The 57,671-nt window shown below is 37.7% G+C and carries 54 protein-coding genes (1 of these 54 running past the window's edge); 18 read left to right on the top strand and 36 right to left on the bottom strand.

Translation table 11 applies throughout. The features are described from left to right. From H4J69_RS11520 to H4J69_RS20475, 4 genes are all read right to left on the bottom strand, one after another. Positions 1-93: the 5' end (the start) of a hypothetical protein gene (locus H4J69_RS11520; RefSeq protein ID WP_182244628.1), read on the bottom strand. 1,374 nt of this gene lie to the left of the window's left edge; 93 of the gene's 1,467 nt are visible here — the first part of the coding sequence; the start codon lies at positions 91-93; its stop codon lies beyond the left edge, outside the window. Between the two features lie 160 nt (positions 94-253). Further along, positions 254-526, bottom strand: coding sequence for a hypothetical protein (locus H4J69_RS11515; protein WP_182230565.1), 273 nt, complete (start codon positions 524-526; stop codon positions 254-256). A 29-nt stretch (positions 527-555) separates the two neighbouring features. Continuing rightward, on the bottom strand, positions 556-939 hold the full coding sequence (locus H4J69_RS20480; protein ID WP_182221725.1) for an Arm DNA-binding domain-containing protein: 384 nt from the start codon (positions 937-939) through the stop codon (positions 556-558). Between the two features lie 617 nt (positions 940-1,556). After that, the gene (locus tag H4J69_RS20475; protein WP_182244627.1) at positions 1,557-1,793 is read right to left on the bottom strand and encodes a helix-turn-helix transcriptional regulator; all 237 of its coding nucleotides are present in this window, start codon (positions 1,791-1,793) and stop codon (positions 1,557-1,559) included. 128 nt (positions 1,794-1,921) lie between these two features. Here H4J69_RS20475 and H4J69_RS11500 point away from each other — a divergent pair, with 128 nt between their 5' ends. The 3 genes from H4J69_RS11500 (at position 1,922) to H4J69_RS11490 (ending at position 3,970) form a co-directional block, all read left to right on the top strand. Then, entirely contained in the window at positions 1,922-2,668 is a 747-nt protein-coding gene (locus H4J69_RS11500) for a hypothetical protein (protein ID WP_182244626.1), read from the top strand. Positions 2,669-2,735: 67 nt separating this feature from the next. Continuing rightward, positions 2,736-3,218 carry a hypothetical protein gene (locus tag H4J69_RS11495; protein WP_182244625.1) on the top strand — a complete coding sequence of 161 codons (483 nt, stop codon included), beginning with the start codon at positions 2,736-2,738 and terminating at the stop codon, positions 3,216-3,218. A 305-nt stretch (positions 3,219-3,523) separates the two neighbouring features. Further along, entirely contained in the window at positions 3,524-3,970 is a 447-nt protein-coding gene (locus H4J69_RS11490) for a hypothetical protein (RefSeq protein WP_182244624.1), read from the top strand. A 769-nt stretch (positions 3,971-4,739) separates the two neighbouring features. Here the strand turns inward: H4J69_RS11490 and H4J69_RS11485 are convergent. Together H4J69_RS11485 and H4J69_RS11480 are read right to left on the bottom strand one after the other, a co-directional pair. Beyond that, positions 4,740-6,389 (bottom strand): hypothetical protein, encoded by a 1,650-nt coding sequence (locus tag H4J69_RS11485; RefSeq protein ID WP_182244623.1) that lies wholly within the window; start codon positions 6,387-6,389, stop codon positions 4,740-4,742. Positions 6,390-6,773: 384 nt separating this feature from the next. Continuing rightward, positions 6,774-7,697, bottom strand: a complete 924-nt coding sequence (locus H4J69_RS11480) for a bacteriophage abortive infection AbiH family protein (RefSeq protein ID WP_182244622.1) — start codon at positions 7,695-7,697, stop codon at positions 6,774-6,776. Positions 7,698-8,273: 576 nt separating this feature from the next. On the opposite strand from H4J69_RS11480, the gene H4J69_RS11475 reads away from it, so the two are divergent. The 7 genes from H4J69_RS11475 to H4J69_RS11445 all read left to right on the top strand — a co-directional run bounded on the left by H4J69_RS11475 (position 8,274) and on the right by H4J69_RS11445 (position 13,722). Beyond that, on the top strand, positions 8,274-8,837 hold the full coding sequence (locus H4J69_RS11475; RefSeq protein WP_182244621.1) for a recombinase family protein: 564 nt from the start codon (positions 8,274-8,276) through the stop codon (positions 8,835-8,837). A gap of 353 nt (positions 8,838-9,190) precedes the next feature. Continuing rightward, positions 9,191-9,925: a hypothetical protein gene (locus H4J69_RS11470; protein ID WP_182244620.1), complete on the top strand. Its 735-nt coding sequence runs from the start codon at positions 9,191-9,193 to the stop codon at positions 9,923-9,925. Positions 9,926-10,310: 385 nt separating this feature from the next. Further along, positions 10,311-10,673, top strand: coding sequence for a hypothetical protein (locus tag H4J69_RS11465; protein ID WP_182244619.1), 363 nt, complete (start codon positions 10,311-10,313; stop codon positions 10,671-10,673). A gap of 124 nt (positions 10,674-10,797) precedes the next feature. Continuing rightward, positions 10,798-11,304, top strand: a complete 507-nt coding sequence (locus tag H4J69_RS11460; RefSeq protein WP_182244618.1) for a hypothetical protein — start codon at positions 10,798-10,800, stop codon at positions 11,302-11,304. Between the two features lie 109 nt (positions 11,305-11,413). Beyond that, positions 11,414-11,824: a hypothetical protein gene (locus H4J69_RS11455; RefSeq protein WP_182244617.1), complete on the top strand. Its 411-nt coding sequence runs from the start codon at positions 11,414-11,416 to the stop codon at positions 11,822-11,824. A gap of 313 nt (positions 11,825-12,137) precedes the next feature. Further along, a complete protein-coding gene (locus H4J69_RS11450; RefSeq protein ID WP_182244616.1) occupies positions 12,138-13,142 on the top strand; it encodes an HNH endonuclease domain-containing protein in 1,005 nt (334 codons plus the stop codon). A gap of 1 nt (position 13,143) precedes the next feature. Beyond that, positions 13,144-13,722, top strand: a complete 579-nt coding sequence (locus H4J69_RS11445) for a bifunctional 2-polyprenyl-6-hydroxyphenol methylase/3-demethylubiquinol 3-O-methyltransferase UbiG (RefSeq protein ID WP_182244615.1) — start codon at positions 13,144-13,146, stop codon at positions 13,720-13,722. 382 nt (positions 13,723-14,104) lie between these two features. Here the strand turns inward: H4J69_RS11445 and H4J69_RS11440 are convergent, their stop codons facing one another. The 4 genes from H4J69_RS11440 to H4J69_RS11420 all read right to left on the bottom strand — a co-directional run bounded on the left by H4J69_RS11440 (position 14,105) and on the right by H4J69_RS11420 (position 17,481). Next, entirely contained in the window at positions 14,105-14,512 is a 408-nt protein-coding gene (locus H4J69_RS11440) for an RHS repeat protein (protein ID WP_182244614.1), read from the bottom strand. Between the two features lie 126 nt (positions 14,513-14,638). Continuing rightward, entirely contained in the window at positions 14,639-14,839 is a 201-nt protein-coding gene (locus tag H4J69_RS11435) for a hypothetical protein (RefSeq protein WP_182244613.1), read from the bottom strand. A gap of 133 nt (positions 14,840-14,972) precedes the next feature. Then, the gene (locus tag H4J69_RS11430) at positions 14,973-15,434 is read right to left on the bottom strand and encodes a hypothetical protein (RefSeq protein WP_182244612.1); all 462 of its coding nucleotides are present in this window, start codon (positions 15,432-15,434) and stop codon (positions 14,973-14,975) included. 868 nt (positions 15,435-16,302) lie between these two features. Beyond that, the gene (locus tag H4J69_RS11420) at positions 16,303-17,481 is read right to left on the bottom strand and encodes a site-specific integrase (protein ID WP_182244610.1); all 1,179 of its coding nucleotides are present in this window, start codon (positions 17,479-17,481) and stop codon (positions 16,303-16,305) included. 176 nt (positions 17,482-17,657) lie between these two features. Here H4J69_RS11420 and sbcB point away from each other — a divergent pair, with 176 nt between their 5' ends. After that, the gene (gene sbcB / locus H4J69_RS11415) at positions 17,658-19,100 is read left to right on the top strand and encodes an exodeoxyribonuclease I (protein WP_182244609.1); all 1,443 of its coding nucleotides are present in this window, start codon (positions 17,658-17,660) and stop codon (positions 19,098-19,100) included. Positions 19,101-19,156: 56 nt separating this feature from the next. Here sbcB and H4J69_RS11410 read toward each other — a convergent pair whose 3' ends face one another. Continuing rightward, on the bottom strand, positions 19,157-19,630 hold the full coding sequence (locus H4J69_RS11410) for an ArgR family transcriptional regulator (protein ID WP_182216839.1): 474 nt from the start codon (positions 19,628-19,630) through the stop codon (positions 19,157-19,159). A gap of 49 nt (positions 19,631-19,679) precedes the next feature. Next, a complete protein-coding gene (locus H4J69_RS11405; protein WP_182216841.1) occupies positions 19,680-21,743 on the bottom strand; it encodes a CapA family protein in 2,064 nt (687 codons plus the stop codon). 234 nt (positions 21,744-21,977) lie between these two features. Here H4J69_RS11405 and H4J69_RS11400 point away from each other — a divergent pair, with 234 nt between their 5' ends. Then, the gene (locus H4J69_RS11400) at positions 21,978-22,142 is read left to right on the top strand and encodes a hypothetical protein (RefSeq protein ID WP_182216843.1); all 165 of its coding nucleotides are present in this window, start codon (positions 21,978-21,980) and stop codon (positions 22,140-22,142) included. A gap of 232 nt (positions 22,143-22,374) precedes the next feature. On the opposite strand, the gene H4J69_RS11395 is transcribed toward H4J69_RS11400, so the two are convergent. The 3 genes from H4J69_RS11395 to H4J69_RS11385 form a co-directional block, all read right to left on the bottom strand. After that, on the bottom strand, positions 22,375-23,934 hold the full coding sequence (locus tag H4J69_RS11395; RefSeq protein ID WP_182216845.1) for an amidohydrolase family protein: 1,560 nt from the start codon (positions 23,932-23,934) through the stop codon (positions 22,375-22,377). Positions 23,935-23,944: 10 nt separating this feature from the next. Continuing rightward, on the bottom strand, positions 23,945-25,117 hold the full coding sequence (locus H4J69_RS11390) for a M14 family metallopeptidase (protein ID WP_182216847.1): 1,173 nt from the start codon (positions 25,115-25,117) through the stop codon (positions 23,945-23,947). A 98-nt stretch (positions 25,118-25,215) separates the two neighbouring features. Then, positions 25,216-28,086, bottom strand: coding sequence for a TonB-dependent receptor domain-containing protein (locus H4J69_RS11385; RefSeq protein WP_182216849.1), 2,871 nt, complete (start codon positions 28,084-28,086; stop codon positions 25,216-25,218). A 335-nt stretch (positions 28,087-28,421) separates the two neighbouring features. Between H4J69_RS11385 and gltS the strand changes: the two genes are divergently transcribed. The 4 genes from gltS to dgcA all read left to right on the top strand — a co-directional run bounded on the left by gltS (position 28,422) and on the right by dgcA (position 32,753). Then, positions 28,422-29,636, top strand: a complete 1,215-nt coding sequence (gene gltS / locus H4J69_RS11380) for a sodium/glutamate symporter (RefSeq protein WP_182216851.1) — start codon at positions 28,422-28,424, stop codon at positions 29,634-29,636. A gap of 50 nt (positions 29,637-29,686) precedes the next feature. Beyond that, positions 29,687-30,562, top strand: a complete 876-nt coding sequence (locus H4J69_RS11375; protein WP_182216853.1) for a LysR family transcriptional regulator — start codon at positions 29,687-29,689, stop codon at positions 30,560-30,562. A 128-nt stretch (positions 30,563-30,690) separates the two neighbouring features. Next, complete coding sequence (gene dgcN, locus H4J69_RS11370; protein ID WP_182244608.1) at positions 30,691-31,686, top strand: N-acetyltransferase DgcN; 996 nt, start codon at positions 30,691-30,693, stop codon at positions 31,684-31,686. Beyond that, positions 31,686-32,753, top strand: a complete 1,068-nt coding sequence (gene dgcA / locus H4J69_RS11365; RefSeq protein ID WP_182216857.1) for an N-acetyl-D-Glu racemase DgcA — start codon at positions 31,686-31,688, stop codon at positions 32,751-32,753. The genes dgcN and dgcA overlap by 1 nt, the downstream gene beginning before the upstream one ends. 93 nt (positions 32,754-32,846) lie before the next feature. Here the strand turns inward: dgcA and prpF are convergent, their stop codons facing one another. From prpF to yceD, 19 genes are all read right to left on the bottom strand, one after another. Next, positions 32,847-34,049 carry a 2-methylaconitate cis-trans isomerase PrpF gene (gene prpF / locus H4J69_RS11360; RefSeq protein WP_182216859.1) on the bottom strand — a complete coding sequence of 401 codons (1,203 nt, stop codon included), beginning with the start codon at positions 34,047-34,049 and terminating at the stop codon, positions 32,847-32,849. 275 nt (positions 34,050-34,324) lie between these two features. Beyond that, positions 34,325-36,949 (bottom strand): Fe/S-dependent 2-methylisocitrate dehydratase AcnD, encoded by a 2,625-nt coding sequence (gene acnD, locus H4J69_RS11355; protein ID WP_070376511.1) that lies wholly within the window; start codon positions 36,947-36,949, stop codon positions 34,325-34,327. 5 nt (positions 36,950-36,954) lie between these two features. Continuing rightward, positions 36,955-38,094 (bottom strand): 2-methylcitrate synthase, encoded by a 1,140-nt coding sequence (prpC, locus tag H4J69_RS11350; RefSeq protein WP_182169913.1) that lies wholly within the window; start codon positions 38,092-38,094, stop codon positions 36,955-36,957. A gap of 78 nt (positions 38,095-38,172) precedes the next feature. Beyond that, positions 38,173-39,063, bottom strand: a complete 891-nt coding sequence (gene prpB, locus H4J69_RS11345; protein WP_070376509.1) for a methylisocitrate lyase — start codon at positions 39,061-39,063, stop codon at positions 38,173-38,175. A 73-nt stretch (positions 39,064-39,136) separates the two neighbouring features. Continuing rightward, a complete protein-coding gene (locus H4J69_RS11340) occupies positions 39,137-39,829 on the bottom strand; it encodes a GntR family transcriptional regulator (protein WP_182169907.1) in 693 nt (230 codons plus the stop codon). Positions 39,830-39,982: 153 nt separating this feature from the next. Further along, positions 39,983-41,212 (bottom strand): nucleoside recognition domain-containing protein, encoded by a 1,230-nt coding sequence (locus tag H4J69_RS11335; RefSeq protein WP_182216861.1) that lies wholly within the window; start codon positions 41,210-41,212, stop codon positions 39,983-39,985. A 377-nt stretch (positions 41,213-41,589) separates the two neighbouring features. Beyond that, positions 41,590-42,360, bottom strand: a complete 771-nt coding sequence (locus H4J69_RS11330) for a TatD family hydrolase (RefSeq protein ID WP_070376507.1) — start codon at positions 42,358-42,360, stop codon at positions 41,590-41,592. Positions 42,361-42,398: 38 nt separating this feature from the next. Beyond that, positions 42,399-42,725 carry a PilZ domain-containing protein gene (locus tag H4J69_RS11325; RefSeq protein WP_182216863.1) on the bottom strand — a complete coding sequence of 109 codons (327 nt, stop codon included), beginning with the start codon at positions 42,723-42,725 and terminating at the stop codon, positions 42,399-42,401. 137 nt (positions 42,726-42,862) lie between these two features. Continuing rightward, positions 42,863-43,774 carry a DNA polymerase III subunit delta' gene (locus H4J69_RS11320; RefSeq protein ID WP_182216865.1) on the bottom strand — a complete coding sequence of 304 codons (912 nt, stop codon included), beginning with the start codon at positions 43,772-43,774 and terminating at the stop codon, positions 42,863-42,865. Between the two features lie 28 nt (positions 43,775-43,802). Further along, positions 43,803-44,432 (bottom strand): dTMP kinase, encoded by a 630-nt coding sequence (tmk, locus tag H4J69_RS11315; protein WP_070376504.1) that lies wholly within the window; start codon positions 44,430-44,432, stop codon positions 43,803-43,805. A 21-nt stretch (positions 44,433-44,453) separates the two neighbouring features. Further along, positions 44,454-45,452 (bottom strand): endolytic transglycosylase MltG, encoded by a 999-nt coding sequence (gene mltG, locus H4J69_RS11310; protein ID WP_182216867.1) that lies wholly within the window; start codon positions 45,450-45,452, stop codon positions 44,454-44,456. Positions 45,453-45,454: 2 nt separating this feature from the next. Further along, positions 45,455-46,264, bottom strand: a complete 810-nt coding sequence (gene pabC / locus H4J69_RS11305; protein ID WP_182231325.1) for an aminodeoxychorismate lyase — start codon at positions 46,262-46,264, stop codon at positions 45,455-45,457. A gap of 105 nt (positions 46,265-46,369) precedes the next feature. After that, positions 46,370-47,608 (bottom strand): beta-ketoacyl-ACP synthase II, encoded by a 1,239-nt coding sequence (gene fabF / locus H4J69_RS11300; RefSeq protein WP_182216877.1) that lies wholly within the window; start codon positions 47,606-47,608, stop codon positions 46,370-46,372. 460 nt (positions 47,609-48,068) lie between these two features. Continuing rightward, positions 48,069-48,302 carry an acyl carrier protein gene (gene acpP / locus H4J69_RS11295; RefSeq protein WP_070376501.1) on the bottom strand — a complete coding sequence of 78 codons (234 nt, stop codon included), beginning with the start codon at positions 48,300-48,302 and terminating at the stop codon, positions 48,069-48,071. Between the two features lie 160 nt (positions 48,303-48,462). Further along, on the bottom strand, positions 48,463-49,197 hold the full coding sequence (gene fabG, locus H4J69_RS11290) for a 3-oxoacyl-ACP reductase FabG (RefSeq protein WP_070376500.1): 735 nt from the start codon (positions 49,195-49,197) through the stop codon (positions 48,463-48,465). Between the two features lie 8 nt (positions 49,198-49,205). Next, the gene (fabD, locus tag H4J69_RS11285) at positions 49,206-50,141 is read right to left on the bottom strand and encodes an ACP S-malonyltransferase (protein WP_070376499.1); all 936 of its coding nucleotides are present in this window, start codon (positions 50,139-50,141) and stop codon (positions 49,206-49,208) included. Between the two features lie 121 nt (positions 50,142-50,262). Next, positions 50,263-51,264, bottom strand: a complete 1,002-nt coding sequence (plsX, locus tag H4J69_RS11280; protein WP_404842820.1) for a phosphate acyltransferase PlsX — start codon at positions 51,262-51,264, stop codon at positions 50,263-50,265. A 40-nt stretch (positions 51,265-51,304) separates the two neighbouring features. Beyond that, a complete protein-coding gene (gene rpmF, locus H4J69_RS11275) occupies positions 51,305-51,475 on the bottom strand; it encodes a 50S ribosomal protein L32 (RefSeq protein WP_070376498.1) in 171 nt (56 codons plus the stop codon). A gap of 47 nt (positions 51,476-51,522) precedes the next feature. Then, positions 51,523-52,035, bottom strand: coding sequence for a 23S rRNA accumulation protein YceD (yceD, locus tag H4J69_RS11270; RefSeq protein WP_070376497.1), 513 nt, complete (start codon positions 52,033-52,035; stop codon positions 51,523-51,525). A 119-nt stretch (positions 52,036-52,154) separates the two neighbouring features. On the opposite strand from yceD, the gene H4J69_RS11265 reads away from it, so the two are divergent. Continuing rightward, a complete protein-coding gene (locus H4J69_RS11265) occupies positions 52,155-52,754 on the top strand; it encodes a nucleoside triphosphate pyrophosphatase (RefSeq protein WP_070376496.1) in 600 nt (199 codons plus the stop codon). Positions 52,755-52,875: 121 nt separating this feature from the next. Here the strand turns inward: H4J69_RS11265 and H4J69_RS11260 are convergent, their stop codons facing one another. Together H4J69_RS11260 and rluC are read right to left on the bottom strand one after the other, a co-directional pair. Continuing rightward, on the bottom strand, positions 52,876-53,541 hold the full coding sequence (locus H4J69_RS11260) for an HAD-IA family hydrolase (protein WP_182244607.1): 666 nt from the start codon (positions 53,539-53,541) through the stop codon (positions 52,876-52,878). Between the two features lie 112 nt (positions 53,542-53,653). Next, a complete protein-coding gene (gene rluC, locus H4J69_RS11255; RefSeq protein ID WP_070376494.1) occupies positions 53,654-54,601 on the bottom strand; it encodes a 23S rRNA pseudouridine(955/2504/2580) synthase RluC in 948 nt (315 codons plus the stop codon). 614 nt (positions 54,602-55,215) lie between these two features. Here rluC and rne point away from each other — a divergent pair. Beyond that, the coding region (gene rne, locus H4J69_RS11250; protein WP_182251968.1) for a ribonuclease E at positions 55,216-57,671 on the top strand (2,456 nt) is incomplete at its 3' end.

Raw genomic sequence — 57,671 nt, 5'->3', positions numbered from 1 at the left:
TGCAGGTGCAGCATCAGAACCACCACCGCCACAACCAGCAAGGCTAGCCGTCATGGCTAAAGAAATAACAAATTTACTTTTTTTAAAAAACATACAAATTTATCCTTTTTTGTATTTAAAAATTAATGCCATACGATTACAAATCGTATAATAGGAATAAGTGAGCAACTCGGGCATTTATAGTAGTTATTTTGTAACTACCTACAAAATAACTGATTAATTACATTTCAGCTAGTCTATTTCTTTTTATCATTTAATAATAAGTAGATGCTCCCGCCTCAGTAAGGCCAACTTCACTTTTAAATAAAGCTAAAATTTCTGATCTTATTTTATTAGAGGTTTCATCAAAAACTTTCTCAGCTTTAGGTTTTTTAGTTATTTTATGTAGAGCAGCCTGCATAATCTCAACCCACTTATTCTTTTTGTAACCAAATTCATCACCATTATTTAACTCATCACCTTCTAATTGCAATTCAACATCATGGTTGGTAATAGCTGAATGATTTTCAGTAATCCTATTAAACAACTAAAACCTTTCTGGAATGGTTACTTCTTCTACTGGAAATTTAAAAGCATTTTCACCATGAAGAACAAGTGTCGACTGATAATTTCCCTGTAAGACGTCTCTAAAGTTTTTACGTGCTTTTCCATAAACCAATCAATACATTCATCTAACGTTTCGTTTCGAGTTGCTTTAGAGCGTTTTGTTTGAACAGCTGGGTTAAGACCATCATTTAACAATTGTCGTAACTCTGGTATCTTCTCACACGCTTTTTTCAATGAAATATCAGGATAACGTCCCGATGCAATGCGAGATGGTTTATCATGGTAACTATATTGAAAAGTAATGGTACAGAACTCCGAAACACGTACACTTAAACTATCACGGTCAGCTATATCGAAACGTTTGGATTGTTTTTTATTTAATAAAGATTTAATTTTGAATCACTTAGTGCCATTTTTATTACCTTGTAATTTTTATCATGGGTACACAAATGGGACACTTTTATTTATAACGGTAGAAAACACGATGATATCCAATGTTACACAACAACACATACAACAGAGTTAAATAGTTGATTTATATGAACAACAAAGAACGTAACGTTACACAGAGTGACACTATGAACCAGCCAACAATTCTCTGGCACGATTAGTCGACCACCAACAAAAACAAGCGACACAGACGAAAGTATCATTTTATGTACACACATATGTACACGAAGTCATAAGCCTGCATAAACCTCAATAGATATTAACTCATTCACTGTCAATGCAGTCCAAGTTGATTCCTATAATGTCTGTGTGTTTAATGTCTATCAGAGTTCCATAGCCGCCCTTTCAGGGGGTAAAGATTGTAGGTTACACCTTTCTAAGCACAATAGTTCTACAGTCCTTATAAAGGTTCAGGGAGCACCTGTATACGTTATAAAATATAGGGTGTTTAGGGTTGAAATTTGATGCAAGATAACACACTTTCAAAGTAAGATTTTAGTTCCCAGAAGGCAAATAACAACCAGATAGTTATGTTATCAAAGGTCACGAGGATCAGGTAATCACTTGAGAGAACTGTCCCTTCCTTCCATTAATATCACTAGTTCAGATAATTTAATACCTAGACCATTGCTTACTTTGAACAATGTATCCAATTTGGGGTTGTATAAAAACCTCTCAATCCTTGACACATGTGCTCGGCTCAACCCTGACAACTCAGCAAGGTTTTCTTGGCTTAGTGATTTTTCTTTTCTTACTGATTTAACAGCATAGCCAAAAAGCTCGTTATAGTTCTGCATTTGAATCCCCTACAATTAAAGTTGAAGAATCATCTAATGAGCACTACAATGCCACGTCACGTAGTGCTCATTTTGACACAAGGAGCATTTATTAAATATTTGAATAATAAATTAAGGAATGGATTTCAATGAAAAAAACTCACTCACTTTTAATGTCGCTAACTCTGGCATCCCTATCTGCATCGGCCTCAGGTAGCCCAGAACAGTCAAATGATACAAGGGTCTCTCCTAAATTTTCTGTTGGTGGTATCTGTAAAGTTAATGAAAAATATATAAATAGTTCATTACCATTATTAGACTTTGCAAACCCAGTTTTAGATTATAAAAAAGACTTTCTTCCTAATGGGGTTTTAACCTGTAGTGTAATCCCAGAAGCTTCTTATCCAGTTAAAAATAATGTTAAGCACTATTATGAAGTTGGTAACTTTCAAGGGTTTGATTACAAAGTAGGCTTTAGCGGTGGATTTATTCATTTATCACCTAGCCCCAAGACTTCAAAGTGGAAGATAAATTGTAAAAAAGATGACATGGAAGATTCTGTAACATGTTCAATGACGAAACATAATAAAACCCCTTTATTTGTTCATCTCGGTGCTGATGGTGAAACAACGTCATTCGGTTTAGTCACTGACACTTACCCTAATATGGAGGTTGCAGTTAAGGTCGGTAGCAACTCTAAAATAGCAGCAACTTCAATGGCTGGGTTATTATCTAAATCTCAAATCACGGAGCAAATGAAGTCTAGCACTAAACTGATCACATCTTACTTCATCTGGCCTAGCAAGGTTAAAAAAGTGGAGAATCATTCAATCGAAGGATTCAATGCAGCTTTAATATTAATGAAAAAACTATACAAACAATCAACATTTAATTAGATTAGTGGGAATAAAGGAGATACCCACTCCAGTCAGATTAGCACAACTAACATATAAGGAAAATAATATGACATTGACGAGTCAAGAAATAGCAAATCAAGTTTTAAAATACATGAAGGTAGAAGGGAAAAAAGAAGGTGTTTGTGAAAAATCTATAGAACAGATGCTAAAAGAAAGTTGTAGCATTTATCAAAATGATGCTTTAGATACAGAAAGTTCACCTGAGTGGATTGCCAAAGTTGCTATTGCTGCGATGAAAAATAAACAGGAACACGAAGATATTAAAGGTATGATTAATAGCTCAATTGCCGCTATGTCAAATAATAGTCTTTCAGAAGATGAATTGTATAAAGCTATTGGTTTTATAGAGTCCGTGTATTCTACACCGAATGACAAGATAGAAGAGTTCGAAGATGAACCTTCACAGATTGTTAGTCGGTATCTCAAAGAACTATTAACAAAACTCAACGTGTCAGTATATGATAATGACCAAATATTGGTGAGTGAAGAAATGGGTAACAAGTTAAATGAATTGATGAATGTAGACTAAAGAATAATATCTACAATAAATGACAAGCGCAGTTCTATTGCGCTTGCTGACACTCAACAAACTATATCTATCCCCCCGATAACCTTTTACTACTCTGTGAATTCCATCACTTTAATTTGAACCACCACATATTTCATAAACTACCTGTATTTCGCATGAATGTTAAAATACTTAAAATTTAGTTTTCTAGACCATCATAGAGACGGGAGCGTAGCGATAGTTGAATATGATGGTTCAAATATAAATCAACAAAGGATATAGTGACCCCTGTTATATAGTTAATAATGTCGTATACAGGTGGAAATTTGATAGTTGATAATAGTCATGAATGGGATGTTCATAAAACAACAGGAAAAGAGCTTAATAAGTTTAACAAGAAGAACCAGATCCCACTGGAATCCATTAAGCCGATATTGGCAATCTTAGAGCTACTGCCTAAAGCACAAAAATATACCTCGGCATTTAAACAGGCATACCCAAAAACACATAATACAACATTGGAAGCTATATTGCCCCTATACATGAAGTTACTACAACTTGACTCAGCTGAAGTTCTCCGTATCGATTCTCATATCTTCGGCACTTCAGGTGTACTAATAAAAAAACAAGGCTTAAAGAAGATCATAGCTAAAATGGAAGACATAAAACATATTGAAGTTTTCAGTGGTTACACATTCAAAGAAAAGGATTCGAAGTATAACAAATCAATGCCAACAGCAATTAGGCTGATAGAAAAAATTTATAAGGGGTAATGGATACAGTATTAACTCTTACAATCAAAAGTAGGGGTTATTTACCAATACGGAATTAAAACCAATTTAAAGTGAATAAATATAAAACTGTATAGTTTGGTTGTGGTTGTGTAATGCTGACTTGTGTAGTTTATGCTACCTGTACCACCCTGTGTTGCTTTATAGTGCTTATTACTAGCAGTGGTGGGGTTGTCAGTTTTTACGGCTTAAATTCTCACTATAAGGCCTTGTCGCTGACATCCTATTGATTTTATTCATTAAAGTCATAGTATAAAGCTATAATTTTTCATTATATAGGTTCTTAATGATTGCCAACCTTTGTACCAGCCAATCATATTTTTATCAATTAACTCAAGCCAAACAATTTTGTATAAAGCAGGTTTAGGCGAAGTAACTATGTTTTATCTGACAGGTCAGCTGATGCCACATTCCTGACCTAAATTAGTCCTCAAAATTAGGTAGATTTATGTCAACAAAGATACGAAACATGACATTAGCTTTAACTTATCTAGCGACAAGTAATCCGACTAAACGGACATATTGACACTTAGTTGCCACGAAAAACTTCATATAACAAAATACCAAAAAGTATCCAAAGTAGTCAAATCAATGCGTTTTTTAATGTGGTGGTTCTTATTTGATATTCTAACCAATCTATAATGCAATAAAAACAAATGAAAACTTAAAAAATTAAAGCTAGTCCCCTAAGTTCATCACTTTCAGTTTAGGTATAATCTTTAGCAAAAATAGTGAATGGCTTAATGGTCTTTCAATCCTTCAGTTTCCAGTATGTTCTTGTTGGTTTTTTACCCATAGAACCTCTGCCGACTTTGACAATTGCATTCTTTTCTTCGTCATATTCTATACCATCCATAAGGGCTGCTTTTGCGAGCTTTGGATTTTGTTTGTGTAGTTTTGAGTAATTATTATCAACCCAACTCCAGACTGCCTTTCTTAGTGCTAACCCATGCCCTTTATGCACGATAGAAAAAATATTTATGCAAAATCCTAAAATTCTTGCTGATTGGTAATTTGGATATTTCTCAAATTCCTTTATTGAATTGAATAGGCGTCTTCTTACCTTATGCAATATAATTTTCTTTGCTTTTGAGTCTTTTTCAAAGTTATCAAATAACTTTCCCCATACTGTATTGTGTTGGATAAACCAACAAGTCATCATGGGTTCGCTTATATAACAACTAAAATGTATTAACTCAAAATAAAGGGCAGCAATATGGTCATAAAAAGATTGATTATTTAACTTGTCGCTGTTTTTTAATTTAATGCAGTCAGGAGGTGTTTTTTGTTCTGCAATAATCTGAGTCAATGAATTTGCGAAACCCACAACAGTGTCAAAGTTTTTAAATTCCACCTGAGAATACATATCTCTGGTGTTATCTGTCTTGTGCAGTTGAGCGGCGAACCCTTGAATTGTACTTAATGCCCTAAATAACTCCGAAGAATGGCAATACCAGTAACCCGATTCTACAAACCCTCTAAATGAAATAAGAACTAATTCACAATACTTTGAAATTTGCTCGTTATCCCATTTACTTGAGCTAACATAATCAACATCCAATACTGTGTTACCTCTAACCTGACTTATTATGTGATAATTACCAAACATTGCGCGACTAAGTGCTTTATTATGACCTAATAAGCCTGAGCGATAATGCTCATTTTCGTGGTATATTAATGAATTTTTATTGTTTAAGAGTGAGGTTGATATTAACGATGTGATTATATTGAAACAGTTAGCGTGAATTGTTTTTTCGCTTTCTAAAGCATTAAAAAATGCTATTGCTGTATGTGGTGAGTATGCAGCCAAGGTGTCACAAAAATTCTTATTAGATAATAAAAAAATCAGTTCGTATGCTTTACGCGACATTTTGCAATTTTGGGATTTTACATCGTTGCCATTTACAGTATTTGCATATTTAACCAAATCAGGAATATGATTGACTAATTCATCACTCAGCATTCTAATTTCACTTTCTTTAGCCTGCATTACATACTGGTAGGTAACCTTATAAAATCTCTTATAATTGGACTTTCCATACTTTGGTGGCTTTATAAAGGCAAACCAGAGCCAGACTAAGACAGTTATTAAAAATGTTAGTGCAAAGATGCTTTGCCAAAGAGCTTGAGATAAGTTCCATGCAACAGTTGCCCATTTTTCTGCAACCCAAATTTCACTCATTAATGTCCCTATGCCAATAATTGCAATAATTGTGAATGAGGCTTTAGGTAAGTTAAATGGTGCTGTCGCGATTCTAAATTTATAGCGCACATCAGTTATAGTGTAAACAATTACAAGTAGCGCTAAAGCTGATAAAAATTCTGAGAAACCAAATATAGTGGAAGTGGAGCTGCCAGCTTTAACTAAGCAAACAGATAGTATATTCCAATCGCAATTCATCATATTCCTAATTTTTTCACCAAATATACCACTTATTTTTATCTTGGTTAAAGTCAATTACCGAAAGATAACTATTTCCTGCATAATCTCGCCATTCTTTAACCGTCTAAGCTAATACACTAAGTAAGCTATAAAGACAGTTACCCTGTAAATGCTTGTGAGTGTGCGAGAGCGAAAAAGATAACTATCTTGCAGCAAAGCGAGAATAATATTATCAAAAGCAGGTATAAGTCTTCTGGTGTTTGGTAATCTCATACCACTTTAATGTTTATTTGGTGTAACTTCTAGTTATGGTGAGGAGGCTACTAATGCCACCAAGGGAACATTAGTACTAATAAATATAGGTGCTAGAAATCATATCAATTTTTGGGGTTGGATTAATCGTCACTTATGAAGTTGGAGTTGTAACATCTCCAATACATTTATTCTAGCTTCATCACCTACAATCATCTCAAGACGGTCATATATATTTTCTTTCTCAAAGTTTGGATAATAAGTCGCCCACCAACGACATTTGTTCCCAACAAGATCATTAATGCACTCAAAGTATACGAGATCAATTTCAGCTAAAGAATGACCAAGAATAATAACATTATCAATATCACACAAAGACTTAAAAAAATCACTCTCATCCGCTAAGCAAGCATCAGAATCTTTATAACTTGTTTTAAAATAACTGTGAGCACTCTCAAGTGCAGATTCATAGTCTGGTGAATACGAATCTGCATGGGCTTCTTGTTCTTCTTCAGACCAAGTTGACATATCAGCAATTGGCTTAGACTCATAACCAGAATCTTTCATCGCATGCCCAATAACAATCTCAGCTGGACTATTAAGCTTACCGTGAATGTAGCAAATATTCACTGGTGATATGGCGTATATGCGCTCTAGAGTATTGGTGTAATTAAAGTTTATGAAGCGAGCATTGGCATCAAGTCCTAATTGTTTATCTGCGGCTACACCAACATTTTCAGCCTTACTTAAATAGTTACTTAATTCTTGGGTTAACCCTGAAGTCATGGCGTCAATGGCCGTTTCTACTTCATATAAAAACTGATTCTCATGGGGATCAATATCATAATATTCACTTTTTTGATCTATAAGTTCCTCAACATCGAGATTAGCTAGGTTTTCTTCTAAGTTGTTCCAGTGCTCTTCTAAGTTTTGAGTAGCTGACATCATAAACACACCGTTCTCGTATAATCGACTGAAGTCGCTATATTTGGCATAGATACGGAATTCTGCCAATGAGGTAGGTAACCCATGGTGCAAATCAAATCCGTTTCCAACTACATAAAGTGTCCCCATACTAGTATTACCTTCTTTCGAGTTTAACCAATAATATAACTATAAATGTCACTAGTAGTAAATAAACCATACTTTTCCTAACTGTTTTATTCGCATATCCTTCGTTGGTGAATATATCAAGTAACCTGAGTAAGGTAATTATCTAATCCGCCTACCCACACCCATGACTTAAATCTCAAACAGTCATTGGAAGTACTGAAGAAGATATAAAGTATTGCATTATGATCGTTGGTAATATTTTAATCAACGACCGATATTCGCTCCAAACTGTCAGTTTGGATAAGGTAATATCATCGACTTAGTGTGATCTAAACCCAAGCTATAACCCCTTCAATCTAGCCCTACAGATCCAAATACTAAACTTAATGAGATAGAAGCTACGAATCTTATTACTATTACAATATGCTCTAAGAGAAGCATACAGTGACAAATACAAACTAGTAGCAACAAACGACCGTTATATGACACCAACAATGACACCACCAAAATAGTATCATAAAACACAGTAAACACATTATTGACACCACTGATGATTGTTGATACCATTTATTGACACCAACTAGGGGCTTAGACAAAATGAGAACTTTCGCATACTTGAGAACATCAACTGATAACCAAACCACAGGCCAACAAATGATGGTTATCGAAAAAGCTGGTTATGATGTAATGCCAAATAGGCAAGTTAGTGAAGTCGTTTCAGGTAAGATACCTGCACTACAACGTCCTGAATTTTCACATTTGGTTAGTAAGCTGGAAGCTGGTGATACATTGGTAGTTAACAAGCTAGATAGACTTGGACGTAACAACGTAGACCTACAGACCACTATCGAATCACTACTAGCTGATGGTATCAAAGTCGTATGTTTAGATTTACCCGTTAGTGACCTAAGCAGTGCAGAAGGTAAGTTGATGTTACAGCTATTCGCCTCATTCGCAGAGTTTGAACGTAACCGTATTAGTGACCGTACCAAAGAGTCTTTAGCTAAGAAAAAGGCTAATGGTGTTAAGTTAGGTAGACCTGTAGCAACAAGTACAACAGAGCAAGTCCAGCAATGCAAGACTGATGGGCTGTCACAAAGTAAAGCGGCTAAACACCTAAGTATAAGTATTGCCACAGTTAAACGACATTGGAACAAGTAACCATTTAATTATTCATAAAGGGGTGTACCCTTTGTCAAAGTACCGTGTACCCTCCTTCACTGACAAGTAGTAATTTTAAAAAATTTTAAAATTGAGATTTAGCTAAATCTGACAGGTAACAATAGGCTTTAAGCCACAGTAGGTATTTCACCTCTTAACGCTAACTAATGCCACATTGCAGACATTAGCTGATGGGGGCTAGAGATAATTCATATTAGGTTTTGTAGGGAAGCTAAACGTAGTCAACCGTTATCTGTTTACATGAAGCTATTATGTGATTTTTATTTAAGTTACTGTTTGAGTTTGATAAAATTACTACTTTGCTGTCTTACCTTATAAGGATTTATACATTCATGGATTTACCTTTTACCTCTGCTGAGATAACAGCATTCAAAGATATTGCATTAGCTATTTCAGCTATGGCGACAGCTAGTGCAGCAGTTGCTACAGCGACATTTGCATATAAAGGATTGAACAAGTGGAAAAGTGAAGCTAGATTTCAGGATAGGTTTCAGTTAGCAAAAGAGGTTGTTGAGACTACTTATAAGGCTAGTGAAGTAGTATCTAGATTAGCAGCCCCTATTCATATACTGCACGCAGCTTCTCTTGCCGAAAGGCTTCCTGAACAAAAAATAAAACCTCTGAATGAATATAAAGATAAGTTGTCTAGTTTAAATATACAGGCTCGTGCACTATATGGTGAGGAACAAGCTAAACCCATTAAAGATTACATATTAGCAATCGATGATGTATTGGCAGCCTGCCAAATATTCCTAGATAACTACAACCATATAGAAGGGATAAATTTAGCACTTGAATCAGGTGTAATTACTGGTAAAGACGAATTGGAACAAGCAGAAATTGAGATTGAAGCATTTACTGAGCGTATGAATAGAAGTAAATTCTATATAATACGAAAGCCTAATATGGAAAAAATTAAAGCTATGAAAGGGTTTGCATCTGTTGCTTTGGAGCACGTACTTCTGCACACACTTAATAAGGATGTTAATACAGGTATAATCTACAATTCAGAAGAAGCCGCATTAGACAGTCTAGTTAAATCTATGCAGTCATATCTTGGGGATTAAGTTAACCTGATTCCTTAGAAAAGTATGGCAAATAATTAAATGCTAACGACTTCTGTGGCGCATTGGAGACACTATCCTGAAACTTTTAGTCATACATTCTCAAATGAATGAATCATGAGTGTTACTGAGAAGTCTTAGTAGCACACATCAACCAGACGATATTTTCTTTAAGTATTTGAAAATAATTAAATTAACGTGTTATTTCTATCAAGTTATTACTGAAACGTCTCAGTAATAAACTTATCTGCCTATAAAAAACACCTATAACAACACAATAAGACTTTGAAATTAAAGAATATTGAGTTACTTTATTCAACAATCAAGTAGATGGGAGTTACTGAGACGTCTACATAATAAGCTGTTATAAATACCAAAAGGATTGAGTGTGGACGTAACATTTTTCGCAGCAAATGCAGATTGCGATGTTAGTCATTTTGAAGAAATTCTTGATGGCTCAATTCTGGGTGGTGGTAATTTTAAGAAAGAGCATATCGGTGATTTACTGAGTTGCTTTAAAAGTTCTGGTTCTGCTTTAAGTGACAACCTTTGGCTATTGCCAATAAACTTCTCAGAAGAGTTATCAATTATTGATGATGATAAGTTAAAAAGTATCGCCGTTCATTGGTCAGAAGAGAGTTCGTGGGAAAATACAAACGTTAATTCTATGGATTTAGCAGGTCATTTATTAGAATTAAAATACGGCTATTTACAACATTCAGATAAAAGAATTTTTGCACTATTTGAGTAGGTATTTATAACAAGCCATTCAAGCAGGACAAATAACAGTTGGCTATTTGCTCCTTCGTCGCTTATTTTAGCCAACCATTATTTGCCTCTTAATGGGGCGTTATGCAGCTCTAAAGGTGAATCCCGTGAAACGAAGTGAAGTTAAAGAAACGCATGAAAATTCTGTCCTTGCAGGGTTCAAGAGCTTAAGTGAACTCAACGGCAATATTGTCGAAATATTGGATAAGCCAGAACCACCAGATGCAATAATTACAATAAATGGTAAAAAAACTTGGATTGAAATTACAGATGCTTTTATATCTCCAGAACATGCAAGGAGTATAACCTCACAAGTTGCAGAAGATAAAGAATGGATAAAATCGACACCAGGGTTAATAAATGTAGATGATTTTAATGAAACTTTAAAAGGTGTTATTAAAGCAAAATATGATAAGGATTCAATACAACGAGTTTACAGGAAACGTGGAGCTGGAATTTTGATTGTTGGTTGTTTTAGTCCTTTTCATTACCCAATTGAAGAAAATATTGAAGAGCTAATTAGTACCATTCAAGACACTTACTCTTCAAATGAACCAATGTTTAACGAAATTTATTTATATGATTATGACTACAAGCTTGTAAAGGTGGTGTAACTGCATAACAAGTTGCTCAAGCAGGACAAAATACAGTTGGTTTTTTGCTCATGCCTCGCTTATTTTAACCAACTATATTTGCCTGTTAAATAGGCGTTAGAAGACTACGATGATATACAAACCTAAGGTTCTATTAATTGAATCACCATATAAATCAGATCGCAGCACGATAGTTGATGAAGTTAAGCTATCAGATAACGGTTTAGATATTATTGTTGAATCAAAGAATTGGAAAATCAAAGCCAATTTTGATGCAACATGGGGTTTTAGAGTTCTTGATGAAGGTGACTTAGGTGAGTTTTGGACTGAGTGCGATTTAACTAAAGGTTGGTGTTTTGAAGTTATTGAAGGTGGCTGGAACTCCCTTGAGAAAACGCGAGAACACTTCATAACTGGTAAACTTTGTGAACCACATGAATATCTTATTATTGGTTTAAATGAGTGCGTATCAGTGTTAGCTCATGAGCCACCAATGATTACTGAGCTAGCGTCTTCTAAGTCGTTAAAGCAGGACAAATAACAGTTTGTTTTAATTGGGCGTTACCGATACAAATACTAATCAAAATTCAATTTTAATCGGTTCTTACTAAGCTCGCCTTCGTGGCAAAAGTGATCACTCGTAATATGTAATACATCCCTCAAGTAGCATTGTAACAAATAAACATTCAATTAATCATATTGCCGTATACCCCTTTTCAAAGTACCGTGTAGTCCCTTTCACTGACAAGTAGAAATTTTCATTGATAAAGGTATATCAAAGGAGGCTTTATTACTTGCCAGATAGAGGTGCTAATCGTATTGTTTACTTAAATACCCTTTCAGCTCAATAAGACATGGAATTTTACGAAGTCGAACCAACATTAGATAACTACTGGCGAGCAATCATATTGTTCGGAAAGAATGTCGCGTCCTATAAGTTTGCATTAGCTAAATCACTTTACGAGCTGAATGCTGTAACTGATGATTTAGTTACTATGGAGCAACTTGCAGAGCCTTTTAGTCGCCACTTATGCGAACACTTAAAGCACTCCCCTAAACAAATAACATCTAAATCGAGTAAGTTCTTATCTGCTTGTAATAATTACAATGCAAATACATTAAGCCATGATGAGTTAATATCTCAAACCACTAGACTTGGTTTTGCAAACGTTATAGATGCTTTTCATAATGTGAACAGTGATGAAATAAAAGAACGATTCTTTATTGATGAACGTAAAAACAGTAGGGGCATAAGAATAACTAACAACTTCTTTAAACTTGCAGAGCATGAACAGTTTGCTAATTTTGAGCATGAAACAGAAGCTCGTTGGAAACTAGTTGAGCAAGGTTGGAAAATGGGCGTTGCTCGAAGCATGATAAATGTTGAGTATGACCGAGACCTTAAAACATTGTTTACGGGTGATAAAGAACGCAGAGTTGATATAACAAGCTGTAGGGATAGCCTAAACGGTTACCAGAAAGGTCGTTGTTTTTACTGTTATGATTCTATTAGTGTCAATAAGCATAGTGACAACATTTGTGATGTAGATCACTTTTTACCATGGTCTCTTAATAATATCTTACCTAATATGAATGGTGTGTGGAATCTTGTATTAGCATGTCAAAGTTGTAACCGTACTAAGTCAACGAGAATCCCTACTCTTGAACTGTTAAGAAAATTGCATAAGCGTAATGAATACTTCATTACTAGTCATTTACCCTTACGCGAAACATTAATACTACAGGCTGGTAATAATGAAGCTAAAAGAAAAGACTTCATTCAATCAGCGTACAATAAAGCGATAACCACTGCTATACAAACATGGCAACCAGAAATAAAAGGCATAATTACTTTTTAATATGACAATTCAATTTTACCAAGACAATGCAGATGATTTCTTTGAAGGTACTGTAAATGTCGATATGAGTAACATCTATCAGCACTTTACTAAGGACTTAAATAAAGATTCATTAATACTAGATGCTGGTTGTGGATCTGGCCGAGATACAAAAGCATTCATTGATATGGGCTATAGCGTAGAAGCCTTTGACGCAAGCTCTGAGCTTGTTTCTCGTGCCAGCCGACATACTGGAATAGTAGTTAAAAACGCACTATTTAATGACGTTGACAGTGTTGAGAAGTATGATGCTATTTGGTGTTGTGCTTCATTGTTACATGTCCCTGAAATCGAACTACCTGCAACAGTAAGTAGATTAGCCAAAGCGCTTAAAGTTAATGGTATCTGGTACGTATCTTTTAAATATGGCGATAAGCAGCGAGAAAAAGGTGGTCGTTCATTTACAGACATCAACGAACAGCGCCTTATTGATCTTGTTGCAACCTTGATTAACATTGATATTAGTTCGACTTGGATTACAGAAGATAATCGACCAGATAGAAATGAAAAATGGCTCAATGCTATTTTAATAAAAAGTTAACCATTAACATATTTGACTAACAGCTAAACAACATTGAAATAAGTCACTCTTCAATTATTGCACAGGGGTAGCACCCTTTTCAAAGTACCGTGTAGCCTCCTTCACTGACAGGTAGTAATTTTAAAAATTTGAACATTGAAATTTGGCTAAATCTGACTTACAACAACAAGCTCATTGATTGCGGAAATTTCATCTCAGAACGTTAACTGGTGCCACAAAGCGGTCGTTCGCATTTGAATGGGAAAGATGATTCGGATTAGATTTTGTATCGATAACGCCAAAATAACGGGCTAAGTAACACTTACTAAAATTGTGGAACGAAGCAGAACCGAGCAGGCGTTACGTGTCCTGTTAATTTACTTGATAGTGTTCTATTTTGCGACTAGGGTTTATCTGAATTAACTTGAATTAAAACACCTTGACCATCATAGGAGTATTTTACAACTTCCTCATTGTTGTACTTTACAGATTTGACACGACCTTTTTCATCAAATGTATAAGTTGTAGCGGGTAAAGTTATTGACCCATCTTTTAAAGCTGACATCTCTGTATCAGAAAAAGGTATTTCTGAATATAAAGCTAATGTTTCTGCTGCCCAACGCCTCAATTGAGGGTTATCTTTATCGGTTCGTTCTTTTAATATATCTACGGCTAGCTTTACATAATCACTTTGAATTGATTTAGAGTTCAACGATTTTTGAACTAACCAACCACCTGTAGCGATTAAAACAGGTATTGCTAGTAGTGAAAATATTGTACATAGTTTCTCTGCTTTTTCGTAACTATTCACTCAAATCTACCTTTAGAACACTAACGCCCTGTTAAGGGGCAACTTGCAGTTGGCTAAAATGTGTCGTGGGGCGGAACCTAACCAACTGTTAAAAGTCCTGCTTGAGTGGCTTGTTATAGGTTTTTGTTAACTAACTTGTTTGTAAAACGCTTGTAATTCTTGCATTGAAATCACAATAGGATCTGCATCTGGGTATAAATGCTCATCAATTTGCTCAGGTTTAACTTCAACTAAAGTTAATACTTGTGAACCATTTAACACTTCCATTGAGGTTATTGCGAAAATGTTTTTACTGTCATTATTAGTAACAATGTCTGAGATATTCATAAAATTCCTTTTTTATGCTCTGTGTATGAGAAACGTATAACGCTCACTAAGCAGTGCGAAATAGTTGGCTAAAATGTTGAAAGAAGTGAAAACAGCCAACTGTTATTTTTCCGTTTAAGCAACTTGTTAGCTATTAACCTTCGCCAATAATACAAAGCAATGTTCCAAGAGCAAGAACAGCAAGAGAAAATTTACCAGAAAATAATAAGAAGTCAGGATGCTTATTAACTTCCATTAATTTATTCTTTGCATTTTCTAATTTTTCTTGGTTGTCCTTAATAACAGGTGCAAGGTTACTTGGATTCCCAGAAAGTTTTACTTGTAATATTTCTAAATTCTCTTCGTGTTTAGCTATTTCTATTTCAGCAATGTCTTTATTGTGCTGGACCTTTGAAGCCCACAGGTAGCCGAGACTAGCTAGTAACCCAGAAATAAATATAGTAAATAACCCTAATTGAGATAACTTCTTTTTTATATCTGCATCAATTTCAGGAAATAAAGTATCTGTAATGATAAAAATAATGGCATAGACAATCAAGGTGCCTAATGTGACACCAAATTGTTTTCTTTTGGTGGGTAAATCGTAATAACTCAAAGAATATCCTTAATGACTAACAGCTTATTAGACGAGAAAGCCCCTTTATCAAGATCATTACCCGTCTGATTTATTTATAATAGAAATAAATTTACCCTTTTATTCTTATTATATCAAGCGGTTATTAATTTGTAGTTAATATCGCCAATGCGAACTAAGTTAGCATTAGCGATTGAACATTGAACGACCTCTATGCTGGGTTTAAAACTGTCAGGCTTAATCAAAACCTGTAAACCCAAAATGTCAGCTCAAGTCGGAACTAATAGACTTACCCCCTAATCTTTGAACTTCGTACTACATAGAGCTTTCATAGCTTTTAAGGTATCTAGAAAGGGCTTGTTTGAACGAAGGGCATTTACCTTTCCTACAGTGGATATAAGTTATCAAGGCTATTACGAGACCTCTCAAAGCCTCTTACGAATTAAGTTGTTGACTTTTCATTATTATTGTGCATAAAACTTGCGCCGTTCTAATTTGAAACAAACAAGTTTATGGGGTAGAATTATCTTCAGTGGCAAAAGTGCCGCTAAACAATGTTCAGGTGAACAACATGAATAAAACATATTACATAAACGAAATCAGGGGTAATCTATAAATAGCTAATTGCTTTTATTTATCTCTTTGCATTCGAATTATTACGGAGATATATAAATGAGAAGTTTAGTTAGCATTAAAGATTTACAAGAGAGTTTTGGTTTAAAAAGAACAGCAATGTATAATCTCAGAAAATCTGCTGGGTTCCCGCTATCAGTCACACCAAGTTGTTCTCACCCGCGATTTAGAAGATCAGAAGTAGAAGCTTGGATGACTCAAAATCAGCAAGTACACTAGTTAAAAATAAAGCCTCTAAATAGAGGCTTTTTTGTTTTTAACTTATGATGAGTTTACCCCATGCAGCATAGGCAGTTCTTTGCTCTTTGATATACTCAGATTTGTTATAAACAGAAAGTATACCGCCCAAGGTATGCCCCAGCATTTTCTCAGCAACATGAAGCTCAACTCCACTATCAACTAATGTTGTAGATAGCGAACGTCGAAAATCATGTACAGTCCACGGCTCCATATTCAATTTTTCAATGATTGCCCTACATGTCTTATTAATGGTTTGTGGGGTTATTGGGTTCTTATATGCGCCGTTAGGAAAAACATAATCAGTGAGATCACCAAAGGTATTTAGCTGCCATTTAATAATATCAATAACTTCATCATTTAATGGCCGCTTAACTGCAAAACCTGATTTGTGCTTTATCGCTGGTAAAATCCATATTTTTTTATCAAGGTCAATATCCTTCTTCTCCATTTGCCTTATTTCTCCATTCCTAGCCCCAGTTAAAGCTAAAGCCTTGATTGTATTGATCGTTGTAGGGTTTCGCTGGGATCGATCAAGCTCAGTAAAAATTTGCTTTATTTCTTCAATAGTGGGTGTACGGTCTCGCTTATTTGCAGGAGAACCAATTGAAGATGTCTTAATGGTAAGCATGTGAGAAGGAATAAACCCACGATCTTCTAAAAAGTTTAAGCAGGTTTTAAACTTCTTTACCATGCCCTGTGCGTTTGTAGGTGTTGAGTTTGTGCCAATAGTGTCAAAATAATTCACCCACTCCTTCTTAGAAAGTAGGTGTACAGGTTTAAGGGGAGCCTCTTTCACATGCCGCCTCATGCTATATTCATAATGCTCTCTAGTGGTTTGTTTGCCGATACAATTGTATTTATCTAGAAACTCTTCAACACAAGCTGCGAGATTAGGTTCGTTCAAATGGGCAGCCTTACCCTCTTCTTCTTCCCTCTTATAAACTTTTATATCGTGTCCGCCTTCTAGTATACGTTTAAGCTCAATTAACTCGATACGGGCATTCTTTAACGATAGAGTAGGATAACTCCCTAAATCGTACCTGCTGGCGTTACCTTGAAAGCGATACCTGTATTGAAAGACAACCTTTCCTTTAGGTGATACTCTTACACTTAAAGAGTCCCTATCAGCCACTTCAATCACTTTCATTTGTGGCTTCTTATGAAGGGACATTAATTGTTTATCAGATAACGGCATATTTACATCCTTTTTTATGTACACAGCCTATGATATTTTATGTACTCAAATTTGTACACAAAAGTTTGTGGAACAAACAAACTGATAAAAACCAGAAATAAACAATTGCGAACAGAAACCAAATTAAGCACCTGATGAATATAGATAAAAACAAAAGAAACAACAAAGAAATAAACATGAATGAACAATCAAGTATTTTGTGGCACGATTATGAAACTTTTGGTATATCGCCGAAGTTTGATAAACCGTCTCAGTTCGCCGGTATACGAACCGATCATGATTTAAACATTATTGGCAAACCAGAAATGTTTTATTGTCGGCCGCCACAAGATTATCTTCCGCAGCCAGAAGCTTGTTTAGTTACGGGTATTACTCCGCAAAAAGCTCAGCAACAGGGTTTATCTGAGGTTGAGTTCGCTGAACGTATTCATACGTTATTTACCCAACCTGATACCTGCGTTGCTGGCTATAACAGTATTCGTTTTGATGATGAATTTACCCGTTACCTGCTTTATCGTAATTTTTACGACCCTTATGCACGGGAATGGCAAAATGGTAATTCTCGTTGGGATATTATTGATATGGTGCGTGCTTGTTATGCCCTTCGCCCTGAAGGTATAAACTGGCCAACCGTTGAGCGAGATGGCGAACAAGTGGTTAGTTTTCGTCTTGAGTTATTAACTAAAGCCAATGATATTGCTCATGAAGCCGCGCATGATGCGATGAGTGATGTTTATGCCACTATTGCGATGGCAAAGTTGATTAAAGAAAAACAGCCTAAGCTTTATGACTTTATTTTTAATCTGAGAAATAAAAAGCAGGTTGCTGAATTAATTGACGTTTATAATATGACGCCGATTGTTCATACCTCAAGTAAAATTTCATCGGAGCACGGTTGTACCAGTTGGTTCGCCCCTTTTGCTTATCATCCGGTTAATAAAAATGCCATTATCGCTGTAGACTTAGCGTTAGATCCACAGCCATTATTTGATTTAAGTAGCGATGAAATCAAAGCGCGATTGTATACTCGACACGATGAATTAGCCGATGACGAATTACCCATTCCCATAAAACTTATTCATCTCAACAAGTGCCCTATTGTTGCGCCAGCAAAAACATTATTGCCTGAAAATGCCGAACGTTTGAAGATCCCTCGCGAGCTTTGTTTAGCAAATTTGGCTAAGTTAAAACAGCATTTAGAAGTAAGAGATAAATTAGCAGAAGTATTTGCTGCCGAAGACTATAGCGACCAAGCAAAGCCAGACGCTGAGCACTCTCTGTATGGAGGTAATTTCTTTTCGCACGGTGATAAAGCACAAATGGATATTCTACGTGAGCTTTCACCTGAACAATTAGCGACTCACCCGTTTATTTTTCAAGATGAACGATTAATGCCTTTATTATTTTTATATCGAGCCAGAAATTATCCATTAACTTTAAGCAGTGCTGAACAACAAAAGTGGCAGCAGCGTTGCCAAGACAAAATTCAGTTTGGTGGCAAAGGCTTATTAAGTGCTGATGAGTTTATGATCACGTTAGAGAATTTAGCGCATGAACATGAGAGCGATGCAGGAAAAATGAAGGTGCTTAAAGCGCTTTATCAATACTTACAGTCTTAAGGCTAATAATATGAATGCCTTAGATAGTTAAACGTTAACTATCTAAGGCATGAAACTTAACTATCGCAATTCATATCTAGATAATTTATAAGGTTATTTGTTGTTTCTTCAATATTACTCACGTCACATGGAATGACTAATATTGTATTATCACTCGCCATACAGGCTAGAACTCCTAAGCGCTCGCCCATATCCTCAACAATCTTTGAAATCAATGTCGCTGCACCAATAACCGTTTTGATAATTATTTGTATATGATTGTGTTTGATTTCTAGAATCACAGAGTCAATAGACTGTTTAGCTCGAGGAATGTGTTGTTTTAATGGCAACCGATAAACAGCGTCATTATTGTTATTACGAAACTTTATTGCGCCCACCTTTTTCAATAAGCGTGAAATTCGTGTTTGTGTAATATTATCAAAACCACGTAATGACAACGCACGCGTTAATTGTAACTGAGAGCCGAAACGCTGGTCATTTAACAACGATTTTACCGCATCAAGTAGCTCAGGTTCTGAAATATTAATCATAAATATTGTCTACTATTTCCGTTATATAAAACAAAGGTTTCTTCCTAATCTAATGCTTTAGCGTTATAGGTTGTTCAATAAAACGGTCAATCCCTAAATACGATGCTTGAGCGCTTTGACTGTTATAATTACTCGGTTCAACCTGTTTGCTATAAGCTGTTTGCCATTCTATCAATGCAAAATCATCAATATTAAGCGTTAACTCCTCTCCATTTTCAAGAATAGCTTGAGCAATGACTCGATAACTTTTATAGCCAATTCGTGGTGAATCAAACTCTATTTCAACATTTTTCCATTCTGTATTTTCACTTAAATCTATTGAGCCAATTAAATGTTTTTCACCATTTTCAAAGGCATCAAACAGTTTTTGACGGGTTTTTCGCCCTTGCCAATAGAAATTGATTTTCACCGAAGCTTGTACATTGAATTTTGCTTTTAATGTCATCGGACTACTTGGTTTATATACTCTTTTAAAACTCTGCATACCAAAAGTATTGCTCTGTAATGGTTTTAATTGTATCGATAAGCTATGTTGTCCACTTGCACCAAAATCATTAATCGACGTACTTTCTCGGTCAAATAACCAACCGCGTTCAGGGCTATCAAAAAGCATAAAGGTTTCAAAGTCACTGCCATTAATAAGGTTTGTCCCTAAACGATAACTCACCTTGTTATTAGGTAAAACGATTTGTGTGATAGGTGCTTGCCATGGCAATTGATATAAACTGGTAACACGTTCATTAGCGCTAAACGTTAGTTGTGTTTTTGATGTGTCTTGAGGTTGAACTGTATCTAAAACTTTATTAGCGGTAATAACACCGTGACCTCCTGATTGGGTTATTTCCGTATTACGAATTTTAGACAATGTTTTAAGGCGTTTCATTACCGTATAGCGATTAGTACCTGTTGCAGGTGTTGGTTTATAACCTTTAACATAAATAGGCACTATTTCTGCGCGATGAAATTTTTCACCATCAAGCCATACATACAAAATAAAGCTATGTTGAGTCGCACTAAAGTTTTGATCGAATATAAAATTCCCCATTGAATAGGCAATTAACTTATTATCATAAAGCTCTAAACCTTGAGTAACATGAGGATGATGGGCTATCGCTAGCGCTGCACCTGCATCTAAAGAAGATTTCAATCGTTGTTCAGTAACCCCTGTAGGGCTATTGGCGTACTCTTGGCTACCATGGTATTGAACAATGGTGATATTACCTTTTTCGACTTGCTTGGTCACAGAACTCAACATATTTTCCATTGAGCCATATGCTGCACCACCATGATCGTTATTTGCCGTTTGTGTGGGATTTGCGCTACCTTCCCAACCTACGTAACCAAGCATAGAAAAGTTATTGTTCTTTATTTTTTGTTCATGGGCTTTCAAGGCAGACTTTTCATTAATACCTGCACCAGAATAAGCCAACTGACTTTGAGATAAAAACTTTAACGTAGAATGTAATCCTGAATCCATATAATCATAAGTATGGTTATTACCGAGGGATACATAATCAATACCTGCCCAACTTAACGCATCTAATATTTCAGGTTGAGAATAAAAAGTGACTGACTTTGGTGCTCGTTCAGTCGGTTTTTCATCGGCAATTTGTGTTTCTAAATTAACGGCAGCGTAATCTGCGATACTCATGTAAGGTTTAATATGCGAGACAATAGCGCGACTATCTGCTGCTTTATTATCTGGATGTATCAATATTTCATCACCAAAATAAGGTTTATAAAACCGTCGTCCCATCATAACGTCGCCACCAAAGGCCAACATAACCCGATTTTTCGCTTTTTTAACTAAAGTTATATCACTAATGTTTTTCTCTTTATCTAGAGATTGCGATAATTCAAAATGGCTGAATGTTTGAACATTAGAGAAATAATTAGGATGGGATAAAACAATTTGGTAACTATCAGAAATATTAGCATGAATAACAAATGTGCCTTTCTGGTTTGTGGTAACTTTTTTATCTCCCACCTGCACATCAACACCAGCAAGTGATTTTCCTTGTTCGGTATTTACCTTGCCATTAATAACAAAAGTATCGTTAGCGAAACTGTTTACCGTTACCATGAATAATAAAACTGACCAGAACTTGTTCATTAAAACTCCTAATTTAAAACAATCAACATGTACTACTATATAGATTTTTCATTGAAACTTTTATTCATAAAACAAACATCCCTATAACCTAAGGGTATGGACTTAAACCTGATTAAACTCATTAGCATTACCTATAGCCTTCATTTATGAATCACCAAAATTTTATAAATATTAATGTTGAGAGAATTGAGTGAGGATAAGTCATACCCTATTAATGATGAAACAGAGGCAATAATGAAAAATTCAACAACTAATAATGATGGAGAAACAACTGAAGATAAGAAAATAGCCAATTCATTTTTTACGCGTAGTACATTAAGTGATGCACATGTTAAACCCTCACTGTCTACTTATGAAAGCGACGATATAACGCCCTTTTATATATTAGGGTATAATTAAGAAATTGAATGATTGCTTTTGGGTGGATTTGGTTGTAAATGTCAAAACAACTTTTTTAAAGATTTTTAAACTTTAGTGTTAATACGATTTAACAGCTTTATTATTGTCTAGATCCCGTCCTGTGATAACAGGAGATGTAATTAATTCATCATGAGAAAAAACGTTATTGAACTAAGGTTTAATAACGTTATGGTTTCCACTTACGTATTACTGTTATTAACTAATGAGCAAGTTAATTAACAAATTTACCGGCAAGCTTTTTCAAATACTTTCCTTGATGAATGACTAATTCACCATTTAGCATCACATGCTCTATCCCTGTTGAATATTGGTTCCAAGTAGAAAAGTCAGCCTTCGCACTAAAGGTTTTTGGATTGAATACAATAATATCAGCTTTATAGCCTTTAACTAATTTCCCTCTATTGTCTAAACCAAGAATTTCAGCCGTTTTACTTGAACTTTTTTTAATAAAGTCAGCTAAAGTAAGTAGTTTCTTTTCAACAACATACTTTTGATATTTTTTAGGGAAGCTCGCATACTTCCTTGGATGACCATTAGTTCCATCTGACGATGTAACCACCCAAGGTTGTATCATGAATTTTTCAACATCTTGTGGCGACATATTAAAAGAGGCAACACGAACATCACCTTCTTGTACTAATTGAATCGCTGTAGTAATGGCGTCTGATGATCTTTTGTTTGCCACTTCAGCTAGAGTTAATCCAACAAGCTCTTGGTTTTTAAAAGCAGTGATCAATAATGATTTTGGTCCACCGCGCCGGCGAATGTTTTCAGTAATTTCGCTACGTAGTTTTTCGGCTAACTTAGGATCATTTAATCGTTTATAAAAGGCTTCTTTTGAATCAGCCATGACCCATTTGGGCATTACTGCACTGTGTAATTTAGTGCCTGAAGCTAACCAAGGGTATTGATCAGCTGAAATACTTAAACCGCTCGCTTGAGCTTGCTCTACTTTTTCAATGACATTTTTACTTTGCCCCCAAACATCAACACCCAACGCCTTAATATGAGCAAGGTGAAGATGTATATCCGCTGCACTTGCAATATGAATAGCTTCGTCGATTGCTGCACTTAAACCGATATTAAAAGTACTTTCGTCGCGTAAATGCGTATCATAAACCCCGCCATATTTACTCGCAATTTTAGCCAGCGTTACGACTTCTTCGGTATTGGCAAAACTTCCCGGTACATAATAAAGCCCGCTTGATAAACCTAGCCCGCCAGCCTCCATTGCTTTCGTCAATAATAGCGACATTTCGTCAAGATCTTCTTTTGTTGCAAAACGTTGAGCTCGGCCCATTACTTCTTCACGCAGACTGCCGTGACCAACGAGTAAACCAACATTAGTACCAATACCATTAGCTTCGAGGTCTTCAGCTGCTTTTGCAATATCGACGGGACCTTCACCATCATTTCCATTAATAACCGTCGTTACGCCTTGGGTCAGGTAATTTAAATTATGATTTTTATCCTGACTATAAAGCTCTGCTAAGCTATGTGTATGTGGATCAATAAAACCTGGGCTAACTACTTTGCCTTTAGCATCAATGACTATTTTAGCAATTACGTTATGATCACCTTGTGGATAAACACCACAAATAATATCACCGCATAGTACGATATCTAATGCTTGTGCTTCACCATGGATACCTGTGTAAACTTGGCCATTTTTAATTAAGGTATCAACCTGCTCTTTCGGTTCAAAAGAACAAGAAAATAAACTAAGCAAACAGCCCGTTATTAATACTTGTTTAATCATTTTCTGACTCATTAACCCTGACCTATTCTTTATTATGATTAGTGTTCGACAGCATTGTTCTCATTAATAGTGTTGATGCATTTTTCGCAATAATTTTAATGTTTTCACGATTTGATTCATCACCCATCTCATAAGTAATAGCATGAACATTATAATGATCCGCAAAATATTGTTTCGACACGCCATTATTCGGTGTATTTCCTGGCTGCAGTAATACTCTAAAGTTAGGCATGGCTTTGTCTAATTGACCTAACCAATGCTTAACAAAATAAGGTTCTTCTACGCCGTAATTTACTGGCATGGTGTAAAAAACATCTTTCTGTGTTGAATGAAAATCTACGGCAAATTTGATTTTTTCACCTTTTGCTACGAGTGACCTCAGATAGTTATTTATATGCTGGGTTTCGGGTTGGCTGAAGTTAATCCAATCTCTATTCAGATCTAAACCATTGGCATTATGTCGCCAATTCCCCATAGACACACCGTCTGGATTAATATTGGGAATAACTAATACGTTATATTTATCACGAAACTGCTTAGCTAAATCGTTATCTGCAAGTAATGTTTCAACAAAAGGAAATAACGCTAAAGCGCCGGTAACTTCTGGGGGATGCTGACGCCCCAAGATCACTAGCCATTCATTACCAGAGCCTATTGATTCAATTTTGTAAATAGGACGTTTTTGTACCGATTGTCCCAATACATCAAGACCGATGTTATCGTTGCTAATCAGTTTATTCGCCCAATCTATATAGTATTGGTTATCGATAATTTCTTGACCCGCAATATAAATCGCATTTGGTGATGCTTCAATATTCATGATCAGTCGTTTACCATTAATTTTATGGGGTTGTAGCTTCCAATTTTGTCCGTCTTGGCTAACTTTAGGAAGGTATCTGTGTTTGTCCCCCTTCACTATCATCGTTATTTTAATCATTGCTGATTGCTTGGCTTGTATTTTAAATGCATACCATGGGCTTGAGTTAATAGGAGTATTTTCAGGTTTTAGTTGGATTAAATACTCGTTATTTCCAAGCGACTTACACTCATCCATACGTCCTGCAGAAAAATCAGCGGTTAAAATAACATTGCCCGAATTACATGTTTGCGTATTAATACTTTCATCATTTGAAGCACAAGCGGCAAGTAATAAGACTGAAAATGACAATGCGCAAATAAATAATAATTTTTTCATAATTAATCTTTAAAGTTGAATGGTTAATATAAAGATGGCTCGGCTAAAGTGATTTGCCAAGCCATCTTTGTTATTTTACAGTAAGAAAATATTAATATTTAAAATGATTTACTTAGATTTAAATAAACGTAACGACCACGGTTTGAGTGGTAATCTCCTGAGTAACCGTGCCAGAAGTTATCTGCTAATGGCGGCTCTTCGTCAGCAATATTTCGAACACCTAAACGTGCGTATGTACCTTCAAGAGGGCTACCTTTACCAAATTTATATGACGCATATACATTTACAGTTGTCATACTAGCAATCGGTAAAAACACTTTTACTTCATCATCATTGGTATAATCTGCACTGGTATCAATAAATTCACTGACGTAATTAACACTTATACCAGCTCCCCATTGATTAAGTTTCCAGTTTAACGACGATTTAGCACGCCATTCAGGATTACCATCTTTTAAGATTAAATCGCCGACACCTGCAACTTCTACCTCTGCAAGGTTAGGATATTTATCTAAATTTTTCTGTGCTTCAAGTACGATTGCAGAAAGACTATCAACAGATGTTTCATATTTAGTTAAATGTGCTGCATTAATGTTAAATTCAAAATCACCAAATGATGTTTCAAAATCATATACTATGCCAAAATCAATACCTGTCAATTCTTGGCTTGCTGCATTTATATATCGGTTATTTACTTGGCTAGCAACTAGTTCACCATCACGAATAACATTAGAATTACCAGTGCCTCCGTCTTGACGTATCACATAATCGTGCGCTAGCACCGTTTCATAAGGAGCAAGAAAAACGAGATTCTCTTGGTCAATATTCCAATAATCGATAGTGAACGTTAAGTTATCAGTCGGTTCAAGAACGAATCCAAAAGAGGTATTCACACTGTCTTCTGGCTCAAGGTCTGAATTACCTTGACGGTTATCAATAACCGCATAGGTTTCATCAGTTACAGGGTCATACTTAGAAGAACGACGTGGCATGCTTGCTTCTTCAGAGCTTTGTTGTAAGCCAGGTACTTTAAAGCCACCAGCATACGATGCTCTCACACTTAACCAATCTGTCGGTTTGTAAAATAAAGCAACTTTAGGTTTGAGTGCATCACCGCCATCAGAAAAATTTTCATAGCGTGCTGCTAATTGAACTTCAGCATACTGATCACCGCTATCAATTAATGGCACGATAAGCTCTGCATAAGCTGAACCTACATTACGGCTAGCACTAGAATCAGTTGTTGCGCTACTTCCATACAATGAGCTTTCATTCACAACACCTGAAGCATCAATAAAAGGCAAGCTTCCGTCTACATATTTTGAACGGTCACTGTCGTAAGTTTCACGACGAAACTCAATACCTACAGCAAGCCCAGCGTCACCGGCTGGCATAGAGAAAATTTCTGGGTTACTTGCTTTGAAATCAATCGACGCAAGGCTAGTTTGCGATAAAGTATGCGCTTCAATTAAAAACTGGTCGCTGATTGATGGAGACACTAAAGTTCTATTACCAATAGTATTTGGATTGTTAACATCACCACCACCAAAAACGTTATATGCGGTGGCTGAATCTGTACTGTTCACTGCTTTTTCAAAGGCATTTACATCAATACGTGTGCTTCGGTCATTCGTTTCGGCTTCACTATAAAATGCAGCACTTTCCCAATCCCATGCACCCATATAACCTTTAAAGCCGGCAAGTACACGAAAACTACTGTCATCAACCGTAACTGTTCTTGGCCCTATATCAGTAGGACGATATCTGCGTAAAGTTACTTCTTCGCCAAATGGATTGTAAAAGGCATCTGCAGATATATTAAAGCGATGCTTACTGCCGTTATGATTTTGCTCTGATTGATTCGTCAATTCCGCTTGGTAATAAATACCTTCCGCAAAAAACTCAACATCATCATTAACTTCATGCGTAAAGTGAGTATAAAAGTTAACTCTTTTTGCATCTGAAGATAAAGGACGAGTGGTTCCTCGATCAAAACGGATATCTCTACCGGAACTGCCCTGGTCAACACAAACATTTTCAACTGTCAGTGCTGAATCTACACAACCGGATAAAGTGTCAGGTTGTAAATGAAATCTTCCTAAGCTATCACTGTCAAACTCGCCCCAAGGCGTATCTGAACTTCGATTATCTAATTGTGTATCACCAATAAATTCTTCAGGTAACCCTGCGTATTCGCGTCTATCGTGACTTGCCGAATATGGACGCTCTGTTGCCATCATGCCGTTACGGTTATAGATACTTAAAGATCCAACAAGGTTAGAAAGACCGTTATTAAGCTCGACACCACCTAAATAAGTAAAAGTTGTTTCATTTAATGGTGTACCTTGAGAACCACCATGTCTAAGGCTCACTTTGTTACCAACATATTCACTATCAAGCGCATAGTTAACTACGCCAGCAATAGCATCCGAGCCGTAAACAGCAGCAGCACCATCACGCAACACTTCTAATGAACGTAAGCCTGAAACAGGTAAAGTGTTTGAGTTAACGGTATTTACAGGTACTTTGTTAGCGCCTGATTTAGATTGTGTACCAGGATGATTTACCATTCGGCGACCATTAAGTAATACTAAGGTATTACCAGCACCTAAACCACGCAGGTTGAATGAGCCAACATCACCACGGGCATCATTGACGTTTGAAGAACCGGTAGTTTCACCAAAATTAACAGAGCCCATTTGTGGAATGGAGCGAAGTAGTTCATCTCCTGACATGGCAGCTGAGTTTTCAATATCCGCAGCCGTCATTGTTGTTACGGGCAATGGACTAATATCAGTAGCACGTTTAACGTTAGAGCCAATAACACTAATTCGCTCTACTTTCTTTTCTTCTGCTTCAGTTGATGTTTCTTCGGCATGAACTTGAAAAGTAACTTGGGCTGTTAATGCCGTGATAACGCATAAGGTTAAGTGCTTTAATTTATGTGATTTTTTCGCTTGTTGTTTCATTTCTTCCACCTTGTATAATTTAATTGTGGTCATTTTTGTCGAATATTTATATCCGATCATTTTTTTATTAAACTCACCTTGCCCAAAGTCATTCAACAATACCATTACTAGAATATCCGAACCCTATAACCTAAAGTTATGTACAATCAAGATTATCATAAAGTAAGCGTTTATATATGCGATAGTTGATTGATTAGAACCTTTGGTTATGCTTTTGTTAACTTTTTGAACTGCTTATTGGTTGATTACCCTTTACAATCAGATTTCTGTTTTTGAACATACAGTTCATTCATTATAAAAATAAAAGTGTCATAAAAATAAAGGCAACGAATAACATGCAACTAGAAATATCAATAATAGAAACATTTATAATCGCTTTATTAATTCTTTTCACGGGATACTTTTTAAATAGTAAAGTGATGTTTTTAAGAAATAATAATATTCCTGAACCTGTGGTAGGAGGCATTGTGTTCTCAATACTTTCAGCCATTTTATATATATATTTTGAGGTAAACTTTCTATTCGACATGTCTTTTAAAACACCATTAATGACCATTTTTTTTACAACGGTCGGATTAGGTGCAAGTTTTGCGTTACTTATTAAAGGTGGTCCTAAAGTTTTGTTGTTCCTGGGTGTCGCCACCTTATATTTAATTGTGCAAAATGCGGTGGGTGTTTCGATAGCAATGGCTACAGGACTAGATCCTTTAATGGGACTCATTGGTGGTTCAGTTACCCTTTCTGGCGGCCATGGTAATGGTGCAACATACTCTGATTTATTCATTAATGAATATGGTTTACCTAGTAGTGTCTTTGAATTAGCGATGGCGGCCGCAACTTTAGGTCTAATTTTAGGTGGGCTTGTTGGTGGCCCCGTCAGCAAAAGATTGATCACAAAATACAATTTGAAACCCGATAACTCGTACCACGAAGAACTTGACGATACCATCACCTTTGATCCTGATGATCATGATCTTGTTACGCCAAGAAAGATGATGGAAACTTTATTTGTTATTTTAAGCTGTATGTATTTAGGTAATATCGGTTATTTAGCCCTAAAATCTGTGGATGTTGTGTTACCTGCTTTTTTAATTCCATTATTAGTAGGCGTTGTTATTACCAATTTTACCGAGTTCACTAAAACCTATAAAATTAGCCGAGCGTGTATTGATTTATGGGGTACGATGGCACTTTCAATGTTTTTAGCAATGGCATTAATGTCACTTAAAATTTGGGAGTTAGTTAGCCTAGCTGGCCCAATGATATTTATGATTCTCGTACAAGCTGTCATGCTCATGTTATTTGCTTATTTTATCACTTTTAGAATAATGGGAAAAAATTATCACGCTGCAATTATGGCTGGTGGACACTGTGGGTTCGGCTTAGGCGCTACACCAACGGCGGTTGCTAATATGGAATCTTTGGTTTCTCGTCATGGCCCTTCCCCTCAAGCATTTTTGGTTGTGCCACTAGTTGGTGCATTTTTTATTGATATTACCAATGCGTTGGTTATACAGTTATATTTAAGTTTTCCATTTATGAATGGTTAAAGTCGGACAGTATAAAACACTCATTAATATTTTGATTTTTAGGAAACACAATGCGCTTAAGACATATTGAAATTTTTCATGCTATTTATACCACTGGTTCAATCACCAATGCCGCTAAAATATTGCATGTGTCGCAACCGTCTGTCAGTAAAGTGTTATCTCATGCTGAGCTTCAATTAGGTTTTAACTTATTTGACAGGGTTAAGGGCCGACTTATCCCAACGGATGAAGCTGAAATGCTCTTTGATGAAGTTGACAAAATTTATCAACAAATGCGTTCAATCAAAAATACCGCGCAAAATATTAAAAAGTCAGAATTTGGAAGCATAAGTTTAGGGGTTTCTCCTGCACTTGGTTTTGATGTTATCCCAAATGTCATTGCCAACTTCCATAAAGACTTTCCTAATGTCACTTTCGATATTCAAACTATTCATAACGACGAAATGATGCAAACGCTATTAGAGCATAAATGTGACTTAGCGGTTTTGTTTTCTCCTAAAACACTGCCGGGGTTGACCTCTGTTTCATTAGCACAATCTGAGCTGGTTATTGTCTATCCTAAAGACAAATTCCCGCATTGTCCGACAAAGTTAACCCTTAATGAAGTCTGTGATCTTGAATTTATTGACATAAGCGACAGCGGCCCCTTAGCTGAAATGCTATGGGCAAGAATTATGGAGGAAGACATTAATTTCAAATCAACAATCAAAGTTCAAACCTACTTTATTGCCGCTAGATTAGTCGCTAGAGGCGTAGGTGTATGTGTTGTCGACCGTTTTACTGCAGAAGGTAACTTAAGCGATAATGTCGCTATAGCATCTTTCGAACCCACTTTAGCTTTTAATATAAATGCTGTTCATCTTGAAAACCGTAAGTATTCAAAGGTTATTGATGAGTTTATGCCATACCTAACCCTAGGATTTTAAAGGAATAAAACAAAAACATAACCCTAGGTTATGATCAATTAAAACCTTGTCACTTTTAATGCATGCTCACTAAGTTAAGCTCTGGATACAAATAAAAATTATCCACGTTTAACTTTAGGAATACAGCTATGCATATTGCTTCTCCATACTTATTATTTATCGGCGACGCCACCGACCAACTGTCAATAAAAATGGCGCGTGGTGTTTCAGATTGGCGCCCAGAACTATGCATTGGTGAATATGCGGTTACTGGTTGTAAAGTTTCAACGGGAATTAAAAAATTAAATATCAAGCAGGCCGCGGAGAAAGGCGCAAAATCTTTCATTCTTGGCTTTGCCAACAGTGGCGGTATACTAGATAAAAAATGGCTACCCTATATTATTGAAGCTTTAGACAACGGCATGGACATAGTTAGTGGCTTGCACAATAAACTTACCGATTTCCCAGCAATTGTCGCTAAAGCTAAAGAAACAAACCGAAAATTACTTGATATTCGTCATCCTAAAGCCGAATTTATTACGGGAACTGGCGTTAAGCGCACCGGTAAAAGGCTCCTTACGGTAGGAACTGACTGCTCGGTTGGAAAAATGTATACCTCTCTAAGCTTAGAGAAATCAATGAAAAAACATAAAATGAATGTTGATTTTCGTGCAACAGGACAATGCGGAATTTTAATAGCAGGTACTGGTGTAGCTATTGACTGTGTTATTTCAGACTTTTTATCAGGGGCCGCTGAGTCTTTATCTCCGAATAATGATAGCGAACATTGGGATATTATTGAAGGTCAAGGGTCGCTCTCTCACCCAGCTTTTGCAGGGGTTAGTTTAGGTTTACTGCATGGTTCTCAACCTGATGCTTTGGTTATTTGTCATGACTTAAATCGTAGTTATATGCGCGGCTTACCTCATAGTAAATTTCCGAGCATTGAGGCAACCATCAACTTAAATTTACAAGCCGCAAAATTAACCAATCCAAACACTAAAGTTGTCGGTATTACGGTGAATACTTCAAGTGTTAGCGTCGAAGAAGGGCAACGTATTTGTGCTAAACTAAGTGAGGAATTTTCGCTTCCTTGTGTTGACCCATTAAGAGATGGTACAGATAGCATTGTGGCTACTTTGTAATGGTGACAGAAAATAAAGCAAGTGAAAAACAGCATTCAGTTAACAAACTGACAATCAACGTTTTCAATGAACAACTGCGATTAAAAAGTGTTTTTCGTATTGCTCGAGGCGCAAAAACTCAAGCAAATGTGGTTGTAGTAACAATAGATGATGGAACACATTGTGGTTGGGCGGAAGCAGTACCATACGCTCGTTATAATGAATCTGTGGATATTGTTATGGAACAAATTAGCGCGCTAGCTTTAACCGAGATAACCAATAAAAACATTGGTGAAACGCTTGCTTCCTTACCTGCAGGAGCAACACGAAATGCTTTAGATTGTGCTTGGTGGGATCTACAAGCTAAAAAACTAAACACAACGGTCGAAGAATTATTACACCTTGATCCTGCTAAAGCTTGTATTACAGCTCAAACACTCAGTATAGATACGCCTGAAGCTATGGCTGAAGCCGTTACTAAACTTAATAACCCGCCATTAGTTAAAGTTAAGCTTGATAATCAAGATATTATCAAAAAAATGACAGCTATCGCGCAGGCAGCGCCTAACAGCGAATTCATTGTTGATGCTAACGAAGGCTGGTCAATTGATGATTTGGCGAACAACTGTGCACAGCTTAAAGCGTTAAACGTTATTTTAATTGAACAACCCCTTCAAGCTGGACATGATCAAGCCTTAATTAATTTTGACTCACCCATTCCTCTTTGCGCTGACGAATCCTGTCATACTCGTGCAGAGCTTGATTATTTAAAAGGTCGTTATCAAGTTATTAATATAAAACTCGATAAAACAGGCGGCTTAACCGAAGCAGTTTTGCTGGCTCAGCAAGCAAAACGTCAAGGCTTCGAAATTATGCTCGGGTGTATGGTTGGAAGTTCTTTAGCCATGGCCCCAGCTGCATTACTTGTTAACAAAGCACGTTATGTTGACTTAGACGGCCCATTACTTATACGCGATGACCGAGAGTTTGGTTTCAGTTTTGACAAAGGGGTGATGCAACCTCTTCCACCGATTTTATGGGGCGGTCCGCATACATTGCAAGCAGCGAGTAATTTACTTATTGATTAATTTTTATGTTTCTCTTTATTCCCTTAAAGACTTCAATTTTTTGAAATGTCTAAGCCCTGCTTGCAGGGCTTTTTTTTAAGTTTTAATTAGAAATTAAAATGAATCGCCAGGAATACGTACCCAACCTTCCATTAATACCCGAGCACTTCGGCTCATTACGGCTTTATCAACAATCCAAGCGCCATTAACTTCACTGGCTTGTGCTCCTACTTTAAGCGTGCCTGATGGATGACCAAAAGTCACAGATTCTGATCCTTCACCTGCAGCATTACCAGTAGCAAGAGCAACTAAGGTACCAGGAATAGCGGCTGCTGCGCCAATAGCCACTGCAGCTGTGCCCATCATCGCATGGTGTAATTTACCCATAGACAATGCGCGAACGTGTAAGTCAATATCGCTTGCTAAAACAGCTTTACCACTTGAGGTAACATAATCTTTTGCTGGTGCAACAAAAGCAACTTTGGGCGTATGTTGGCGAGCCTCGGCTTCTGAAAGTTCAGTAATTAAGCCCATTTTAATCGCGCCATAAGCACGAATCGTTTCAAAGCGTTCTAGTGCTGCAGGGTCGCCATTAATGGCTTCTTGTAACTCGGTGCCGGTATAACCAATTTCATCTGCATTTAAAAAGATGGTTGGGATACCTGCGGTGATCATGGTTGCTTTAAAAACGCCAACACCGGGTACCTCTAGGTCATCAACAATATTCCCCGTTGGAAACATCGCCTCTGATGGATCAACGGGCGCGATAAATTCAACCGGTACTTCTGCCGCAGGGAAAGTAACCCCGTCGAGCTCGAAATCTCCTGTTTCTTGTACTTCACCGTTGGTGATAGGTACTTGAGCAATAATCGTTTTCGAGATGTTTTTTTGCCAAATACGTACGGTACAAATACCGTTTTCAGGAATACGCGTTGCATCAACAAGGCCAGAATTAATCGCAAATGAGCCAACTGCAGCGGTTAAGTTACCGCAGTTACCACTCCAATCAACAAACGCTTTATCGATAGCCACTTGGCCAAATAAATAATCTACATCGTGATCGGCTTGGTTTGATTTTGCTAAGATAACGGTTTTGCTGGTGCTTGAGGTTGCGCCGCCCATACCATCGGTTTGTTTGCCGTAAGGATCTGGACTACCAATAACGCGTAGCAGCATATTATCGCGTGCTTCGCCGGCAACCTGACAACGTTCAGGTAAATCAGTTAAATTAAAAAACACACCTTTTGAAGTGCCGCCACGCATATAAGTAGCAGGAATCTTTACTTGAGGTATGTGTACTTGGGGAGTATGAATCATCAGTTTTCCTTCAATATTTTTCGCTTCTCAAAAGACGCTTTAGCTAGGTTGAATGATGTCACATAGCGGTCTATGCTGCTGCCATTATCTTTACTAAAAAGCTTTTTGCTTTACGATTTTGTCACTAATAAAAAGCAGCAAATTAGTTACCTAAATTGCTGCTTTAATTAAAATTACACCGAGTTGATTTTTATAAGAAGTGTTTTATCAATGCCAATGCGCAGTTGACTAAGGTCAATGAGCACTTTAAACCTAGATAAAACATTAAAAATCAATTATCTATTAGACTCCAAGAAGTCATTCGCAAACTTTTGCAATACGCCACCCGCATTGTAAACTGACACTTCTTCGGCGGTATCTAAACGACACTTAACTGGTATCGTTAATAATTCGCCGTTGGTACGGGTCATTAACACGTTCATTTCAGCGCCCGGTGACATTTCACCGTTACCTGCAACATCAAATGTTTCGGTACCATCAATATTGTAGGTATGGCGTGTTTCGTTATTAACAAACTGCAAAGGTAAAACACCCATGCCCACTAAGTTAGTACGATGAATACGCTCAAAACCTTCGGCAACGATCACTTCAACGCCGGCTAAACGAACACCTTTAGCCGCCCAATCACGTGATGAACCTTGACCATAGTCAGCGCCAGCAACGATAATTAACGGTTGCTTACGCTCCATGTAGGTTTCAATCGCTTCCCACATACGTGACTCTGTGCCCTCTGGCTCTATACGCGCCAGTGAACCTTGTTTAATGTCACCCTTGTCATCACGACACATTTCATTTAACAATTTAGGGTTAGCAAAAGTTGCTCGTTGCGCGGTTAAATGATCGCCGCGATGCGTTGCATAAGAGTTAAAGTCTACTTCAGGTAAGCCCATTTTATCTAAATAAGCCCCTGCAGCACTATCGAGTTGAATAGCATTTGAGGGTGATAAATGATCTGTGGTGATGTTGTCACCTAAAACTGCTAACGGACGCATACCTTTCATGGTACGTTCACCCGCTAAGGCGCCTTCCCAATAAGGTGGACGACGAATGTAGGTGCTCATTTCTCGCCAATCGTAAAGCGGAGATTCAGCCGGTTCAAAAGCGCCTAAATCAAACATCGGCGTATAAATTTTCTTGAACTGCTCTGGCTTAACACAGCTTGCAACTATCGCATCTATGGCTTCGTCAGTTGGCCAAATATCTTTTAAGGTAATATCATTACCTTGTTGATCTTGTCCGAGTACATCTTTTTCAATATCGAAACGCATCGTACCGGCAATAGCATAAGCAACTACTAACGGTGGTGAGGCTAAAAAGGCTTGTTTAGCATACGGATGAATACGTCCGTCAAAGTTACGATTACCCGATAAAACCGCCGTTGAATAAAGATCACGGTCGATAATTTCTTGTTGAATTTTTGGATCTAACGCGCCCGACATGCCGTTACAAGTTGTACAAGCGTAACCGACAATACCAAAACCCATTTTTTCCATTTCAGATAATAAACCGGCTTCTTCTAAATAAAGTTTCGCGACTTTTGAACCTGGTGCAAAAGATGATTTAACCCAAGGCTTGCGCAATAAGCCAAGCTCGTTAGCGCGTTTAGCCACTAAGCCTGCCGCCACAACGTTGCGAGGGTTCGAGGTATTAGTACAACTGGTTATAGCGGCAATAATAACCGCGCCGTCTGGCATTTCTCCGGCTTTTTCTTGTGCTTTACAGGCATCAAGGTCCTTCGCTATGCCTTTTGACGACAATTCGCTGGTCGGTAAACGACTGTGCGGATTAGACGGGCCAGCCATATTACGACCAACTGATGATAAATCAAACTCGATAACGCGGTCATATTCAACGTCAGCTAAGTCATCAGCCCATAAACCGGTATGTTTAGCATAGGTTTCTACCAGTTCAACTTGCTCTGGCTCACGGCCGGTCAGTTTTAAATAATCAATGGTTTGTTGATCAATATAAAACATTCCTGCTGAAGCGCCATATTCTGGTGTCATGTTCGAAATAGTAGCGCGGTCACCTATAGTTAAACCTTTGGTACCTTCACCAAAGAATTCTAAGTAACTTGATACCACTTTTTGATTACGCAAAAATTCAGTAATAGCTAAAACCAAATCAGTAGCTGTAATACCCGGTTGGCGTTTACCTACCAGTTTTACGCCAATAATATCAGGTAAGCGCATCATCGACGGGCGACCTAACATGACAGTTTCAGCTTCTAAACCACCGACACCAATAGCTATAACACCTAAGCAATCGATATGTGGGGTATGGCTGTCGGTGCCAACACAAGTATCAGGAAAAGCAACACCGTCACGGAGTTGAATAACCGGTGACATTTTTTCCAAATTGATTTGATGCATAATGCCATTACCCGCAGGAATAACATCAACATTTTTAAACGCTGTTTTGGTCCATTCAATAAAATGGAAACGGTCTTCGTTGCGGCGGTCTTCAATGGCACGGTTTTTTTCAAACGCATCACTTTCAAAACCAGCATGTTCAACAGCAACAGAATGATCAACAATTAATTGCGTCGGTACAACCGGGTTTACTTTTGAAGGATCACCACCTTGCTCGGCAATGGCATCACGCAGACCCGCTAAATCAACCAAAGCCGTTTGACCTAAAATATCATGACAAACAACACGTGCCGGATACCATGGAAAATCAAGATCTTGCTTACGCTCAATTAATTGCTTAAGTGAATCTGTTAAGGTTTCAGGTGAACAACGGCGTACCAATTGTTCAGCTAATACGCGTGAGGTATAAGGTAGTTTTGCGTAACTACCGGCGCTTATTGCTTCAACCGCCCCTCGAGTATCAAAATAATCTATATTGATGCCGCCAATTTTATAACCGGGCAGCGGTTTGCGATGTTCATAATTCATAGTCATTACCTTTCGCTGATAGGTGGAACCGTTCTCGGCTTAGCGCCTTTGTAGTCAGCACTTGGACGAATAATACGGTTATTTGAACGTTGCTCCATAATGTGAGCAGACCAACCTGTTACGCGTGAACAGACAAAAATAGGGGTAAACAATTTAGTGGGAATACCCATGTAGCTGTACGTTGAAGCATGGAAAAAATCAGCGTTACAGAATAACTTTTTGGTATCCCACATGAATTCTTCACAGGCTACTGAAATATCGTAAAGTGACGTATCCCCATTTTCAGCCGCTAACTTTTCAGACCATGCTTTAATAATGACATTACGTGGGTCTGAAGTACGGTAAATTGCGTGACCAAAGCCCATAATTTTTTCTTTACGTTCAAGCATACCCGCCATTTTTTCTTTAGCGTCGCTTGGCGATGAGAATGATTCAATCATATCCATTGCGGCTTCGTTAGCACCACCATGAAGTGGACCACGTAATGTGCCAATAGCACCGGTGACACATGAAAACATATCAGACAAGGTTGAAGCACATACACGCGCCGTGAAGGTTGAAGCATTAAACTCATGTTCTGCATATAAAATTAATGATACGTCCATAACACGTTGATGCTGTGCTGATGGGCTTTCACCATTGAGTAAGCGCAAGAAATGTCCGCCTAAAGAGTCTTCGGTTGAAGTACAGTCAATTTCTACACCGTCATGGGAGAATTTATACCAGTAACACATAATGGCAGGAAATGCGGCTAATAAGCGATTGGCGGCTTGATTTTGCTCGCTAAAATCATTTTCTGGCTCTAAATTACCTAAGAATGAACAACCGGTGCGCATAACATCCATTGGATGAGTTTCTTTTGGGATCAGTTTTAATACCGCTTTTAATGCTTGCGGTAAGTCGCGCATGGCAAACAACTCAGCTTTATAAGTGGCGAGTTCTTTTTCATTAGGGAGTTCACCATGAAAGAGTAAATAAGCAACTTCTTCAAAGGTACTGTTTTCAGCTAAATCAGCAATATCATAACCACAATAGGTTAAACCTGAGCCTGACTCACCAACGGTACAAAGCGAAGTTTCACCCGCACTTTGACCACGTAAGCCTGCGCCACCAATTTTTTTATCTGCTACTTTTACATCTGACATACTATTTTCCTCATATTCTTTTGTTGGGTTAGTCGCTTGTATCGCTGCTAACTTAGTTTTATTTTATTATAATATCTGTTACTTATTTTTGCCTTCGGTGAACAAAGCATCAAGCTTTTGCTCGTAGTCGTGGTAACCCAAGTAATCGTATAAATCCATCCGCGTTTGCATATTGTCGATTTCAGCTTTTTGGTCACCATCATCAAGTAAGGTTTTGTAAACCGACTCAGCCGCTTTATTCATCGCACGAAATGCTGATAATGGGTAAAGTACCATCGCACAACCCCACTCACCTAGTTGCGCTTTGTTCCACAATTCGGTTTGACCAAATTCGGTAATATTAGCGAGCACTGGTACATCTAACGCTTCGGTAAAAGCGCGATAATGTTCTTCTGTTTTAACTGCTTCGGCGAAAATACCATCGGCTCCCGCTGCCACATAAGCTTTAGCTCTTTCAAGTGCCGCTTCTAAGCCTTCTTGAGCAAAAGCATCAGTACGAGCCATGATAAAGAAGTCTTTATCAATACGTGCATCTACAGCGGCTTTAATACGGTCAACCATTTCTTGGGTTGAAACAATTTCTTTATTTGGACGATGTCCACAACGTTTCTGTGCCACCTGGTCTTCAAGGTGAACCGCGGCTGCCCCTGCTTTTTCCATATCGCGAATAGTTTTAGCGATATTAAACGCGCCACCCCAACCGGTATCTATATCAACCAGCAAAGGCAAACTTGAAGCAGCAGTAATACGTTGTACGTCAGCAATAACATCATTTAATGACGTCATACCTAAATCTGGTAAACCATATGAAGCATTGGCAACACCACCACCTGAAAGGTAAATAGCTTGGTGACCTAATTGCTCAGCCATCATCGCGCAATAAGCGTTGATAGTACCCACTACTTGTAAAGGTTTATTGTTTACTAGTGCTTGACGGAATTTAGCGCCAGGTGAAAGTTGCGTAGACATAGGGTTTCCTCTTAGTTTTTGTTAAATAATTGTTGTGCTATTTGTTAAAGCCACTGGTCAGCTTTACTTTTATTTATTGTGTCGCGCTATTTTGTAGCGCTATTTTCTTTTCGATATTTTTTCTTGATGCGGCAATATGACGTCTCATCAAAATTTCAGCAAGTTCGCCATCTCGGTCACAAATCGCTTGGATAATATGTGAATGTTCTTCAAAGGCACGGGTTGCGCGTGGGCTATGCATGCCAAATTGAATACGGTACATACGCACTAAGTGGTAGAGCTGCCCGCAAAGAATATTGATTAATTGTTGATTATGGCTACCTAATATCACTTTATAGTGAAAGTCTAAGTCGCCCTCTTCTTGATAATAAGCAACACCATCAATAAGGTCTTGTGAGTTGGCGTGTTGAGCGAGCATATCTTGCATTTCGGCTATTTCATCATCGCTCATGTTAATTGCCGCTTCTCGACAAGCCATGCCTTCAAGCGCTTCACGAACCACGTATATTTCTAATAAGCCTTCGATGGTGCAATCAACAACTCTTGAGCCAACATTGGCTTTACGCTCAATTAAATGACATTTTTCTAAACGATTGAGGGCTTCTCGCAAAGTAGAACGACTGATTTCATATTGCTTAGCTAACCCGGGCTCACTAATTTTACTGCCTGCGGCTATTTTTCCATCAACAATCGCATGAAGTATGGCATAGAAAACTTTGTCTGCAGTAGTCACTGGTTCTTGTAAGGTTGGATTGTCTAATGCCATAAGTATGCTAGCGCCATAATTGTCTTAATGAGGTAATTGTCGACATTTACCGATTTTAAAAATCATACTAAAGCACACAGCTTAAAAGTCAAGTAGACCAAAGTATAATTGTCGACAATTCACTCGTTAAATTAGGTGTAGGCGCTGAGGGGGTTAACCAAAAAACCAATAGCAAACCGCTATTGCAGCAGTAATCCCAGCTAAATCAGCAAGTAAGCCACAGGCAATGGCATGTCGACTATATCGAATACCCACAGAGCCAAAATAAACGGCTAGTACATAAAAAGTTGTTTCTGTTGATCCTTGAAAAATTGATGCTAATCGACCGGCAAAAGAATCGGCACCATGGGTTTTCATCGTTTCAATCATCATAGCTCTGGCACCAGAGCCACTTAACGGTTGCATTAACGCCGTAGGCATCGCATCAACAAAGCGGGTGTCAAATCCTAAAAACATCACTAACTCTCTAAAACTGTCGACAATTAGTGTTAATGCGCCACTTGCACGAAAGACGCCAATAGCGACCAACATCGCCAGTAAATAAGGAATAAGTTTAATACTGGTGTCGAAACCTTCTTTAGCCCCTTCTATAAAGCTGTCGTATACATCGACCTTTTTTCTAACCGCTGCCAAAATAAAAATAATTAAGGTCGAAAAAATTAAAAAATTGCCTAAAAATGACGACTGTTCGGCAAGTGCTTGTGAGGTCAGCATCGAGAAATACACCACTAAACCTCCTACTAAAGCAATCGCTGCAGATAAATAGAGTAAAATAATGGAGTTATACAGCTTAATTTTTTGCACTGTGGCTACCGCTAATAAGCCAGCGAAAGTTGAAGCAAATGTTGCCAATATAATAGGGACAAAAACATCGGTAGGGCTAGCAGCTCCCTGCTGAGCACGATAAACAAACACAGCAACGGGAAAAAGTGTAACGCTTGAGGTATTTAAAACCAGGAATAATATTTGCGCATTGGTTGCGGTATCTTTTTGCGGATTTAATTGCTGAAGATCTTGCATGGCTTTTAAGCCAAGCGGCGTTGCTGCATTATCTAAACCTAAAAAGTTAGCCGATAAATTCATCGTCATGGAAGCAATAGCCGGATGACCTTTAGGGACACCTGGCATTAAACGGGTGAATAACGGCGAAATAGCGCGCGCAAGCTTATCCATTAAACCGGCGTTTTCAGCAATTTTCATCATGCCTAACCAAAAACTTAAAATACCAATTAAGCCAATCGCAATATCAACGGTCACTTTTGACATTGAAAAAAGCGCTTGCACGAGTTCTTCAAAGATTAAAAGATTATCAAGAAAAAACCATTGATAAAGCGCCGAGCCAAAAGCAATAAAAAAGAAACTGATCCACAAACGATTTAACACAAAGATAATCTTATTAGTCATAGATAATGAAATTATCATGACATATTAGCCGCAGTAATTACAGTCAAATACGCTTGTAGACAAGTGGAGAGAAATAACGGCACACTAGCGGTGTGGGTGTTAGCCGTAAAATACAAGATAACAAAACAAATACTATTTATCAGTAACTTATAATAAATGAAATTTAAATTAGCTTTTAAAAAAGTTTACACTACAATTAATCACACAGTGTAAATATTAATCAATTGCTCGCGATTTTTCATTTTTATTTTACTGATTTTTATCGATGTAAATAGTGTTTATTAGCGCACGGCTCATGCTTTACGAGCCATTCCCTTGGGCCCGAGCTAGCAATAGTTTCGGGCACTTTTTTGCCTTTATTTTAGCTTAAAAAGTCGTTTGAAATTTGCCGTTGAAAGCTCGGCTATCGTTTCAACTGACTGTCCACGAACGCTTGCTAAAAATTTAGCGACATCGACTACATAAGCGGGTTGATTTTGCTTTCCTCGATGAGGAACTGGCGCTAAGTAAGGTGCATCTGTTTCAATTAAAAATCGATCATCGGGGACAAGTTTAGCAACTTCACGTAATTCACTGGCATTTTTAAAGGTAACGATACCAGAAAATGAAATATAAAAACCAAGGTCAATCGCTTGCTCTGCCATATCCCAAGTTTCGGTAAAGCAATGTAAAATACCACCAACATTTGCGGCATTTTCTTCACGAAGAATATCTAAGGTATCTTGCTGAGCATCACGAGTATGAATAATTAGCGGTTTATTTAATTGATTCGCAACACGGACATGCTTGCGAAAAGAATCGAGTTGCACCGCTTTAGTTTCAGGGGCATAAAAATAGTCTAAGCCAGTTTCACCAATCGCAATCACTTTGTCGGTTTGTGATAAACGGGCAAGCTCTTCTTGGTCAATTAAATCATCTTGATTTAGTGGGTGAGCGCCACACGACAGCCAGACATTATCATATTTAGCCGTTTTTTCTACCATGCTAGGAAATTCCGCTAAGGTTACGCTAACACACAAAATCTCGTCTACTTGAGCGGCGGCGGCGGCTTTTAAAACATTGTCTAACTCGCCATCAAACTCGGTTAAATCCAGTCTATCTAAGTGGCAATGTGAATCTATAAACAAACAACTTTCTCCAATAATTTTTTAATTAAAACAAAACCCTACATTGATAATGTTGGCTCTGAAGAGCTCAGTAAGCGCCCTATCAACTTTTCAATTTGATTACGTACATTGTCATTATCTTCTTCAAAACTAACACCAATACCCGCTGGTGTACCATTTTGAGCACCTGTTGGCGTTAACCAGCATACTTTGCCTACAACACTTGATGGCTCTAGGGCGTCAGGCAAGGTGACTTCAAGTGTTACCTCATCGCCCAAATTAAATTGCTCTGTACTGCGAACAAATAGCCCACCATTTTTAACAAAGGGCATATAGTATTGATATAATTCTCTGTCAGATAAAAATTCTAAGCTAAATTGTTTCATCATTATTCCTCAAAATTTATCTTATGAGCTAGTTATTATAATCTTATTTTTCTTCGATAACTGCTGTTATGTCAACCAGTAGCTTTTCAAAGATGAATTGAGCTAATATTGCTTGCTATTCGCGCGTACTTATTTTTCTATTTTTCTTCTATAACTGCTGTTATGTCAACCAGTAGCTTTTCAAAGATGAATTGTTTGTTTGCTTGCATTAACAATTTAAGTTGTTTAATAGCAGACAAAACTAATTGATATATTGACCATATTACCTGCTCATTCAAGATAATGTCGCCTTTTAGCCAATTATATTGTTGGCGCATCAACTTAACCATGACTTTTTCTAACCAGCGAACGCTATTGGTGTTATCAACCAGTAAGCTTAATATTTCACTACGTTTAATGGTTTTATTTTGCAAAAAAGTAAAGAAACAGCTCTCAAAATGTTGGTATTGGTCATTAACAAAACTGTCAGAGAGTTCTTTTAAGTGACTCAAATTAACAAAAGGGTCGCTACCAGATTGCTTAAGCTCAGCTAATAATTTTTCACCAACCGGCGGCCGAATATCAATCACATAACAACGACTAATAATGGTCGGCAATAACGTTTCAACTTCAGAGGTTAATAAAACAATATAGTTATTAGCATTAGGTTCTTCGAGGGTTTTTAATAAGGCATTGGCCGCAGAGATAGTCATATGATGTGCTGCGGTTATTAATGTCGTTTTACAATGACCTATTTGCGCTGTTTTTTCGAAAAAACGACTCGCTTGTCTCACTTGATCAACACCAATACTTTTTCCGCCACTTTCAATAAGCAAATGGTCTGGGTAAGTATGACTTTTATGCAGTAAGCACGCCTTACAGACGTTACACGGTAAGATAATACCCTGCGAGTTTTGGGGTTTAGTACAAGACAAAGCATGAATAAGCCACAGCGAAAGATCACTTTTACCCGCGCCTTCGACACCATTGATCAAGATGGCATGCGGTAATTTTATTTGCGTTATTTGCTTTGATAACAAAAGTTGCTGTTGCTCTAACCAACTGTGCATTAGTGTTTCCTGCTAACGGTGATAGTCATTAATGACTTTTTAAAAATTCGTTTACCGCTAAGCGAATATTATTATGTACAACAGGCATAGGCGCACTGGCATCAATAATTTTAATCGTTTCATCGGCTAACGCAATTTCAAGATACTTATTACGGACACGATGAAAGAATTCTATTTTTTCTAATTCGATACGATCCAATGCCCCTCGAGCTTGCGCTCTTGCTAAACCTAGCTCAGGAGATATATCTAAATAGAGTGTTAACTGCGGCTTAAAGCCTTTTAAGGTCACTTGAGCAATCGTGTCCATAAGTTCATCGTTAAATTGTCTGCCACCCCCTTGATAAGCCCTTGAGCTTAAATCATGGCGGTCACCGATGACCCATTGACCTTTTTCTAATGCCGGAAGAATTCGATTCGCCATTAGCTGACTGCGGCTAGCGTACATCAATAATAATTCAGTTTCTTGTGTCAATATTTCTTGGTGATCGGCAGATTTCACGATATCGCGCAATGACTCCGCTAAAGGAGTGCCTCCCGGCTCTCGAGTATTAATAAAATCAATACCATGCTCGGTGAGTATTTTTTTAACCACTGAAATAGCTGAAGATTTTCCTGCCCCTTCAATACCTTCAATGACGATAAATTGACCTTTATTCATTTTTTACTTCTTATGCAATTTTTAGTTCAACTGATATTTTTTTACTGCCGCATTATGATCTTTTAAATTAGTTGAAAAGATATGCTGACCTTTGCCATTACTGACAAAATATAAATAATCTGTTGTTAATGGGTTTAACGCGGCATGTATGGCACTTTTACCAGGCATAGCGATAGGTGTAGGTGGCAAACCATTAATTCGGTAAGTATTATACGGTGTTTTCTCGCGCAAGTGACGATATTTGATGTCTCCTTGGTAACGTTCACCTAAACCGTAAATAACGGTTGGGTCAGTTTGCAGGCGCATCTTTTTGTTTAAACGGTTAAAAAATACCGATGAAATAATGCCATGCTCGGCATTTTTGCCACTTTCTTTCTCAATTATCGATGCCATGATCAACGCTTGATACTTATTTTTATAAGGTAAAGGTTCGGCGCGATTTTGCCACGCTAGATTTAATTCAACGGACATTTGTTGTTGAGCACGTTTTAACAATTCTATATCGGTAGTACCGGCAGTAAACGCGTAAGTTTCTGGGTAGAACAGCCCTTCGGGATTAACGTGTTCAATATTGAGTTTACTCGCGATATCAGCCACCGAAGTTTGCTGAAGCGTATGCACTAGGTTATCCGTTTCACTCAACTGCACTAACCATTCCTTAAAGGTTGTTCCTTCAATAAAAGTCACGGTAAATTGATGCTCTTTACCGGCAACTAATTGCGCCAACAAAACCTCGACAGAAACGTCTTTATTAATTTGATAAGTGCCCGCTTTTATATTCGCATACTCGGGCTTAAGTCGAACATAATTACGCATCCAAAAGCGCGTATTGAGCCAGCCATTTTTGATCAGTTGTTCTGAAAATCGACTAAACGAGGTACCGTCTTTAATGGTTAATAGTTGGGTGGATGAAATATTGAGCGGCTGTTTCATTTGATAAAAGGTATAGGCAACTAAAGAGGCGCTTAACATCACCACGGTGAAAAACGACACAGCAAATATTATCTTAATTTTTTTCATTTTTAGCAAATATCCTCAATAAACTTAGCCATATCACGACAAGGCATTAATGCTAATTTTTGATGTTGAAATTGTCTAACCGGCATAATACCCATAACACTGTTGCAAATAAACATCGCTTGGATATTAACAAGCGCAGCAAGTTTTACGTTAACGATCTCAATTTTACAATAATTACCCGTAGTCTGTAAGATATGATTACGCATTAACCCTTCGACACCTGACTCTTTTAGTTCTGGTGTGTACCAAACATTATTTTTCAGCCAAAAGACATTCGCCGCACTTGCTTCAACAATATTATCAAAATAATTTAGTACTAATAAATCATCTTCTGCTCGGTTATCGACTTCCTGGCGAACAAGCACCTGCTCAAGACGATTAAGGTGTTTTATCCCTGAGAGTAAAGAGCTAATACCTAACTTCAATGAAGATACGCCCAAATGAAGACCTTGTTGTTGCATGTTTGCATAATGTTCAGGAAAAGGGTGAAAAGTAATAATAACGTTACTTGTTTGGCAGCCTTGTCGAGAATATCCTCGCCCGCCATCACCTGCCGTTATAATCACTTTTGCTACAGACAAAGTATAACGCTCTGCTACAGCCATTAATTCAATAATGACTTTATTCATATCTGGCAAGGGAATATTGAGCGTTTTACAGCTCATGGTTAATCGTTCAATGTGAGCCGCTAATTGTTCAACTTTACCATCGAGCACTTTCGCAGTAGTAAAAACGCCGTCACCATAAGCTAAGCCGCGATTATTGATTGAAAGGTGTTGCTCTACTTGACCATTAACACTTTGATAATACATATTGGGTTTCATTAGAAATAGAAAAGCCTGAATACTGATGACTAGTATTCAGGCTTAAACAATTAACTGCAAGGTTTAGTTGATGATATTTCTCGGTTATTGCGCTTAAACTTTTTTAAAGATTAATGAACCGTTCGTACCACCAAAGCCAAAAGAATTACATAAAGCATATTCTAAATTGGCGTCACGTGCCGTATGAGCAATATAATCTAAATCACAACCTTCGCTGGGATTATCTAAATTTATTGTCGGTGGTACCACATTATTCATTAAGGCTTGCACAGTAAAAATAGTTTCAACTGCACCTGCTGCGCCCAACAAATGACCCGTCATTGACTTTGTAGAACCCATCATAAGTTTATAAGCATTGTCGCCAAATACCGACTTTACTGCGTTGGTTTCGGCAATATCACCTGCGGGTGTTGATGTACCATGAGCATTAATATAACCAATTTTACTTTGGTCAACTTTTGCATCATTAATTGCATTAATCATCGCGCGCGCGCCACCTTCGCCATTGGCAGGTGGCGAGGTCATATGGTAAGCATCTGCACTCATACCAAAGCCAACCAGCTCAGCATAAATTTTTGCACCACGCGCTTTTGCATGTTCAAATTCTTCAAGCACTAGAACACCTGCGCCATCGCCCAGTACAAAGCCGTCGCGGTCTTTGTCCCAAGGACGTGAAGCTTGCTCTGGTGCATCATTACGCGTTGATAACGCTCGTGCAGCACCAAAACCGCCAATACCCGTCCGTGTTGAAGCTTTCTCAGCTCCACCGGCTAACATAGCGTCAGCATCGCCATAAGATATCATACGAGCCGCATGACCAATATTATGCACACCACTTGTACAAGCAGTTGCAATAGAAATATTAGGGCCTCTTAAGCCGTGCATCATCGACAAGTGACCAGAAATCATATTTATAATGGTGGAAGGCACAAAAAATGGTGATAACTTGCGAGGACCTGCATTAAGCATTTTCTCAACGTTTTCTTCAATTAATCCTAGGCCGCCAATACCAGCACCAACAGCAACACCAACTCTGTGGGTGTTTACATCATCAATTTCAAGACCTGAGTCTTTAAAAGCCTGTATACCTGCGGCAACACCATATTGAATAAAAAGATCCATTTTCTTGGCTTCTTTTCGTGCAATATAATCTTCTGCATTAAAGTTTTTAATTAAACCTGCAAACTTAGTGGTATATACAGAGGTATCAAAATGTTCAATATTACTAATGCCACTTTTACCCAGCAGTAAATTTTGCCAAGTAGATTCAGGACAGTTGCCCAAAGGGCTTAACATACCAAGACCGGTAACAACAACGCGTCTCATGACTATGTGCCTCCGCTAAGAGTTTATAAGGAAAAGAAATCGTTATATTCTCATGTTGAGAAAATAACAATATATACCCGAACCACTTCAAGATGCAGTTTCAGAATTAAGCTAGGAAGTCAGAAAAGGCGCGATACGAGGACAGTAGTTATTCCCTTACCAAGTATTGTAACGATGAGCTCGTTTTATAGCTTATCTGCAACGTTATTGATTTCAACAATAGAATAACTATTCTCTTCAATCAATGTTTTGGCCATACGGATATAAGTACTTAAGTTATGTGTGGAACGATAACCTGTGTCGCTTACTCTTTATCGACTGCTGAAACCTGCATCTTGAAGTGGTACGAGTATGAATCGTAGATAAAAAAACAGGCGGTAAAAACCGCCTGAATGTGTACTTTAAATTCTCATTTAAAAGCCTGGCTTGAAAACCAGTAACTAAAAACTAATAATTAACGTTGTAATTATTGGTTAGCAGTAACGTAATCAACAGCTGCTTGTACAGTTGTGATTTTTTCAGCTTCTTCATCTGGAATTTCAGTATCAAATTCTTCTTCTAACGCCATGACTAATTCAACAGTGTCTAAAGAGTCAGCACCTAGGTCGTCAACAAAAGAAGAGCTAATTTTAACTTCTTCTTCACTTACACCTAATTGTTCAACTGTAATTTTTCTTACGCGTTCTTCAATAGTACTCATTTTTTTTCCTTTCTAGAAAATATAATTTTTCGTAATTGTGTGTAGTTTATTCGTCAACAGCCTAGCTTGCAAGCTTCTAATTTTAATTTTCGTCTGGTCTAACCTGTTGACTGCTCTAAATTTGTTCAATTTGTTGGTTCAATAATATTAAGCCAACTAATTAAACCATATACATACCGCCGTTTACATGCAATGTTTCGCCAGTAATATATGCTGCACCATCGGAAGCTAGAAAAACAACTGCGTTAGCAATTTCTTCTGGCTTACCTAAGCGATTTGCCGGTACTTGAGAAAAAATACCTTCTTTTTGCTCATCTGTTAAGGTTTGTGTCATATCGGTATCGATAAATCCCGGCGACACAGTATTAACAGTTATGCCACGAGATGCAACCTCACGCGCTAATGATTTTGTAAAACCAATCAATCCAGCTTTTGCGGTTGCATAGTTTACTTGCCCTGCATTGCCCATAGTGCCAACTACTGAGCCAATATTAATAATGCGACCATTGCGTTTTTTCATCATAGCGCGAATAACCGCTTTACTGATTTTAAACACAGATGAAAGATTAGTATCAATAATATCTTGCCATTCATCATCTTTCATTCGCATAAATAAATTGTCACGCGTAATACCCGCATTATTGACTAAGATATCAATGCCACCATGATTCTCTTTGATCGCTACAAACATAGCGGCAATAGAATCATTGTCAGTAACGTTAAGCACTAAACCATGACCTTCGCCTAGATATTCACTAATGTTATCAGCGCCATGTGCAGATGTTGCTGTACCTAATACCGTTGCACCTAAAGCCTTGAATTGGCTTGCAATGGCTTTGCCGATACCGCGACTTGCGCCAGTAACTAAGACGACTTTTCCTTCAAAAGAAAACATAATTTACCCTATTTAATTGTTTCTAATGCTTTAGTTAATGATGCTTGATCATTAACTGAAACACTGGTGATTGTTTTATCGATACGTTTAATTAACCCTACTAATACTTTACCTGGGCCAGCTTCTACGACGAGTGAAACACCGTTTTTTGCGAGTAGCTCTATCGTTTCTGTCCAACGTACTGGACTGTACAATTGCTTTATCAAGGCTAATTTTATTGCTTCAACATCTGTTTCTGCAACAACATCAACATTATTTACCACGGGAATTTCTGGTGTATTAAAAGTGATATTATTAAATGCTTCAGCGAGCTTGTCTGCGGCATCTTTCATCAATGCGCAATGCGATGGCACGCTTACCGGTAAAGGTAGCACGCGTTTTGCGCCCGCTTCTTTACATAAGACACCGGCACGTTCTACCGCAGCTTTATGACCGGCAATAACGACTTGTCCTGGCGAGTTAAAATTAACAGCCGCAACTACTTCGTTATCTTGTGCTTTTTCACAGGCATCAATAATCGCTTGGTCATCAAGACCAATAATAGCAGCCATAGCGCCGACACCCTCAGGTACAGAGGCTTGCATAAATTCGCCACGTTTCTCTACTAACTTAACACCTTCTGTTAAAGAGATAACACCCGCACAAACTAATGCCGAATATTCCCCTAAACTGTGACCCGCTAACATTGCCGGTTTACAATCAGACTGTGATGACCATAAACGCCATAATGCAACACTGGCCGTTAATAGTGCCGGTTGAGTAAAGTTTGTTTGATTGAGCTTTTCAACAGGACCCTGCGCAACTAATTGCCAAAGGTTATAACCTAAAGCAGCAGACGCTTCTGAAAAAGTATTTTGTACGACTTCATTGTCAGCAAAATCAGCTAACATACCAACAGTTTGTGAACCTTGGCCGGGAAAAACAAACGCTAAATTATTTTGCATTTTATTACCTAATGTTTATTTGTGTTTTAATTAAAGGTGTATTGATGATACTTAATGGATTATTTTCTTGATAAAAAGATAATGCTTTAAATACGCTTTACGTTAACTCAATACTAATAATTTATTTGCGACCACAAGCAAAACCATTTTCAAGTTTGTCTTTTATTTTTTCTGGCACTTGACGTTCAATTTCTTTTATCGCCTCTAATATCGCCATATAAAAAGCTTTTGAACTGGCATCACCGTGACTCTTGACCACAATACCGCGTAATCCTATCAGACTTGCGCCGTTATACTGGTCGGGGTTCAGGGGTTTAAAGAGTTTTTTTAACGTTGAGGACAATAAACGTCCAACAATTCGGGTAAAAAGGTTGCGAGACAGCACAGTATTCATTTTTTGGTAGACTAAACGAGCAACACCTTCACAGGTTTTCAGCGCAACATTACCGACAAAGCCATCACAAACAATCACATCTGCTTTGTTGGTGAAAATATCATTACCTTCGACAAAGCCGATATAATTAATGTCACTGTTTTGCGCTAATTTTGCTGCGGTTTGTTTTATATGGTCACTGCCTTTCATTTCTTCTTCACCCATATTCAACAAAGCTATACGTGGCGATTTAATGCCATCGACCTGCTCAGCCATAACAGAGCCCATAACAGCAAACTGATACAAAACATTAGAGTCACAAAAAACATTTGCACCTAAGTCGAGCATAAAAACATGTTTGTTTTCATCATGAGTAGGAAGGGAAGAAATTAATGCTGGACGTTCAACACCAACAAGTGTTTTCAAAACGAAATGGGCCATTGAAAAAAGTGCACCGGTATTGCCAGCACTTACACAGGCTTGTGCTTTTTTTTCATGAACAAGGTCAAGTGACTTTCGCATTGAAGAATTTTTTTTGTTACGCAAGGCAACAATAGGTTTATCGTCCATAGCCACTATTTGAGTGGTTGGAAAGATGGTTAGTTGGGGATGTTTAGCACACTGACGTTTAGATAATTCAGCGTTAATAATATCGACATCACCGCAAAGAATGAGATGAAGTTCTGGAATGTTTTTCACTGCTAAGATGGCAGCAGGAATTGTTATAAGGGGGCCTTTATCGCCCCCCATAACATCTAACGCTATGGTTAGACTTTTCAAAGCAATCAGCTTACTTGTTGATTACTTGAACACCTTTGTAAAAGCCATCAGCTGTTACATGATGACGACGGTGTGTTTCACCAGATACTGGATCTACTGATAAGTTTTCTGTTGTTACTGCGTCATGTGAACGGCGCATGCCACGTCTTGAACGAGACTTTTTGCTCTTTTGAACTGCCATTAGCTACTCCTAAAAATCGGTTAATCGTTATTAATTAAATAAGTTGTTTATTTAAATTTCTGTAATATATCAAATGGGTTTGGTTTTTCAAGCTCTTCAGGCAATTCGCCCCATACACTGTCAACTGATGCCTGACATTGACTGGGCTCATGCATTGCAATTAACGGAATTGCGAGTAATAACTCTTCTTCCACTAATTCTAGCAGGTTAACTTCACCATTTTCATCTAATTCTATTGCGTCATAATATGACGGCAATGCTTCAGCGGCTTCATCATCTTTAGCAGGACTTAGAGTAAACTCTACATCCAAATCTATTATCAATGGTTCAGTACAACGCTGACAAGTTAATGCTACTGATACGGATCCTGTTCCTGATATGACATTCAAGCCGAGATCGTCCACATCAAAATTAACATTAACCTGCATCTGCTCATTGCATGGAGTACACACTTCAAGCAATCTATTCATCCCCGACACTTCAAAGAAGCCGTCACACACCAACCTGCGTTGGGCGCTCTTTCGGGGGTTTATCATTATCGGGAGTTTAAGATTTTGCATAAGGCGCGCATATTAATGTGCTTGCCCCCTGCTGTCAAAAGAAAAATAACAATTTTTGTTTAAAAATTAAAGAAAGCCCACATATTATTGTATAACTGTTTATATTTTGAGTAATTCCTGTGAAAACTTTAGTTTTAGCTTCTACATCGCCTTTTCGAAAAATTATTTTAGAAAAGTTAAATTTAGCTTTTGATTGTGCAAAACCTAATGTCGATGAAACACCATTAATTAACGAAACAGCCATTGAACTTGTCGAACGTTTAGCCGTAGAAAAAGCAAAGGCTGTTGCCAGTCAATTTCCGAATGCGCTGATTATTGGTTCAGATCAAGTGGCTTTGTCTGCAGGAAAGATATTAGGTAAACCGCATAATTTTGAAAATGGCTTTAAACAACTGAGCAGTTTTAGCGGCAAAGCGGTAGAGTTTCATACGGGTTTATGTGTGTTCGACAGTTCAACAGGAAAAAGCCTCTCGTTGGTTGATTTATTCACCGTACACTTTAAAGAACTTTCTGCACAAGAAATTACTGCCTATTTGCATGCCGAAGAGCCTTATAACTGCGCAGGGAGTTTTAAAAGTGAAGGACTAGGTATTTGCTTATTTGAAAAGCTTGAGGGGGATGATCCTAATACCCTAATAGGTTTACCGTTAATTAGACTGATTAGTTTACTTAAAGCGCAGGGGTTAGATGTGTTACAAGAGCAACGAAAACAGCAATAGTACCCGTCGTTTAATCGGTGTGTATAATAGCCGAGTTAACTGAGCTTAGTTGCTGGCAGCAACGTTTGCTATTTGACTAAGCAATCAAATAGCAAACAGTTAATGACAATAGCGACAGGTGTTACCCCTTAACCGCCCTATTTAACAATAATTGATGTAGTTCAGCCAATGAGCCAACAATCGCTTTTGGTTGATACTTTGACAGCACGTCTTCATCGTGGACACCATAAGTTACCCCAATACTATCAACCCCTGCTCTTTGCGCCATTTCAAGGTCAAAAGAAGTATCACCTATCATCACCGCTTGATGCTTTTCAATCTTTAATTCTTTTAACAAACTATTGATCATATCTGGATCAGGTTTAGAAATACTTTCATCGGCACATCGAGAGGCATGGAAAAAGTGTTCGGTATCACTCGTTAACCAAACACGTTGTAAACCTGCTCGCGCTTTTCCTGTCGCAACCGCTAAAAACTTATCTTCATTTTTTAAATTAACTAATAATTCAAGCGCATGATCAAATAAAGGGGTTGGCGTGGTATTTACTTCAACATATTGATGCTTATATTGTGCCGTTAATAATTGTACCTGCTCTTCATTAGCCTGAGGAAATAACGTTGCAATTGCTTTAGGTAAACTTAAGCCGATAATTTGTTTCGCTTGATGATAACCAGGTGGTACAAGTGATAATGCAACAGCTGTGGCTTGCATTGAGAAAACAATACGATCGACAGAGTCCATTAATGTGCCGTCCCAGTCAAAAATCACTAATTTATAGTTGTGCATATTTTCTCTTTTAGTCATTTAATAATTAAAGTCTATTTGCTAAGAAGTGTTTAGGTTTATAAGGAAGATAATGGCGTGAAGCTAAATTTACTTTAGTATCACGCCAGAGGAATTACTTTAGTTTTGTTAGTAAATTTTGTAAAGAATGCTCTAACGGTGCTTCTATTTTAATTCTTTCATCGGTACTTGGATGAGTAAATTCGATACTAGCCGCATGTAAAAATAAGCGCTTAAGTCCTAGTTTTCTCATGTCTTCGTCAAAGTTTTCATAGCCATATTTTGAATCACAAGCGATAGGGTGACCTTTAATTTGACAATGCACACGAATTTGATGAGTACGACCCGTAACAGGAAAGGCGCGAATGAGTGTGGCATTTTCAAAGTTTTTTAACACTTTAAAACGCGTTTCTGATTCTTTACCATTAATGTTATCGACAACAACGACACGTTCACCCGATTTTAAATCATTCTTTTTCAAGCCTTCCGTTACACGGGTTAATTTCGTCGACCATTGCCCCTTAACTAAGGCATGATAAAATTTTTGCACCGTTTTATTACGCAACTGTTCATGTAAGTGACGTAAAGCTGAACGTTTTTTAGCAATAACTAAACAGCCTGAAGTATCTCTATCGAGTCGATGAACAAGTTCAAGCATTCTTGCGTCGGGGCGTAAAGCTCGCATGGCTTCAATTAAACCAAAACTTAAACCACTACCACCATGAACTGCCATGCCGGAAGGTTTGTTAATAACAATTAAACGGTCATCTTCGAACAATATTTGTTTTTCTAAATTAGCGACAATATTTAACTTAGTAGACACTTCATTAGTATTTTCAGAAATACGAATGGGCGCAACACGAATCAGATCCTCATCTTGTATTTTGTATTCTGGTTTAGTCCGTTTTTTATTAGCCCTTATCTCGCCTTTTCTTAATAGGCGATAAATCATGCTTTTCGGCACACCTTTTAAGGTTTTTAATAAAAAGTTATCTATTCTTTGACCAGCGTCTTCGCTATCGATTGTATAAAATCGAACTTGGGGTTTTGTATTTTCATTCATAAAAGCGAGTTTAACATATATATTTTCATTTTAGCGTAATTAACTCAGCGATTTAATTGCCTTTTGCCTCAATTAAGTGGGATAATCTTGGTGTTATTGTTTATTTAAGACAATAAGGTAAAAAATAGAAGCTTTTAGCGAAACGTAAGAGGCAAAATGCGGCCACATTAATGTGCGTTATCACGATAAATTATTATCGACGACACATTAACCGAACGGCCTTTTGCAAGAATTGACCTGAATAACAAGTCAAAAAACGGCATAAACATTTTAGTCCCGCGCAACGAAAGCTATTTTGTAATGATATAAACCAAATTAGATAAATTTCCATCGAGCAACAAACCGAATAGTAAGCCAAAACGCCGAATTTCAAACTGCTCAACAAATATCAATTTGATAATATCGAGCACAGCACAATTTGCTGCGCGCATGAAGAAACAATTTTTCTTGGGTGAATATCACCTGAGAGTACAATCAGATTAAATAACAGCTTACAGCGCACTATGGCGCTGTAATATGACACCCGAGAGGCTGACAAATTGCTGTTACCATAGCGATAAATTGCTTTGTGTTCGAAGCTTATAGTGTTGTGACTAAAATGAGTCACTAAAACTATGAAACGTATGTTAATTAACGCTACACAATCGGAAGAGTTACGTGTAGCACTTGTCGATGGTCAACAACTTTATGATTTAGATATCGAAAGTCCTGGTCATCAACAAAAGAAATCAAATATTTATAAAGCAAAAATCACGCGTATAGAGCCGTCTCTAGAAGCTGCATTTGTTGACTATGGCGCCGAACGTCATGGTTTCCTACCGATGAAAGAAATCGCACGCGAATATTTCCCTAAAGGTTATACCTTTCAGGGTCGTCCAAATATCAAAGAAGTCTTGCGCGAAGGCCAAGAAGTTATAGTTCAAATTGATAAAGAAGAACGCGGCCAGAAAGGCGCAGCGTTAACGACTTTCATCAGTTTAGCCGGTAGTTACTTGGTATTAATGCCAAATAATCCTCGTGCTGGTGGTATTTCTCGTCGCATTGAAGGCGATGAACGCACAGATTTAAAAACCTCTTTAAACAAATTAGAATTACCTAAAGGCATGGGCTTAATTGTTCGCACTGCTGGTGTTGGTAAAGACTATGAAGAATTAGACTGGGATTTAAACGTTCTTTTACACCATTGGAAAGCCATTTCAGAAGCGGCAGAAACTAAACCTGCTCCCTTCCTAATTCACCAAGAAACTAACGTTATCCTTCGTGCTATTCGTGACTATTTACGCCGCGATATCGGTGAAGTATTAATTGATCGCCCGAAAACATTCGAAAGTGTTAAAAAACATATAGAAGTGGTTCGTCCTGATTTCTTAAGTAAAATAAAACTCTACACGAACGATGTTCCCCTATTTACCCATTACCAAATTGAAACACAAATCGAATCTGCGTTTCAGCGTGAAGTAAGACTTCCTTCTGGTGGCTCAATTGTTATTGACCCAACTGAAGCAATGACATCAATAGATGTTAACTCTGCCCGCGCAACTAAAGGTAGTGATATAGAAGAGACCGCATTTAACACTAACTTAGAAGCTGCTGAAGAAGTTGCTCGTCAATTACGTTTACGTGATTTGGGTGGTTTAGTGGTTATTGATTTTATTGACATGACACCTGTGCGTCATCAACGTGAAGTTGAAAATCGCATGCGTGATGCTGTAAAACAAGATAGAGCTCGTATTCAATTAGGTCGAATTTCTCGTTTTGGTTTATTAGAAATGTCGCGTCAACGTTTACGCCCTTCTATCGGTGAAACTAGCCAAGGCGTTTGTCCTCGTTGTAATGGTACTGGACACGTACGTAGTGTTGAATCATTAGCCTTGTCTATTTTGCGTTTAATGGAAGAAGAAGCCATTAAAGAAAATACGCAACATGTACAAGCTCAAGTACCTGTACCTGTAGCGACTTATCTTTTGAATGAAAAGCGTCGTTCAGTATTTCATATCGAAAAACATCACGGCGTTAATATTCTTATTATTCCTAATCCTCATATGGACACACCACAATATGAAGTCATTAGAGTAAGAACCGACGAGAGTGTTGAAGAAGCAAGCTACGAAAGAACCATTACTGAAGCTTCAGTTGAAGAAGCTGTAATGCCTAAATTCGATAAGCAAGCCGCTAAACGTGACGAGCCAGCCTTGCAAGGCATGTCTTCACCTAAGCAATCAGCACCGTTAACCGCCGTAAAACCTGTAGCGCCTGTAGCTCCAGTAAAAGCATCTGCGGGCTTATTTGATGGTTTAATTAAGTGGGGTAAATCACTCTTCGCTGCTGAAGAGGAAGTTGCACCTAAAGTTGTTGAACCTGCAAAGAAACCTGAAAGCAACAACAGTGAACGTCGTCCGCAACGTGGTCGTCAAGGTCAACGTCGTAACAATAATAATCGTAACGAAAACCGCAACGATAACAGAAATGTTAATCGTAACGACAAACGTAATGATACTCAAAATGAAGATCGTGCTGATATCAAGCCAGTCATTAATGACAATAAAGACAACATTAATGAAAATAAAGATAACAAGCCGAATAAACAGCCTCGTAAAGCGCCAGTAGAGCGTAATACTAAGCCTAAAGAAGAAAAAACCACAGTACGTCGTCAACGTCGTAACAACAGTAAAAAAGTACGTATTGTTGATGAAAACTCAACGGTTGTTAATAACGCTGCGTTAAGCAAAATAGCCGCAGAAGAAAAGGCTCAAGTAGTCGCGACTATCGACGAAGCGGTAACCGTTGAAACAGTAGCTACACAAGCCGATGCTACCCAGCCAGAGCTTAGTGAGACTAAAACTAGTGATGAACAGCGTCCTAGAAACCGTCGTTCACCTAGGCACTTACGCTCTAATGGACAACGTCGTCGTCAACCTGCTGAAAATCAGGCAGTTGATGTTAACGCAGCAGTAGTAACAACTGAAGTTAGTGAAGACCCTGTTGAAGCAAGATATCCTGAGACGCCTGTAGTTGAAACGCCAGTTGTTGAAACGCCTGTAGTTGAAACGCCTGTTGTTGAAACGCCTGT

The sequence above is a fragment of the Colwellia sp. BRX10-9 genome, from assembly GCF_014077405.1.
Lineage (GTDB): Bacteria > Pseudomonadota > Gammaproteobacteria > Enterobacterales > Alteromonadaceae > Colwellia_A.
The sequence above is the reverse complement of the archived record's forward strand: the minus strand, read 5'-3'. Positions and strand labels throughout refer to the sequence as shown.

Excerpts from the sequence above, each read along its gene's own strand:
- H4J69_RS11480 (WP_182244622.1), bottom strand. The coding sequence starts at position 7,697 with ATGGGGACACTTTATGTAGTTGGAAACGGATTTGATTTGCACCATGGG.
- prpB (WP_070376509.1), bottom strand. The coding sequence starts at position 39,063 with ATGTCTACGCAACTTTCACCTGGCGCTAAATTCCGTCAAGCACTAGTA.
- H4J69_RS20475 (WP_182244627.1), bottom strand. The coding sequence starts at position 1,793 with ATGCAGAACTATAACGAGCTTTTTGGCTATGCTGTTAAATCAGTAAGA.
- plsX (WP_404842820.1), bottom strand. The coding sequence starts at position 51,264 with ATGGGGGGCGATAAAGGCCCCCTTATAACAATTCCTGCTGCCATCTTA.
- H4J69_RS11495 (WP_182244625.1), top strand. The coding sequence starts at position 2,736 with ATGACATTGACGAGTCAAGAAATAGCAAATCAAGTTTTAAAATACATG.
- H4J69_RS11395 (WP_182216845.1), bottom strand. The coding sequence starts at position 23,934 with ATGAGTCAGAAAATGATTAAACAAGTATTAATAACGGGCTGTTTGCTT.
- H4J69_RS11390 (WP_182216847.1), bottom strand. The coding sequence starts at position 25,117 with ATGAAAAAATTATTATTTATTTGCGCATTGTCATTTTCAGTCTTATTA.
- prpF (WP_182216859.1), bottom strand. The coding sequence starts at position 34,049 with ATGATTCATACTCCCCAAGTACACATACCTCAAGTAAAGATTCCTGCT.
- H4J69_RS11475 (WP_182244621.1), top strand. The coding sequence starts at position 8,274 with ATGAGAACTTTCGCATACTTGAGAACATCAACTGATAACCAAACCACA.
- H4J69_RS11325 (WP_182216863.1), bottom strand. The coding sequence starts at position 42,725 with ATGAAACAATTTAGCTTAGAATTTTTATCTGACAGAGAATTATATCAA.
- H4J69_RS11485 (WP_182244623.1), bottom strand. The coding sequence starts at position 6,389 with ATGAATTGCGATTGGAATATACTATCTGTTTGCTTAGTTAAAGCTGGC.
- rpmF (WP_070376498.1), bottom strand. The coding sequence starts at position 51,475 with ATGGCAGTTCAAAAGAGCAAAAAGTCTCGTTCAAGACGTGGCATGCGC.
- H4J69_RS11340 (WP_182169907.1), bottom strand. The coding sequence starts at position 39,829 with ATGGCATTAGACAATCCAACCTTACAAGAACCAGTGACTACTGCAGAC.
- H4J69_RS11500 (WP_182244626.1), top strand. The coding sequence starts at position 1,922 with ATGAAAAAAACTCACTCACTTTTAATGTCGCTAACTCTGGCATCCCTA.
- tmk (WP_070376504.1), bottom strand. The coding sequence starts at position 44,432 with ATGAATAAAGGTCAATTTATCGTCATTGAAGGTATTGAAGGGGCAGGA.
- H4J69_RS11435 (WP_182244613.1), bottom strand. The coding sequence starts at position 14,839 with ATGAATATCTCAGACATTGTTACTAATAATGACAGTAAAAACATTTTC.
- pabC (WP_182231325.1), bottom strand. The coding sequence starts at position 46,264 with ATGTATTATCAAAGTGTTAATGGTCAAGTAGAGCAACACCTTTCAATC.
- H4J69_RS11470 (WP_182244620.1), top strand. The coding sequence starts at position 9,191 with ATGGATTTACCTTTTACCTCTGCTGAGATAACAGCATTCAAAGATATT.
- H4J69_RS11455 (WP_182244617.1), top strand. The coding sequence starts at position 11,414 with ATGATATACAAACCTAAGGTTCTATTAATTGAATCACCATATAAATCA.
- dgcN (WP_182244608.1), top strand. The coding sequence starts at position 30,691 with ATGCATATTGCTTCTCCATACTTATTATTTATCGGCGACGCCACCGAC.
- H4J69_RS11260 (WP_182244607.1), bottom strand. The coding sequence starts at position 53,541 with ATGCACAACTATAAATTAGTGATTTTTGACTGGGACGGCACATTAATG.
- fabG (WP_070376500.1), bottom strand. The coding sequence starts at position 49,197 with ATGTTTTCTTTTGAAGGAAAAGTCGTCTTAGTTACTGGCGCAAGTCGC.
- fabD (WP_070376499.1), bottom strand. The coding sequence starts at position 50,141 with ATGCAAAATAATTTAGCGTTTGTTTTTCCCGGCCAAGGTTCACAAACT.
- H4J69_RS11320 (WP_182216865.1), bottom strand. The coding sequence starts at position 43,774 with ATGCACAGTTGGTTAGAGCAACAGCAACTTTTGTTATCAAAGCAAATA.
- sbcB (WP_182244609.1), top strand. The coding sequence starts at position 17,658 with ATGAATGAACAATCAAGTATTTTGTGGCACGATTATGAAACTTTTGGT.
- yceD (WP_070376497.1), bottom strand. The coding sequence starts at position 52,035 with ATGCAAAATCTTAAACTCCCGATAATGATAAACCCCCGAAAGAGCGCC.
- H4J69_RS11410 (WP_182216839.1), bottom strand. The coding sequence starts at position 19,630 with ATGATTAATATTTCAGAACCTGAGCTACTTGATGCGGTAAAATCGTTG.
- H4J69_RS11445 (WP_182244615.1), top strand. The coding sequence starts at position 13,144 with ATGACAATTCAATTTTACCAAGACAATGCAGATGATTTCTTTGAAGGT.
- H4J69_RS11420 (WP_182244610.1), bottom strand. The coding sequence starts at position 17,481 with ATGCCGTTATCTGATAAACAATTAATGTCCCTTCATAAGAAGCCACAA.
- acnD (WP_070376511.1), bottom strand. The coding sequence starts at position 36,949 with ATGAATTATGAACATCGCAAACCGCTGCCCGGTTATAAAATTGGCGGC.
- H4J69_RS11400 (WP_182216843.1), top strand. The coding sequence starts at position 21,978 with ATGAAAAATTCAACAACTAATAATGATGGAGAAACAACTGAAGATAAG.
- rluC (WP_070376494.1), bottom strand. The coding sequence starts at position 54,601 with ATGAATGAAAATACAAAACCCCAAGTTCGATTTTATACAATCGATAGC.
- acpP (WP_070376501.1), bottom strand. The coding sequence starts at position 48,302 with ATGAGTACTATTGAAGAACGCGTAAGAAAAATTACAGTTGAACAATTA.
- H4J69_RS11405 (WP_182216841.1), bottom strand. The coding sequence starts at position 21,743 with ATGAACAAGTTCTGGTCAGTTTTATTATTCATGGTAACGGTAAACAGT.
- mltG (WP_182216867.1), bottom strand. The coding sequence starts at position 45,452 with ATGAAAAAAATTAAGATAATATTTGCTGTGTCGTTTTTCACCGTGGTG.
- dgcA (WP_182216857.1), top strand. The coding sequence starts at position 31,686 with ATGGTGACAGAAAATAAAGCAAGTGAAAAACAGCATTCAGTTAACAAA.
- H4J69_RS11385 (WP_182216849.1), bottom strand. The coding sequence starts at position 28,086 with ATGAAACAACAAGCGAAAAAATCACATAAATTAAAGCACTTAACCTTA.
- prpC (WP_182169913.1), bottom strand. The coding sequence starts at position 38,094 with ATGTCAGATGTAAAAGTAGCAGATAAAAAAATTGGTGGCGCAGGCTTA.
- gltS (WP_182216851.1), top strand. The coding sequence starts at position 28,422 with ATGCAACTAGAAATATCAATAATAGAAACATTTATAATCGCTTTATTA.
- H4J69_RS11450 (WP_182244616.1), top strand. The coding sequence starts at position 12,138 with ATGGAATTTTACGAAGTCGAACCAACATTAGATAACTACTGGCGAGCA.
- H4J69_RS11375 (WP_182216853.1), top strand. The coding sequence starts at position 29,687 with ATGCGCTTAAGACATATTGAAATTTTTCATGCTATTTATACCACTGGT.